Source organism: Desulfobulbus oralis (genome assembly GCF_002952055.1).
Taxonomy (GTDB): Bacteria; Desulfobacterota; Desulfobulbia; order Desulfobulbales; family Desulfobulbaceae; genus Desulfobulbus; species Desulfobulbus oralis.
Window position 1 is genome coordinate 115,344 of the sequence record NZ_CP021255.1, and the last position, 57,017, is coordinate 172,360.

Genomic DNA, 57,017 nt, shown 5'->3' on the forward strand with positions numbered 1-57,017 from the left:
ACCTCATGGGGGAGACTGCCATACGCAGAATCATCCCCTGTATATATATATGACCGGGAGCATATCAAAACGATCATCACGGCGCATCGACCGGGTCTGCCCTATGGCGTGGGCCGGAGCTACGGAGATGTCTGCTTGAATCCCGGAGGGATATTGTGGATGATGCAGGGCCTCGATCGTTTCATTCGGCTGGATGACACTTCCGGGCGCCTGCTTTGCGAGGCGGGGGTTCTGCTGCGTGATATTCAGCAGGTCGCCATTCCACGCGGCTGGAGATTACCGGTCACTCCCGGCACCCAGTTTGTTACCGTAGGCGGGGCCATCGCCAATGATGTTCATGGTAAAAATCATCATGCGCAGGGGTGCTTCGGCGATCATGTCCGTTCGCTCTCCCTGCTCAGGACAGACGGCACCCATATTGAGTGTGGGCCCGATCACAATCCACAGTGGTTTGCGGCCACTGTGGGGGGCATCGGCTTGACCGGCTGTATTCTGACCGCAGAAATCCAGCTCAGCCGTACGCCCGGCCCCTGGTTGGAGACGGAGAGCATTCCCTATGAAAATCTTGCGGAATTTTTTCGTTTGTCTGATGCATCTGAGGCCGATTGGGAACATACGGTTTCCTGGATTGATTGCCTTTCTGGCGGAAAAGGGAGAGGTTTATTTCTACGAGGCAATCATACGCAGATAGCCGGTGAGCCTCAATTTCAAAAAAGAGCTCTTGCAATTCCTGTTGAGCCACCTGTGTCTTTGGTGAATGGTGTCAGCTTGCGTTTGTTTAACACGGCCTATTACCATCTGGGGAAATGGCGCGCTGGCAAAAGGGTTCAGCATTATCTACCCTTTTTCTATCCCCTGGATTCAATACACGAATGGAATCGCATCTACGGGCCCAAAGGATTTTATCAGTATCAGTGCGTTCTGCCTCGCGAGTATGGCGAGCAGGGAATCGCCGCCATGCTCGACGAAATAGCCAAAAGCGGTATGGGCTCATTTCTGGCGGTCCTGAAAACATTTGGACAACGTGCTCCGGTGGGCATGCTCAGCTTTCCCCAACCTGGAGTGACCCTGGCTCTTGATTTTCCAAATCGTGGAGAAAGAACGGAGAAATTGTTTATACGCTTGGATGCCATAGTTGCTGAAGCAAAAGGCCGGCTGTATCTGGGCAAGGATGCCCGCATGTCCAGACAACTTTTTGAGGCAGGATATCCCAGACTACAAGATTTTATAGCATACAGAGATCCAGGAATTTCTTCATCCATGTCACGCCGGTTAATGGGAGTGTAAGTGTGCAGGATACAAAAAAAAAGATAGTTTTGGTTGGAGCGACTTCATCAATCGCCGAACATTGTGCGAGACTGCTGGTCTCTGATAAATACCTATCTCAATCAGCAGAAATAATTCTTGCAGGTCGCAACCAAAAAAAATTAGATGCGGTCGCATCCGATTTGATGGTTCGATCTTCCCATATAAATGTACAAACAAAAGTACTCAATTTTATCAACACTGAAGAAATTTTTTCTTTTGTCGAAAACTGTTATCTAAAACAACCTGTAGATATTGTCTTAATTGCCCACGGAATTCTGCCTGATCAGGCGGAATGTCAAAAAAATCTGCAATTATGTCAGAAGACACTGGAAATAAATAGTATATCTCCAGTTCTTTTCGCAGAAGCTTTTGCTGGACATATGGAGAAGATTGGCAGGGGAACCCTTGTCATTATCGGCTCTGTGGCTGGAGATCGTGGGAGAAAATCAAACTATGTCTATGGTGCAGCGAAAGGACTTATAGCTTGCTATGTCCAGGGTTTGCAACATCGTCTGGCGCATACTGCGGTAAAGGTTATTTTAATTAAACCTGGTCCTACAGCTACGCCAATGACTGCACACCTGCAAAAAAAAGGAATGCGCCTGGCCTCGGTTGAAAATGTCGCCCAACGCATCGTCCATGCATTGGGACGTAGACAGGAAACAGTTTATGCCCCGGCATACTGGAAAATTATTATGCAAATCATCCGGCATATCCCAAATAGCTTTTTTAAAAAATTGAATATCTGATCCCCGGAAGATTCTCCCTGCAAATGCACCGCTCGGTTAGCAGCCCGTAGAAAAACTATATTTCAGGTTTCAGGCTACAGGAATTGCAAATTTTAAGTGATGCTGAATCAGTGCGTTGCCCTTCCGCCCTACGAGGTTTTTACTCGCCATGCGCATTGCCGCGACTTTTTCAACGAGCTGGTAAGTCCAGTACAAATTCTCAAAAACCCAAACATGCTGGATAGGGCTGCAATGATGCACCTGGAGCGACGCGTACCTTGGGCCATAGCCGGATGTATCTTCCTTCTTGCCCTGGCCATACGCTTAATGGGAATAAGCTGGGGGCTGCCGGAAAAGCTGGATATTCATCCAGATGAAAACATGTATGTCATCAGTAATGTGAGCAAAATCCTGCAACAACTCACCGATGTCTATCAGCATAAAGCCCCCTTTTCCCTGAAGGCTTTAGATCCTGGATTTCTTAATTATCCAGCTTTTATCATGTACTTGTGTGGCACACTGTATGTAGTTGCAACGAAAATCGGGCTTATTAGTCCTACATTGGCGAATATGTATCTTGTGGGACGATGTATAAGTGCTTTTTTTGGAGCAGCCACCTCACTTGTTGGCATGTCTATTGTCAGAAAAATGGGAGGACAAACAATTTCTTGTGTATTGACAGGATTGTGCTTGGCTCTTTGTCCTCAAAATATATGGGATAGCCATGTAGCAGCAACAGATGTACTCATGACTTTCTGGATAATGCTTACGTTATTTGCGGCTATAAAAATAATAGAAAAAGGAAGAAAACGAGACTATATTACTGCAGGATTATTTCTGGGTATTGCTATTGGTAGTAAATATACAGCAGCAATTGCATCAGTTTCGATCATTACTGCAACATTTTTTATAAATAGAACATTTATTCAATCATTAAATAAGTTGTTTTTATCCTTTATCAGTACAATCTGTGCTTTCTTTTTAGTTGCACCGTTCAGTTTATTGCGGTTTCAAGACCTGATTCAGGCCATGCTGTATGAACATAAACACACCACAGGATTTCACTATGGATTCAGTTTGCCGGCATCAGGGTGGCAATACCATAAATATATCTATCAACTATTTGCAGCGTGGCCATTCAGTTTAGGATTGGCACTATATATTTTCTGTATGATTGGATTAGTTGCAACTGTATTTCGCCTGAATAAAAATATTTTTATATTGTTGATTTTCTTTATTGTCTATTTTTTAATTACAGGCAATTGGATGCTTACTCCATTACGATATTATCTGCCACTTTTATCGGTCATGATAGTTATAGCCAGTTTTTGGGCTGGAAAGTACCTAGAAAATGCGAAATCTTATCTACCACGTATTATAATCTCTTTGGGTATTTTGGTTATAATTGGATATACAGTCATTTTTAGTTGGCAGACAACATTGAGATTTAAAAACGATACCCGTATTGAGGCAGCAAAATGGTTAAATGAATATTGCGCAAAAAATAATATAAACGAATTTATTACTATTGGCGCAATTAATTATTCTGCAACTGCAAATAATGGAAATTTCAAAAAAATCTCCTATGTGAGTGAAATTGATTTCTTTAGAAATTACAGAAACAAACAGATCGATATGCTACAAATAACCTCTATCATGTACAACAGAGCCTACAGACACAATAATCCTTTAACAAAAGGAATGTATGAAGAGATACGACATAAAAATTATAGATTAATAAAACGTTTTGCATCAGATTTCATCAATAAAAATATCTACACCAAACTTGATCCAATGTTTGAAGGATATTTTATATCACCAACATTAGAATTTTATCGCCCGATAGGCAGCACTCATGGCGCTGCTGTCCCACTACCTTGAGAACGGTAGATTCTCATGGCACACATGCACCGCTCGGGCGGGGCGCTCCTGCCGTACCATAGCGCTCAGGAGCTTCCCAAAAGGCGCCCGGCCCGGCACCAGCTTCACAACCCGGGCTCGCAAAAATGTTCGTAGCCCTGGTAGTCAAGCGGCGAGTCCCGGCCATCCCCGGCCACAAGCCGGAGGCCGGCGCCGGCATCCATGCAGCCTATGGGAGTCAGTCTCAGGCCGCATTTCCGGGCAATGGCCCGCAGCGCCGTGTCGTGCTCCGGAGCGGCGGTGAAGAGGAGTTCAAAGTCCTCGCCACCCTTCAGCATCCAGTCCTGAGGGTTGGCATCAAGGAGTCGGGCAGCCTCGGTCAGGATGTTTGAGGCAGGCAGGCGATCGGCGAAAATCCGCGCTCCCAGACCCGAGGCAGCGCAGAGCTGGGCCACGTCGCTGGCCGGGCCATCCGAGCTGTCCATCATGGCATGCACGAGCCCGCTTGCCGCAAGCTGCTGTCCCAAAGCGACCCGCGCTTCCGGATTCAAATGCCTGTCCACAAGCGGGGCGAAGTCCGGCGCGCAACCGGCCCGATCCGCCTGCAACAGCGCCAGCCCGGCAGCGGCAAAGCCCAGATTCCCGCTCACATACAGGGCATCGCCCTGTTGAGCGCCGCTCCGGTACAGCACCTCGCCGGCCGCCATTTCTCCCAAGATCGTCAGACTGAAGCAAAAGCCTCCGGGGCTGGCCACGGTATCGCCGCCCACCAGGGTGCAGCCGTAGTCCCGGCAGGCCGCATGCAAACCCCGATTGAAGGCCAGGACCCAGGCCTCGTCAAAACCCGGCGGCAGGCCAGAAGAGAGCAAAAGCAATGTGGGCCTGCCGCCCATGGCCGCGATGTCGCTGACATTCACGCTCACGAGCTTCCGCCCCAGCAGGTCGGGCGGATGGAAAGAGCGGTCAAAATGCACTCCCTCCACCATCGTGTCCAGGCTCAAAAGCTGCACCAGCCCGCTGCCCTTGCCGATGACCGCGCAGTCGTCGCCCATGCCCCTGAGGATGTCCGGGCAAGTGCTCTGGACGGCAAGACTCCGGATATACTCACGCTCGTTCATGGCAGCGTCCCCCGCCCCAGAGCCACCGTCAAAAGGCCCAACACGGTCATGCCGAGCGCAGCGCCCACGTGCAGTGCAATGGCGACCGCAGCCAGGGCCAGCCGGCCGCTTTGCAGCAGGGCGACGATTTCAATGGCAAAGGTGGAAAAGGTCGTCAGTCCGCCCAGAAAGCCGGTGATAATGGCCAGCCGCCATTCCGGCGCCAGGCTCGGGTGCAGGGCAAAAAAGGCGGAGGCCATGCCAATGAGGTAAGCGCCCAGGCAGTTGGCCAGGAGCGTGCCCGGAGGAATGGCCGGAAACAGGCTGTTCAGGGCCCGGCCCAGAAGCCAGCGGAGTACCGCGCCGCAGGAGGCCCCAAGGCTGATGACAGCAAGGGCTGCGAGTGCTTTTCCCATGTCCCCGGAACTCCTTGACCGTGTGTTCATCCGGCAGCGTCTTGAGCGCCGTGCATTTCAGCCCGCGCCTGCCCCGCTTCAAGGGGGTGAACCAAGGGCGGCCGGTTGATCCGGTCGCCCCCGAGCGGCTTTGGGGCCTGCCGACCGCAGCGCTCGAAGCAGCGTGCCAGGATGGGCGGGCCCGGTGGCAGGCAGGGCCACCAAGAGCGAGACCGCTTCCCGTGGAGGGCAGCGGCCCTGCTGCACCAGGAGCCCGGGCGAACGAGTTCAGCCCTGTGCCGCCAGCTTTTGCCGGGCCGCATCCGCTTCCCGCTCCAGGGCGGCCCGGCGCTGCTCGTCGATGCCCAGGGCCAGGGCCAGATCTTGCAGGTAGTGGCGCTCCGCGTCCACATCCGCATCGATGATCAGACAGGACAGGCGGTAGACATCCTCGCCCTGCTCCTGGGACTGCACGTTTTTGGCCAGGGCAGCCGGGTCGACGGCCGCTTCGGTCCATGCCTGCTGCATGGCACTCGTGTCCCGGCCGGGATACATGTGCTGCAGCAAGGCGGCTATGCGCCCCTGCTCGCTGGCATCAATGCGGCCATCAGCCCTGGCGGCAAAAACCATGGCCTGAATCAGCAGTTGCGCGGCCGGATCATCCATGGCAATGCTGCCCTGCGCAGAGCCCTGCCGGGCTGCTGCCTGCTGATCCATCCATTTCTGGTAAAAATTCCAGGCAACCGCCCCCAGCCCGGCCAGCCCGGCGGTCTTCACCGCCCCTTTGGGCAGCACTGTGCCCAAAACCGCGCCCAGAATGCCGGCGCCTACCAGCCCGCCCATTCCGGCCGGGGCCTTCTGGCCAAGCTCCTGAACGCCGGTTTTGGCCTTTTCGCTCAGAGTCTGCAACTGCTCCCGCCAGGCTTCCGGCGTCTTTTGGCCGAGTTCCTGGGCTCCTGTCCTGACCTTTTCCGTCAGCGCCCTGAGTTTGTCACCAAATTCCTTGTTTTCCAGAATGTCAAAAAGTCCCATGATGCCTCTCCTCCAAGAAATAGAATCGCCTGGCCAGTTGCACGCGGATCGCGACGGCCAGACCCTGCCGCCATGCGGAGTTCCCTCTTTTGTTATCATGAATGGGCCGCTTCGCAAGGTCCTGACTGGGTCGAAAAGCGCCCGCTGCCCCAGGCTTCAGCCCAAGGTGGCGGTCCAGGCAAGGATAAAGAGGCATGCATGTGCAATCATCTGCCTGCTGCGAGCCAGGCCCCCTTTGAATACTTTCTCAGTAAAGGCAAGGAGCAGCGCAGAGTGGCCGCACATTGTGAAAAGCTTGCCCAGACCTTTCTCTTTTTCCTTTACCCGGCCGCTTCAACGAGTCGGGTCAGATACTTTGCAGACACAGCGGAGATTCGTTGTCCTCACCCGAGTATGGCAGCCCGGCCTCTGGCCGGCGCCTGCACCGCCCCTGCCCGGTGGCGCAAGGCCAACAGCAGAAGTGCCAAAAGGCGCGCAACACTGAGCGGCTTCAGGCTCTGCCCCTGCCGGCAAGGCCCTGATCGAACAAGCTCTATTGCGCCAGCACCAGGCGGTGCAGCGTGGTTTTGGGGCTACTCCAGAGCTGCAGAGGCGACACATTGTCGGTTTCGGCAACAAAGAGCTGCACGCGCTGGGGACCGCTCCTGTCGGGCAGCACCTGGTAGCCCGCGGTGTAGCCGGGCACGGGCCGGGTTTCCCAAAGCACGCGCAGGCCATTGCCCTCCCATCTGAGAGCGGAGAGCGAGCTGCCGTCAAAGTAGCGGATACTGGTCAGATACGGCACTGTGACCACCTTGTTCTTGCCGACCACCACTTCCGGCACGCCGTCCTGATCCGGATCGGCAACGACGATCCTGGTATGCAGGTAGTCGGGCTCGGTCTCCGCCTTGGCCACGGCCGAAACGGTGCCGTAAAAGTGGCGGCTGGCGCCGTATTCATCCGCACTGGTCCAGACCAGCTCGCCACCCTTGAAGACCTGCAGGCGGTTCCTGCCGTTGATGGCCACAATCTCCAGCTTGCCGTCGCCGTCCAGATCCACCGGCGCTATGTCGTAGACATTGTAGCCCATGGGCAGCGGCAGATTGCGGCCGCTGGGCGCAAGCCCGTTCTTTTCGTAGCGCATGAGGGCGATGGCGCCGCCAGCCGCTCTTCCCGGAGGCGGCGTCTGGCCCAGCAGCATGGCGCTGCCGTCGGGCATGGCAATGGCGTTCAGATAATAGGGTATCCGGTCTTCCAGACACAGCAGTTTGCCGTCTTGCCATTCCCAGATGGCAGAGGAGGCCAGATTGCCGTTGCTGGCGCCCACGTACAGCTCCGGCACCCCGTTTTTGTTGGCATCCACCAGAGAGAGGGCCAGATAGTGCAGATAGCCCGGCAGAGGCTGGGAGAATTTGCGCGTAAAGCGCCCCTGGTCATAACGATAGACTTCGAGGCTTTTCCGGGCCAGGATGACCAGATCCTGTTCGCCGTCGCCGTCCACATCGCCGATGTTGAAATCCAGCGTTTCCAGCCCGATCGGCAGGCCGCGCAGGCTCTCCACGAGCTGGTAGCCGCCGCTCTGATTCGAAAGACCGGCCATGGAGTCTGCCAGCATGCCCCTGCGCCAGGCCCGTTCCGGATTGTCGCTGACAGGGGGGGCGGCTTCGGGGCTTGCCCCCGCCCCGGGCCGGCCTTCGATAACGGAGCCGATGTCGGCGGCCAGCTCCTCCACCGCTGCCAGCGGGTCATTGACGTCGGCCAACAGCCGGCTCAGCTTTTTAGGCGCAGCGCCGCCACGGGCAAAGAGATAACTCGCCACCTCGTCCTGCCGGGTGGCGCCCGGGCCCAGGGTGCTGATCACCAGATAATCCGCGCCGGAATCGGCCAGCAAGGAGCCGACCGCGGTGAAATTCCGGTTTTTCAGGGCCTGTTGCACCTGTTTGGCGATGCGGTCCTGGGCAGTGGCGACAATGCCGGCATGGGCGGCAAGCCGGCTGGCCAGAACGCTCGCCAGCCCGCTTTGCAGATGGGCGGGCGCATTTGGAGTCTGCACGCTGAAGGGCAAAACAAGCACCCGTTTTGGGGCATCCTGGGCAAGCTGGGCGGCCGGTGCCGGCGCCGCACAGAGTCCAATGCAAAGCAAAACGCCCAAAAGTGTCCGGACAGGGCCGGAGAACAGCAGGCACATATGGTTCACTGCAGCCTCATGGATAATTTCACAAAAAACAGCCCAGGCCCCTGCAGGCTCAGACCCGCGCCGCCGGGCTTTCCCGCGTAAAATGGTGCAGCAGAGCGCTCACCAGATCAGCAATGGTATGGCGTTCCGGCATGATGGCGACCGGGAGGCCGTATTCGGCAATGGTTTTGGCCGTCACCGGGCCGATGGCCGCGAGCCTGACCCGAGCCAGCGCCTGCCGCAGGGCCGCTTCGTTTTCGCAGGCCAAAAGGGCAAAGCAGTTGCGCACCGTGGAGGAGCTGGTGAAGGTGATGCAATCGACCGCTCCCGCATCCAGCGCGGCCTGCAGTTCCGCGCCGGCTTCCGTGGCCGGCACGGTTTCGTAGGCCGGCACGACCATGACCGTCGCGCCGGCGGCACGCAGCTTGTCCGGCAGGATTTTGCCGGCCTGCGCAGCCTGCGGCAGCAGAAAACGCTGGCCCTGGGCAAAGCCGCTGGCAATCAGGGCCTCGGCCAGCGCCTCGCCCGTGTATTTTTCCGGCAGGAAATCGGCCCGGAGCCCGAAAGGCCGGAGCGCCTTTGCCGTGGAGGAGCCCACCGCGGCGATGCGCAGGCCGTACAGGGCGCGGCTGTCCTGCCCCGCCTGCTGCAGGCGGCGGAAGAAATGCTGCACCGTATTCGGGCTGGTGAAAAGCAGCCAGTCAAAATCGGCCAGCCGCTCCAGGGCCGCGTCAAGCTGACTGTAATCCGCCAGCTCGCGCACCTCGATGGTCGGGCATTCCAGGCAATCCGCACCCAGATTTTCGAGCTGGCTCACCAGGGCGCTCGCCTGCTCCCGGGTGCGGGTCACCACGATGCGCCGGCCAAAGAGCGGCCGCTTTTCAAACCAGTTGATGCAGCCCCGCGCCTGCACCACCTCGCCCACAATAACGAGCGCAGGCGGTTTGATGGCCGCCGCCCGCACCCGATCGCCGATGTCGGCCAGGGTGCCGATGACCGATTCCTGCTGTGGCATGGAGGCCCAGCGCACCACGGCTGCCGGGGTTTCCGGCCTGCGCCCGGCGGCCATCAGCTTCTGGGCGATATCGGGCAGATTCTTGATGCCCATATAGATGACCAGGGTGCCTGCGCCGGTGGCCAGTTTGTTCCAGTCGATGTTGGAAAGGGGCTTGTCCGGGTCTTCGTGGCCGGTGATGAAGGCCACGGAGGCGGTATACCTCCGGTGCGTGATGGGAATGCCGGTGTAGGTGGCGGCCGCGGAAGCGGCGGTCACGCCGGGCACGGCCTCGAAGGCTATGCCATAGGCCGCCAGTTCCTCTATCTCCTCGCCGCCCCGGCCAAAGATGAAGGGATCGCCGCCCTTGAGCCGCACCACCGTCCTGCCGGCCCTGGCATGCTCGACCAACAGCCTGTTGATGTGCTCCTGGGTGCAGGCATGCAGACCGCCGCCCTTTTTGCCCACATAGATCCGAATGCAGTCTTTGGGCGCGTGGCGCAGGAGCTTCGCGTTGGCGAGATAGTCATAGACCACGACCTCGGCCTGTTGCAGGAGTTCCCTGCCGCGCAGGGTCAGCAAACCCGGATCGCCCGGGCCCGCGCCAACCAGATACACCTTGCCCTCATGCTGCATGGGATCGATCCTCCAGATCGCAGAAGAAATCAGGATAAGGGGCCTTGATACACCGCTTCGAGAATGGCCCTGCCGCCCCGGGCCAAAAGCGCTTCAGCCAGCTCGCGGCCCAGGTTTTCGGCCCCGGAGCGTGCCGAGGAGCGGGTTTCCCGCAAAACGGTCTTGCCATCCGCCGTGGCGATGAGGCCGCTCAGCTCGACCCGCCCGGCATGCAGGGTGGCGTAGGCGCCGATCGGCACCTGACAGCCGCCTTCGAGCCGGGTCAGGAAGGCTCGTTCCGCCGCAACCGTGACGGCGGTTTCGGCATGGTGCAATGGCAGAATCCGCTCCAGGAGCACGGCATCCGAGCGCCTCATCTCAATGCCCAGGGCGCCCTGCCCCACGGCAGGCAACATGGTTTCAGGCGCCATGTTGGCCGTGATGCGCGCCTCCAGTCCCAATCTCCTGAGCCCGGCGGCAGCCAGCATGATGGCGTCAAAGTCGCCGCGGTCCAGCTTCTGCAGGCGCGTGCCCACATTGCCGCGCAAATCCCGCAGGTCCAGATCGGGCCTGAGCGCCAGCAACTGGGCCTTGCGCCGCAGGCTGGAGGTACCCAGCGTCGCGCCCCGGGGCAGCTCGTCCAGCCCGGCGAATTTCCGCGACACAAAGGCGTCCTGCGGCACTTCCCGCTCCGGCACCACAGCGATGTGCAGCGCCGCCGGCAGCACCGCAGGCACATCCTTCATGGAATGCACTGCCAGATCAATGCGCCCATCCAGCAGCGCTTCCTCGATTTCCTTGACGAAAAGGCCCTTGCCGCCCACCCTGGCCAGGGGCACATCCAGAATGCGGTCGCCTTTGGTGCTGATGCGCACCAGCTCCACGTCCGCCTCCGGCACCAGCTCCCGAATCCTGCCGCCCACCCACTCGGCCTGTACCAGCGCGAGCTGGCTGGCCCGTGTGCCGATGCGTATCCTTTGCGGCCTGCTCATGACCCCGCCTCCATGGCATCCATCAGCGCCGCCGCCAGCAGGGGCAGCATCAGCTCGTGATGGCCTGTGAAGTGAAAACCGCGACCACCTTCCTGTGTAGGCCGCTGCACCACGTTGACGGCAGGCCGGTATTGCCGCATGAAATCGAAGTTGGCCGTCGTAAAGTGCCGGACCTCATAACCCAGATTGCGCACCACGGTCAGGGCCTTCAGAAAAACCTCCGGCAGGAGCACGGCCGAACCGAAATTGAGGTAGGCCCCGCCTTCCAGGCCGCTCGCCAGCCTGCAAAAGAGCCGAAAATCGTGAAGGCTCGCCTGGCCTATGGCCGCGCCGTCCGCCCCGGGATGAATATGAATGATGTCCGTGCCCACAGCCACGTGCACGGTGACTGGAATATTCAGGCGGGCCGCTGTGGCCAGCAGGCTGGAGCCGTTGTAGGGGAAAGCGTGGGCCAGCAGCATTTCGCCCACGCCCTGGCCAATGCCCACACCCCTCCGGGCCGCATCCACGATGGCCCCATTCAAAAGCGCTCCGGTTTCCGCGGCCGCGCCAAAGGCGCCCGAACCCAGGACCGCAGCCACGTCTTCCGAGGTTTTGCCCGCCATGGCGAGTTCTGCATCGTGAATGATGCCCGCGCCGTTCAGGGCGAGCGCGTCGATCAGTCCGGCCTGCATCAGGCCGATCAGCACCGGGTTCAGGCCGACCTTGATCACATGCGCGCCCAGGCCCACGAGAATCGGCCGCTGGTGCCGTTTGGCTTCGACCAGGCGATGCACCAGCTCCGGAAAATCCCTGCCCGCAAGCTGCCGTGGCAGGGCCGCCATCCACTCGCGCATCGTCATGCCTGCTTGCGGGGCCCTGGCAAAATCGGCCACGCCGAGCTTGGACGGCCGATCGTGGAGGGAATAGGTGTGCAGCGCGGAAAAATCCAGCGGTTCTACGGAATATCGACTCATGCCGGCTCCGCGCACAGGGCCCGCTCCACCAGCTCACACAGCAGGTGTTCAATAAAGAGATGGCATTCCTGAATCTGCGGCGTGGCCTCGCAGGGCACGTTCAGTACCAGATCACAGAGTGGCGCCAGTCTGCCGCCCGGGCTTTTCAGGCCGCCGGTGAGTGCCGCGCAGGGCATCCCGATCCGGCGCGCCGCCAGCACCCCCCGAAGCACATTCTCCGAATTGCCGGAGGTGGAAATGGCCAGGGCCAGATCCGCCTTTTTGCCCAGAGCCTCGATCTGCCTGGCAAACACGTCTTCAAAGGCGAAATCGTTGGCAATGGCCGTGAGGACCGAGGAATCGGTGGTCAGCGCCAGCGCCGCGAGCGGCCGCCGGTTCAGAAGGAAGCGATTCACAAACTCCGCCGCAAAGTGCTGGGCATCCGCCGCGCTGCCGCCATTGCCGAAGACGAGCATCTTGCCGCCGGCTTCGAGGCTCTGCCGCATCATGGTCGCGAGCCGCTGCAAATCGGCAGCCTGCGCCGCCACGAAATCTTCCTTGGCCGCCACGGAGGCACGGAGCCTTGTACGAATCAGGGAGACTGCATCCATTGTCAATCCCATGAAAAAGCGCCCTGCCCGGGAGCCCGGATCAGGCCAACAGGGTCAAGGCGCTGTCGACGTGGCAAAGGTCTCAGGCCAACTGTTTGAGAATCAGCCCGGTCACCTCCTGGATCGGCACGGAGCCGTCCACGGAAATCACCTTGACATTGCCCTTTTTCTTGAAATAGTCGACCGCCGCCATGGTGCCGGTCTTGTCGTCATAGTAGATGTCATGACGCTTGTTGATGGCCGCCTCGTCCTGATCGTCGGCACGGGTGCTCAGCTCGCCGCCGCAGACCCGGCAAACCAGCTTGCCGTCCTTCTCCGCCGGCCTGATGGCGTCGATGGCGATATGATTCGGGTGATTGTTGTCGTTGACGCAGAGGCGGCGGCCCATAATGCGATCCCGGGCGATTTTGCGCTCCAGAACGATTTCGACCACATAGTCGAGCCGCATGCCGGAACTCTCCAGGGCCTTGTCCAGCGCCTCGGCCTGGGCCAGAGAACGGGGAAAGCCGTCCAGGAGCCAGCCTTTATCCTTGGATTTCGCGAGCGTTTCCAAAACCATCGGGATGGTGATGTCGTCCGGCACCAGGTCGCCGCGATCGATATAGGCCTTGGCCTTTTTGCCCAGCTCCGTGCCGCCCTTGATGTGACTTCTGAAAATGGCGCCGGACTCGATGTGGTCCATGCCGTACTTCTCTTTCAGAATCGCGCCCTGGGTGCCCTTGCCGCTGCCGTTCGGTCCAAAGATCAGAATATTCATGCCGCTCCTTGCATGTTGAGAGATGGCGGATTGGCCGCCGGTAAAGGTGAAAAACAAGTTGGCCCCGACTATAACCGGCTTTTTTGACATCTGTCACGAAAATTGAAAAAGTTCCGGGCAACCGCTACATGGGACGCGCCGATCTCCCAGGCAGGCTGCGCCTTGGCGGCCACGCTGCCGTGTCCCTGTCCCGATCTTGCCAGCAGACTCATGCCAAAAGGCGCCGTATCCGCCCAGACCGGGGCGCCCGTCCGCGTATCTTTTGACAAGAGCTCGCAAAGCAGGTAGAAAAGCGGGCATATGTTGCAGTCAATCAGCTTTTATACCGTTATGAACGGGAGCACTATGCAAGACATCAAGGTAGGACTGATCGGTTTTGGCACCGTGGGCCAGGGACTTGCGGAAACGCTGCACTCGCAGGAAAACAGGCTGACCAAGCGCACCGGCATGAAAATCGGCATCAAAACCATTGCCGACACACGTGCCAGGGCGCTGCCCGCCCATCTTGAGCACATCCATCTGACCCAGGATGCCAGGGATATTCTTGCCGATCCGGAAATCGACATCGTGGTCGAACTGATCGGCGGCATGGAGCCGGCCAAGACTTTTCTCCTGGAGGCCATTGCCGCCGGCAAACACGTGGTCACGGCCAACAAGGCGCTTCTGGCCCAGACGGGCTCGGAAATCTTCCGGAAAGCCGCCGAAAAGGGTGTGGCCGTGGGCTTCGAGGCCAGCGTGGGCGGCGGCATTCCCGTCATCAAGGCGCTGCGCGAAGGCCTGGTCGCAAACCGCATTCTGGCCATCAGCGGCATCATGAACGGCACGGCCAACTACATCTTAAGCCGCATGACCGACGAGGGCATTCCCTTTGCCGAGGTGCTGGCCGAGGCGCAGAAACTGGGCTTTGCCGAGGCCGACCCGAGCTACGACGTGGACGGCATCGACACGGCCCACAAGCTGGCCATTCTGATGAGCATGGCCTATGGCATCCACATCACGAACCGGGAAATCAGCACCGAAGGCATCCGGAACATCGAGCCGGTGGACATCGAAATGGCGCGGGAATTCGGCTTTCGCATCAAGCTGCTGGCCATTAGCCGCAACCACGGCGAGCACGTGGAAGCGAGGGTGCATCCCACCATGGTGCCGGGGGACAAGCTGCTGGCCAGCATCAACGGCGCCTATAACGCCATCCAGTTCAAGGGCGACTGCGTGGGCGACATCCTGCTCTGCGGCCTGGGTGCGGGCAAGATGCCGACCGGCAGCGCGGTGGCCGCCGATGTGGTGGACATTGCGCGCGACATCGCCTGCAATTCCGTGGGCCGGGTGCCGCCGCTCTCCTACCAGCTTTCCCAGTTTGCACCGCGCCGCATCACCGGCATGGACGAGCTTTTTGGGCCCTACTATTTCCGTTTTACGGTGAAAGACGAGCCAGGCGTGCTGGCAAGCATTGCCGGCGTCCTGAGTGCACAGGGCATCAGCATTGCCTCGGTCATCCAGAAGGGCCGCAGGGGCCAAGAAGCGGCGGTGCCGCTCGTGATTCTCACCCATGCGGCCAGGGAATCCGACGTGGAGCAGGCCCTGACCCGCATCGGCAAGCTGGATGCCGTGCTCGCTCCGGTGGTGAAGATCCGCATCCTCGAGCAAGAACAGTGACCCATGAAATACATTCTGCTGATTGGCGACGGCATGGGCGACGTGCCGGTGGCAGCCCTGGGGGGCAGAACGCCTCTGGAGGCCGCGCCCACCCCCACGCTGGACCGGCTGGCCAGGGCGGGCGAACTGCTCATGGTGCAGACCGTGCCCGAGGGCCTGCCGCCGGGCAGCGATGTGGCGAATCTGGCACTCCTGGGCTATCAGCCTTCCGAGGTGTACACCGGCCGCGCACCCCTGGAGGCGGCCAGCATGGGCATTGCCCAGGCCGATACGGACATCGACTTCCGCTGCAATCTGATCAATATCCAGCGTCAGGGCGAGCGGATGCTCATGGTGGACTACAGTGCCGGCCACATCACGACCGCCGAGGCCCGGGAGTTGATTCTGGCCCTGCAGGCGGCCTGCGGCAACCCGGCCCTGACCCTGCATCCGGGCGTGGGCTACCGGCACCTGCTGGCGCTGCACAACACGCCGCTGCCCAGGGATTTCACAACAACTCCGCCCCATGACCACTGCGGCAGGGATGTATCCGCTTTCTTCGCCGAATACGCCAAGGTGCCAGCGCTGGCCGCGCTCTATGCCAGGGGGCCGGAAATTCTGGCGGCACAGCCGGTGAACCAAAAACGGCAGGCAGCCGGCAAAAGGCCGGCCAATTTCTTCTGGCTCTGGGGCGAAGGCAAAAGGCCCCGCATGGATACCTTTGCGGAGCGCTGCGGCCTCCGGGGCGGCATGGTCTCCGCCGTGGACCTGCTGAAGGGCATCGGCAAGCTGAGCGGGCTCCAGGTGGTGGATGTGCCCGGGGCGACCGGTTATCTGGATACCAACTATGCGGGCAAGGCGGCGGCCGCGCTGGAGATTCTTGAAGAGGCCGATTTTGTGGCTGTGCATGTGGAGGCGCCGGACGAATGCGGACATCAGGGTCTGGCTGCCGAAAAAATGCAGGCGGTGGCCGACTACGACGCCAAAATCGTGCGGCCCATTGTGGAGGGTATGGAACGCCGCGGCGAACCGTTCCGGCTGGTGGCGACGATGGACCACTACACGCCGCTGCATCTGCGCACGCACGTGAGCTGGCCGGTGCCCATGCTGCTCTACGATTCCAGAAGCCGGGCCACGGATGGGCTGGCCTACACCGAGGCGAACGCGGCCAGGGCTGTGGAAAAAAGCGGCAGGCGCTTTGCCAGCGGCGCCGACTTCTTCCGCTACTTTGTGGAGCAAAGGCGGTGAACAAACTCGCAATGGCTCTTGTGGAGCCGATTTTTACCACCACGTACCGGGTCATTTACGGCGACACCGACGCTGCCGGCGTCATGTACAACGCCAACTATCTGCGGCTCTTTGAAATCGGCCGCACCGAAATGATGCGCGCCTGGGCCATGTCCTACCGGGAGATGGAGGCATTGGGCTGCGTGCTGCCTGTCACCGAGAGCTATCTGCGCTTCAAGGCTTCGGCCCGCTATGATGACCTGGTCGAAATCGCGGTCGCGCTGGCCGGGGCCAACCGCCTGACCTGCCGCTTCCACTACCAGATCAGCCGCAGAGAGCGCGACGGCGGAACGACGCTTCTGACCAGGGGCTTCACCGCGCACGCCTGTGTGGATCGCAAGGGCGCGCTGAGCGCCTTCCCCCAGGTGATTCGAGATGCCATCGCCCCCATTCTGGAGCGGCAAAGGCAGAGCCCCGCGTCAACAACCCCATAAAAACTCTGCAAATCCCTTGACATCACGGCATCTCCTGGTATACTTGCCCTTTGTGATGCGGGGTGGAGCAGTCTGGTAGCTCGTCGGGCTCATAACCCGAAGGTCAGAGGTTCAATTCCTCTCCCCGCTACCAGTACATTCTAAGGACTTGCGGACTGAACTCTGCAGGTCCTTTTTTCTTTGCCAGATCCCGGCAGGCGCATGAGGGCGACTGCCGGCCCAAGCTGTGATCGGTTCAGATGTTCTGCTCGACTTTGGCAAAACCGGGCATGCAGAGCGTCTGCCCGGCAAAACGTCTGCTTCTTTGATGCCATGGCTTTGGCCGCAATGCGCACCGCGAAGCTAATGGGCGCTTTTTTTCTGCAGCCATTGCCAAGCCTGCCCGCCGGGGCAAAAAGTTTGAAGCGGGCGGGGGAGTGGCGGGCCGTTCACACCGTTGCCTGCCCTTGCCGGCAGGCAACCATTTTTTCAAAGGGCGCTGGAACAAAACAAGGGCTTACGGTTAAAAACCGTAAACCCTTGTTTTTATTGGTGGAGCTAATCGGGATCGAACCGACGACCTCTTGAATGCCATTCAAGCGCTCTCCCAGCTGAGCTATAGCCCCTTCTCTTGTGCGGGAAAATTGGCATTCTGATACCATCCCAAAGTCTGGCTGTCAAGTTTTTCTCTTTCTTTTTCCGGATCCGGTATTGATGTTGCCAATCGGCAATGTTCTTGGTAGAGTCACTCGCTTGCTGCCGGGTTCAATAGGGTCAAGCTGGTTCCGAAAAGGCCTGACCCGGCAAATCTCCCCTTTTTTGCAAGGGGGCTTCAATTGCCTGGTGAATTCTGATGTTTCCATTTCGAAACCCACTTTATGGCTGGTTCTCCAAAGACATGGCCATTGATCTCGGTACAGCCAATACCGTGGTATATGTCAAGGGCAGGGGCATTGTTTTGCGGGAGCCCTCGGTGGTGGCGGTGCGCAAGGATGTGCGCGGCAGCAAGGTTTTGGCCGTGGGTGGCGAGGCCAAAGAAATGCTCGGTCGCACTCCTGGCAACATCATGGCTATCCGGCCCATGAAGGATGGCGTGATCGCTGACTTTGAGGTCACTGAAGCCATGCTTCGCTATTTTATCAACAAGGTGCATAACCGCCGTCATCTGGTGCACCCCCGCATCGTTATCTCCGTGCCATCCGGCATCACCCAGGTGGAGAAGCGGGCGGTGCGGGATACTGCCGAATCCGTGGGCGCGAGCGACGTTTTCTTGGTGGAAGAGCCCATGGCCGCTGCCATTGGCGCCGGCCTGCCCATCACGGAACCGACCGCCAACATGGTGGTCGATATCGGCGGCGGCACCACCGAAGTCGCGGTCATCTCCCTGACCGGCATCGTGTACTCCAGGTCGGTGCGCATGGCCGGCGACAAGATGGACGAGGCCATTTTGCAGTACATCAAGCGCAAGCACAACCTGGCCATAGGCGAGCGCACGGCGGAAGAGATCAAGACCTCCATCGGCGATGTCCTGCCCGAGGAACCCTATGCCAGCATGGAGATCAAGGGTCGTGATCTGGTGGCCGGCATACCCAAGACCATCACCATTACCGCCAAGGAAATCCAAAACGCCATTGCCGAGCAGGTCGATGTGATTGTGGAGGCGACCAAGGCCGCCCTGGAAGCCACACCGCCCGAGCTGGCCGCCGATATTGTGGATCACGGAATCGTACTCACCGGGGGTGGGGCGCTTTTGAAAAATCTCGACAAGCGCCTGAGCAACGAAACTGGCATGCCGATCATCATCTCCGAGGATCCGCTTTCTTCGGTGGTGCTGGGCTCGGGCAAGGCCCTGGACCGAATCGACATCCTCAGGGAAATAGCCATTGACTGAGCCTGTTCGCCGCTCCCGCTTCTTCCTGCGGACAGCTACTCGTTGAGCCCAAGCCATGCGTAAACAACTGCACAAAAAGCGCGACAGCAGGGCCCATCACCTGCGCGTTCTGGCTGTGTCCGTGCTGTTGCTGGTGCTGGGCGTCTTTTTTCTGGTCACGACCTTTGGCTCCCGGCAGTTCGGTCCCTTCCACAAGATTATGATGGAAATAGTCGGTCCGGTGCAGAAAACCGTGACCCGCACCGGCTCGGCTCTGGGCTCGATCAAGCACGACTACATCGACAGCATCCAGAATTTTTTCAAGCTCAATGAAGAAAAGAAACGCCTGACCCAGCAGTTGCAGGAAACCGAAGCCCTGCTGAACAAAAGCCGCGAGGCCATGGCCACCAATGCCAGCCTGCGAAAACTCCTGGACTTCAAAAACTCGACCGAGCAGCCCAGCGTGGCCGCCACCATCGTGGGCAAGGATCCCTCGCCCTTCGACCGTTCAGTGATTATCGATCAGGGTGCCAACAGCGGCATCACCAAGGGCTGCCCGGTGGTGTGCAGCGAAGGTGTGGTTGGTCAGATTTTCACCACCTCGCCGAACTATTCGAAAGTCCTGCTGGCCATCGCGCCTTCCAGCGCCATCGATGTCATGCTTCAGGGCTCGCGGGTGCGCGGCATTCTGAAAGGCACCGGCAACATGACCTACCGGCTGGAGTATATTTTGACGAATGTCGAGGTGAAACCGAAGGAAAAGGTGGTGACAGCCGGCTATGGCGGCGTCTTTCCCACAGGGATTCCGGTGGGCGAGGTGTCCAGGGTTTCCCGCCAGCCCCAGGGCATGTTTCATGAGATCGAGGTCAAGCCTGCGGTGGACTATCAGACAATAGAGCACCTGCTCGTCATCAGGAAAAATGACCTCAATGAAATTCTTGACCAGCCGGGGCGCCCCTGAGCGGGCCCGGCCCGGTGCTCCGGCCTGCTTGGCCCGGTGGAGTACAAGGCAGCCATGATCTTTCTCTGCTTCCTGATACTTGGCGCGCTTTTGGTCATTCTGCAAACCACGCTGCTGATGCCCAGCCCTCTCTGGGCCTTTGCACCGGATTTCTATTTTATTTTCGTGGCTTATCTGGCCAGCCGCTTTACCGTGTTTCAGGCCCTGATACTGATTTACCTGCTTGGTCTGATGCTGGATGTGCTGGTTGGCACCATGTTGGGCATGTCCACCTGCCTGTGCTTTGCCGGTTATGCGGTGATGCGTCTCTTTGCCGGCAAAGGCGCGTTCAAAGACTACTTCTATTCCATTCCGCTGATTTCGCTTTGTTTTTTTGTGCTTTCCGGCCTGGTGTACGCGGTCTTTGATTTTGTCTATCCAGACCAGCTGGCACCGTGGAGCTGGTGGAAAATGGGCCTGCGCACCCTGACACTGGCGGTCTTTGTCTGGCCTGTCTTTCGGCTTCAGAACATGGTCTACAGCTATGCCGCGAATGCGGTCATGCCCTGGAAGCGCCTGAAGGTGCGCGACAATGCGCGCCGGCGGCAGACCTGAACCGGCCCAATTGAAGGAGTGCATACCTTGCGCAGATCAAACCGACGCCGCCCCGGCAGCCTGCCCCATCGGGACAACAGCTACGACGAGGGTGTGGTGCCCCTGATGGCGCCGCAGGACAGCGACGAACTGAAGACGCAGACCCAGAAGGGCCTGTATGCCATGGGCTGCATTCTGGCGGCCTTTATCGTCATCATGGCCAGGCTTTATTTTTTGCAGATAAAGCAGGGCACAGACTATGACAAACTGGCGGACTCCAACCGGGTGCGCTATCTGGAAATCATGGCCCCGCGCGGCAATATTCTGGATCGCAAGGGTCGCGAGATGGTGACCAACCGGCCCTCGTTCAACGTGATCTGGCTGCGCACGAGCAACCGGCTGGACGAGGAGTGGTTGAAGACCCTGAGCCGGGTTCTGGACGAGGATCCAGGGGTCCTGCTGGAAAAAATCCGGAAAATGGTGGGGCAGCCCGGCCATCTGCCGGTCAGACTGGCGGAGGACATCTCCTGGGACAAGGTGCGGCAGATTGAAGTCAACAAGATGTATCTGCCGGAGGTCAGCATCGAGGTCGTGCCGCTGCGGGTCTACCATTACGGCGACCTGGCCTCGCATCTGATCGGTTATCTGGGGGAGATCAGCAAGGACGAGCTGGATCGCATGGACAGGAGCCGCTACCATGGGGGCGATCTCATCGGCAAGGCCGGTCTGGAGCGGCTGCGCGAGGACGATCTGAGCGGCATCAAGGGCCGTGACTACATGGAAGTCAATGCCCTGGGCTTCGAGCAGAAGCCGCTCAAGGGCGAGGCGCCGGTGCCGGGCAGGAACCTGCAACTGACCATCGATGTCGATCTGCAAAAGATCGCGGAGGAAGAGCTGGCCAACAACAAATTTGCGGGCGCGGTGGTGGCGATCGAGGTCAATACCGGCCGCCTTCTGGTCTCCGCCAGTTCGCCGCCGCTGCATCTGCAGGACTTCGTTGGCGGCATTTCCAAAGCCAACTGGAAGGCCATGCTGGACAATCCCCTGCATCCCCTGGTGAACAAGGTCGTGCAGGGCCAGTATCCGCCGGGGTCCACCTTCAAACCCGTGACCGCGCTGGCCGGTCTGGCCGAGGGGGTGATCACGCCGGACACGACCTTTTTCTGTCCGGGCTTCCACCGCTTCGGCAATCGCACCTACCGCTGCTGGCGGCATGCCGGCCACGGCTCGGTCAACATGAAACGGGCTGTCGCCGAGTCCTGCGACGTGTATTTCTACATAACCGGGCAGAAGCTGGGCGTAGACCGGCTGGCGAAGTACTCAAAGCTCTTCGGCTTTGGCAGACTGACCGGCGTGGAAATGGAGCACGAAAAGGCGGGTATCGTGCCCTCGACCGACTGGAAACGCCAGCGTTACCCCCGCGATGCCAAATGGCATGAGGGCGAAACGCTCTCGGTTGCCATTGGTCAGGGCTACAATCTGGTGACGCCGCTGCAGTTGGCCGTGATGACCGCAGCCATTGCCAATGGCGGCACGATCTACAGGCCCGCCCTGGTGGAAAAGGCCTTTTATCCGGACGGCACCGTGGCCCAGAGCTTCCAGCCCGAGGTGCTGCATCGTTTTACCAATCAGGGCCGCAACCTGAAACTGATCCGCGACGGCATGGTGGAAGCGGTCAACGGCCGGCGCGGCACGGGCCGCCGGGCCCAGGTCGAGACCCAGGGCATTCAGGTGGGCGGCAAGACCGGTACGGCCCAGGTGGTACGCATCAAGCAGTACCAGCATCTGAAGGAACAGGATATCCCCTACAAGTACCGGGATCATGCCTGGTTCACCTGCTTCGCCCCGGCCTCCAATCCGGAGATTGCGGTGACCGTGCTGGTCGAGCACGGCCTGCACGGCGGCTCGGCCTCGGCGCCGATTGCCGCCAAAATCATGACCCGCTATTTCAACGAGAAGCTGGAACAGCTTCAGGTGCCAGACGTCCTGGAGGATGGGGACGAAGAGGATGAGCACGGGCATGATGACGAGAACGGGGTGGCGCCGGCTGCGCCAAGCATGGGCACACCCCTTCAATTTTAGGGCACAGGTTCATGACGTCGATAGACAGCCAATTTTTCAAGCAGTTCGACTGGGTCATGCTGATGCTGGTGGTGCTGGTGTCGGCCATGGCGCTGACCAATCTCTACAGTTCCAGCTACGCCGGGGGCGATGTCGGAGCCTCTTCGCTCTTCCTGAAACAGTTGGTCTTCTTCTGTGCCGGCCTGGGCCTGATCCTCGCACTCCAGCTCGTTGAGTATCAGCACATCGCCAAGGCTGGCTGGATTCTGTATGTGATTATCCTGCTGCTTTTGATCTACACCAGAATATTTGTGGACAGCGTGGCCGGAGCCCAGCGCTGGATCGACCTGGGATTTTTCAACCTGCAGCCCTCGGAACCGGCCAAGCTCGTGATGATTCTGGTCCTCACCTGCTGCTATGCCACAGGCCCCTCGGTGAGCGGCGGCTACCGGCTTCGCGACATGATCAGGCCCATGATTCTGGTGCTCCCCCCTTTGCCCTGATCCTCATCCAGCCCGACCTGGGGACCGCGCTCATTGTCGCCGTGGTTTTCATTTCCATGACGCTTTTTGTGCGTCTGCGCTGGCTTACCCTGAGCACCCTGGCGGGTCTGGCCATATCCTGCGTGTTTATCGGCTGGAAATTTCTGCTCAAGCCCTACCAGCGCAAGCGTATCGAAACCTTTCTCAATCCGGAGGCCGATCCGGCCAATCACGGCTATCAGATTTTGCAGTCCAAGATCGCGGTGGGCAGTGGCAAGCTTTTTGGCAAGGGCTTCATGGAAGGCACCCAGGGGCATCTCCATTTTCTGCCGGAGCGCCACACGGACTTCGCCTTTGCGGTATGGGGCGAGGAGTGGGGCTTTGCCGGCTCGCTCTTCTTTCTGGCCTGCTACTTCTTCATGATGGGCTGGGGCGCGTATGTTGCCATGACCGCCCGTGACCGGCTGGGCGCCATCATGGCCTTTGGCTGTGTGGCGCTCATCTTCTGGCAGGCGGTCATCAATCTGCTCATGATTCTGGGCTTTCTGCCCGTGGTCGGTGTCCCCCTGCCCCTGTTCAGTTATGGCGGTTCCTCCATGCTGACCAATATGGCGGCCATCGGCATTCTGATGAATATCCGCATGCAGAGCAACGCCATAAACTACAACCGCGGGGTTCGCTAGGCTGTCTCCGCTGCCAGCACCAGTCTGGCCAGGGCCTCGATGAAGAGCGGGTCATCATTCAGGGCTCTGGCCAGGGTGTAGCGCATGCCCAGACCCTCGGCCAGTTTCCGGTACTCCATGTCCAGCTCCACCAGGGTTTCCACGTGGTCGGAGACAAAGGAAATCGGCAGCAGCAAAAGGTTGTTCACACCCTCTGCCGCCGCTTTTTCAATGGCTTCGGGCGTTGAAGGCGAAAACCAGGCCACCGGGCCACTCCGGCTCTGAAAACAGAGTTCGCCCCGCTGGCCGGTCTGTTGCTCCAGGGCGGCAATCGTCTTCCCAAGATCGCCCACATAGGGATCGCCTTCATCCACCAGGCGTTTCGGCAGATTGTGGGCGCTGTACAGGAGCCGCGTTTTGCCGCCCAGAGCGGCAAAACTGGCCAGACCCTCCTGCACCCGTCTGGCCAGCGCGCTCACGTATTCCGGCTGATCCGGCCAGGCTCTGATCACGGTCAGCGGCAGGGCGGGACCGTCTTGCAGGGCACGTTCCAGGGCCAGGAGCGAGGAACCGGTGCTGGCACTGCAGTATTGCGGATAGAGGGGCAGGGCGACAAGCCGCTGCACACCGGCCGCCCGCAGCTCGGAGATCGCTTCCTCGGCGCATGGGTGCCAGTAGCGCATGCAGGGCCGCACGAGGTAACGGCCATGCGCGGCCAAGCGGGCTTCCAGCGCCCGGGCCTGGGCCCTGGTCAGGGCCAGAATGGGAGAACCGCCGCCGATGCGGGCATAGTTGGCCGCACTTTTGGGGGCACGGCCTCTGGCAATCAGCCAGGCGATGAGTGGCTGCAAAAAGGCCGGGCCCAGCCGGATGATCTGCCGGTCGGAGAAGATGTTGAAAAGAAAGGGCCGGATGTCATCGGGTTTTTCCGGCCCCCCCAGATTGAGCAGCAACACCCCGGTTGCCGTATGCAGATCTGTCATGGAAACTCCAGAGTTCCTGGGCCGCTGCCGGAAGATGCAGGCTCTGCTTGCTTTTCCCGGTGCTGCCTTTATAATCGAAATCAGACCGTCAACTTCCTAATATATTTCCACTCTTTTTTCCGCTGATTTCTTGAAAGCCGTTCTGTACGGTACGCGGTTTGGGAAAACGGTCATCTTTCTGACAACGGCATGGCGCCGTTGACCACTGTCTGACGATTTGGAGGTCGTGTATGGAACTGAAGGTCGAAGCGAAAAATCTCGAAATGCGCGACAACTGGCAGGAGAAAATCGAGGAGGAAAAGGCCAAACTGATCCGCCACTATGCCAACCTGGTGTTGCACCTGCGGGTGACCATCGAGGCGACTCCGGGCCACAAGGGGGGGGGCTATGCCGTTTCGCTGGTGGCGGCCGTCCCCGGCGACACGGTGGTGGTCAAGCGCGAGGGCGAAAAGGTACGCCCGCTTTTGGTGGAGGGCTTCGACGTTCTGGGGGCGCAGTTGAAAGATTTTGTGCAGAAAAAGCAGGATTACCGGGCCTGACGGCAGGCTCCTGCAGCAAAGTCGCATGGCCCTGCATGCCCTGCCTGGTTGGTCCGGCAGGGCTTTGTTGTCTGTGGGACCAGCCATGCGGGGCAGGCCGATGCGCTGGTTGTCAGCATGACCTTGACAGTACGCCTGTGACTGTCCTGAGCAGCTTTGTTGTGGGCAAGTGCTCCGTGTTGCAGTCGTGGCACGCCAGTTGCCTGGCCTCTCGGATTGCGTATCCGCTCCCGCCCGCAGGCTGGAATTCCTGGTCTCCCGGGCGCCCGCCTTATTGCAGATCCGGCACTTCGGTCAACCAGTTCTTTTCCTGGACTTTGAGGTCCATATTTCTGATCTTCCGGGCGAGCGCATCCACTTCCTTTTGCTTCGCTGCCACATCCACGGTGCTCAACAGGGCGATTTCCTTCTGGGAATAGCGGTCGACTTTTGCCGCCGCCCCGGCAAGAAAGGCGCGCAGGATTGCAGCCTGGGCCATGCGCGCGTCCCGCTCGGCAAGCAGATCGGCAAGGCTTCGTCCCTCCACCTGCGCAGCCGCGTTGGCGCGGTTGATGGTGCAGATCAGCGCAATCAACTGGCAGGTTGCTTCCTCAAGCTCGGCAAGCAGGGACTCGGGTTTTTCTGCAGGCTGGTCACCGGCCTGCACCTTGGCGTTCAGGAGTAAGCGCTCCTTCAACTGGGCGATGCGCTTTTGCGTGTCCGCCCGCAAAATCAAAGCTTCTGCAAGTTTCATTGCTATGTTCCTCCGCATTGTTCAAGGCGCCATACCCCGCTGTCGGGCTGCATAAAGGGGAGCCAGCGGTCATCTGTCTGCGCAAAAGGCCGGGCCTGTCCCCCTGCGCGCGGGCTTGGGGCCAGAGCAGCCTCTTCCGCTGTACCCGAGCGCGGCGGCCCGACGAAAAGGCGCGAGCCCGGTTTCCCCGTGCCCTTGCATCCTCCGGGCAGCGGCGCACTGTATTGCCATTCCGCCATAAGTGCGACCCAAAAAACCGCCGCCCAGGCCAGCAATGTACAGGACTGCCCTCGGCCCATCAAGCGGACTCTGTACTGCATATTTCATTGCTCATTTTTTATGGATTCAGGTATATTCCAAAACATGTTGCGGGACACGCTGAAAACGCCGTCCGGGTTGCACCGGGGCATTCAAATACTGTACCTCGTCTTTTCGGTGGCGCTTGGCCTCCAGTTCGCTCTGTTTGTAGCCTGGCTGCTGGGGAAAAGCCCGCTGTTGGTGCCCAGGCCGCCGGCGGTGGAGGCCTTTCTGCCGATCAGCGCCCTGCTTGCCCTCAGGCGCCTGATCCTGACCGGCAACTGGGACCCTGTGCATCCGGCAGGTCTCGCCATTTTCCTCTTCGCCCTGCTCACGGCCCTGCTGCTGCGCAAGAGCTTCTGCGGTTATATCTGCCCCGGCGGCACGCTGTCCTTCTGGCTCTTCCGCCTGGGACAGCGGCTTGGACTCACCCGGAACCCGCCCGCCTGGCTGACCGGGCTGCTGGCCCTGCCCAAATACCTGCTCCTGGCCTTTTTCCTGCAGGCGACCCTGCGTATGAGCCTGCCCGAGCTGGAGGCCTTCCTGAATGCACCCTTCAACCTCGCGGCAGACAGCAAGATGCTCTTCTTTTTTCTGCCGCCCGACCGCACGGTCTGCATCGTGCTGGCCCTGCTCATCCTGGGCAGTCTGGTGCTGCCCTCCTTCTGGTGCCGCTGCTTCTGCCCCTATGGCGCGCTGCTGGGCCTGATCTCGCTCCTGTCGCCTTTGGCCATGCGACGGGAAACCGGCGCCTGCACGGGCTGCGGCCGCTGCCGCCGGGCCTGCCCGCAGGGCATTGCCGTTGACCGGAAGACGCGCGTCTGCAGCACGGAATGCACCGGCTGCCAGGAATGCGCCAGTGTCTGCCCGCAGCGCTGCCTGAGCCTGCATCTGGATCTGTCGCCACGGCCCCGGCCCCTGCCCTGGCAGCTCATGGGCGCGGCAACGGTGGGCCTGCTCCTGCTGCTCTGGCTCTGGGCACGTCTGAGCGGCCACTGGGTATCCCAGGTGCCACTGGAGCTTTTGCGGAGCCTGCACGAAAACCTGTCCGCCATCCAGCACTATTGACCCGGGCCCAAACGCCCCAAACACAGACCGGACACAAGCGCCGGCAGCATATACGGAGGCTGTATGGAATTTGCACAACTGATTCGGGAACGCTATTCGGTCCGCAGGTTCACGGCCGAGCCGGTTACGGATGCCGAGCTCCAAAGCATTCTGGAGGCGGCCCGGCTGGCGCCGACCGCGGTCAACAAGCAGCCGCAGCGGCTCCTGGTACTCAGGAGCGCCGGGAGCCTCGAAAAACTCCGGGCCTGCACCAAGTACAGCTTTGACGCGCCCCTGGTCATCGCGGTCTGCGCCAACACGGCAGAAGCCTGGGTGCGTCCCCACGACCAGGACAACTCCGCCGTGGTGGATGCGGCCATTGTGGGCACGCATCTCATGCTGGCTGTGCACAATCTGGGTCTGGGCAGCACCTGGTTGGGCTTTTTTGATCCAGTCCTGTTCCGGCGGGAGTTCAAACTGCCGGCCCACATCGAGCCGGTGGCCCTCTTTCCGATCGGCCACCCGGCCCCGGAGGCCCAGCCCTCGCCCATGCACGCCAAAAGGCGGCCGCTTGCCGAAACGGTGGCGTACGAAACGTTCTAGCCCCAGGCGGCAGGGCGGGGCCAAGACTGTGCCCCGCGTCTTGCTCTATTCAAGGCACTGCTGACGGCCGCCGCTCTCCAGGCAGAGGCGCTCGCCGTCCGTGCGGGCGGTAATGCTGCCGCTTTCCGCGGTGGCAAAAACCAGAATCCCCTGCTGCTGCCAGCTTTCGAGATGGCTGCTCGCCGGATGAGTGCCCTTTTTTGCGGCACTGGCCGAGACGACAATGGCCCGGGGCGCGACCGCCCGCAGAAAGGGGGTGTAGTGGACCCGCCGCTGCCGTGATGTCCGGCCATAAGCACATCCGCACGCAGGAGCGCTGGCGGCAGATCCCGCAACAAAAGGCGCTCCCGGGCCGCCGCGATGTCGCCGGGAAACAGGAAGGCCCGCCGGCCCCGGGCCAGCCGCACCAGGAGACTGCGGTCATTTTCGCTGACCTGCCTCGCCTCCCGGGCTTCCAGGCCAAAAGCCTCCAGCACAAAATCCGGCCCGGCTGCCAAAGTCTCTCGGCCCGCGATCTGCCGCACCGCGATCCCCGCAGCCCGGGCCTGCGCCAGCATGGCCCGATAGGCCGCTTCGGGCCTCTCGCTCACATTCACATAGAGCACCTGCGGCCGGAAGCGCGCCAGCACAAAGGGCAGACCGCTGTAGTGATCACTGTCCGCGTGGCTTGCCAGCGCCGCGTCCAGCCGCCAGATGCGCCGCCGCCAGAGAAAGGGCGCGACCCTGCGACTGCCCACCTCGTAGCCGGCCTGCCTATAACCGCCGCAGTCGATGAGCAGATGCCGGCCGTCCGGCAGGGAGACCAGGGCGCTGGCGCCCTGACCCACGTCAATATAGCTCACCCTGAGTTCACGCTTTCCGGGGTGCAGCCACAGGGAGGCGGTGAAGGAGAGGAGCAGGCCGCAGCTCAGTACGGCGGCCACGGTGCGCCGCAGCCTGCCGCCGGGCAGCAGCCGGAACCACAGGGCCACTGCTATAAAATATACTATTATTTCAACGGGATGTGGGGTGATGGTCCAGCATGAGGCCAGCGGAATACGGGTAGCTGCCTCCAGCAGAAAGAGCGCGGTTTTGATGCCCCAGCCCCCCAGGCGCAGGGCCATGAGCGCCGGCCAGGGCAGGCCCGGCAGCAGCAGGAAGAGTGCCAGTCCCGCCAGACCGCAGGGCAGGGCCCAAAGGCAGAGCAGCGGTTCAATCGCCAGGTTCATCAGCGGGCCGACCAGGGAAAGGCGGTTGAAGTGGTACAGCATGAAAGGTGCGGTGCCCAGGGTGGCGGCCACGGAAACCATGAGCAGGGAAAGGCCGGCCCGGCGCAGGCTTGAGCAGATGCGCCGGCGGGACATGAGTCCCGGCCCGGGCAGCTCTGCCGGGTCCTCGGCCCCTTCCGGCGGCTGCAGGCAGGGCAGGCGCGGCAGGATCAGCACCAGGGCGGCGACTGCCGCAAAGGAAAGCTGGAAGGAAGCCCGAAACAGGGCCAGCGGCTGCAGGGCCAGAACGACCAGCGCCGCCCCGGCCACCAGATGCAACTGTATCCGGCGGCGGTACAGGAAGAGGGCTGCAAGCGCCAGCAGCGTGGTGATCAGGGCGCGCACAACCGGCACATTCAGCCCGGCCAGACAGGCGTAGAACAGGATCAGGGGCATGCTCAGGCCCAGGGCCAGCATGCGGGCATGACCGGACAACAGAATCCGGGAGGAACGCCTGAGAAGCCCGTAGGCCAGCGCTGCCGCCATGGCCGTCACCAGCCCCACATGCATCCCGGAGATGGCGAGAATATGCAGGCAGCCGCTGTTCCTGAAAAGTTCCAGCATCGCCGGGGACAGACTCTGCTGCGCCCCCACCAGCAGCGCCTGATACACAGCCGCGACTTCCGGCTCCAGTCGGGCTTCCAGAAAACGGGCCGTGCGCTGGCGCAGGCGCTCCGCGGCAAAGCGCAGACCCTGCGCCGGGCCGGGCGCCTTTTCCGGGAGCAGCTTCAGTGCCGCCGGGGCGCTCAGCCACAGGATGGCGTCGAAATCCTGCGCCTGCACGGAAAAGGCTTCGACTTTCGGTCGTTCTGCCCAGCCCATGGCCAGAATCAGGTCGCCCGCCTGCACCGTCCCGGGCATTTTGCCCCGCATCCGCAGGGCCACCTTGCCGGACAGGGGGCGGAAGCGCTCGTCCACGCCGTGGATCAGAAGGCCTGTCACCCCGAGCGTGCAACGGGAGAGCGAGCCGTCGCCGCTCACCATATCCAGAACGCGGCCCTGCACCGTCACCTTGCTGCGTTCCGTCAGCGCCGCGGCCACCCGCTCAGGTCCGGCGGGCGCGTGCAGGGCCTGCCAGCCGTGCAGCGCACCGGTACAGCAGAAAAGCGGCAGCCCGGCCCAGACCAGGGCCCGCCTGGGAGAGCAGCACAACAGGGCGATCAGGCAGAGGGCGATGGCGGCCAGCAGAATCGCGATGAACGGCGAGTCTGGGGCCAGACGCGGGGCCAGTTGCTGCGCCGCCGCAATGCCCAGCATAAAGGCCAGACTCAAAAGCGGCAGCAGATGATGACGGCACCAGGCCATGCGTGCACCGGAACAGGGCTGCCGGCCTCAGGGGCCAGACAGCCAGGGCTCGATCAACTGCAGATGCCGCTGCACCACGCCCCGCTGCGCCAACAGCCAGTTGAGCGCTGCGCCGCCCCTGCGCTCACGCTCCCGCTCATCCGTAAGGAGACGCCGCAAAGCGTCCTCGAGACTCCGGATCTCCAGCCGGAGCGCGCCGCCCACAGCCTCAAGGGCGGCAGCGATCTCGGCAAAGTCCGCCATGTGCGGGCCAAAGCAGACAGGAATACCCGCTGCCGCAGCTTCCACCGGATTGTGTCCGCCCAAAGGGACCAGCGAGCCCCCGATAAAAGCCACATCAGCCAGGGGATAACAGCCAGCCAGCTCGCCCAGGGTATCCAGCAGCAGGAAAGGGCCCTGCCCCGCCTCCCTCGGCTGGCTGCGGCGGCGGAAAATCAGCCCGGATTGGGCAGCCAGCGCCGAAATGGCCTCCGCCCGGCCGGGCTGACGTGGCGCCAGGAGGATCTGCAGATCCGGGATTGTCGCGCGCAGACGGGCACAGACCAGCAGCAGCAGTTCCTCCTCGCCCGGGTGCGTGGAGCCAAGGAGCAAAAGCGGCCCATGCTCGGCAAAGCCGTACCGGCGCCGCAGGCCCCTGCTCCATGCCTGCCGCTGCCCCGGGGCGGCGGTGAGCGCCCTGGTTTCAGCCGCGTCGAACTTCAGATTGCCCAGGGTGTGGATGCGGGCAGGCGCGAGCCCCAGACTGGCCATGTTGTCGGCATCCGCATCGGTCTGCATGCAGAGGGCGGAAAAACAACGGAACATGGGCGCAAAAAACCAGGAAAAACGCTGGTAGCGGGCAAAGGAACGCGCAGTGATGCGGCCGTTCACCAGCAGGGCCGGCACACCGGCCTGGGCGAGCTGCTGCAGCCAGCCCGGCCAGAAGTCCGTTTCCACCTGTATGAAGACCGCAGGCCGTATCGTGCGGATGAAATGGCGGACGACCGGGTAGAGATCATAGGGCGCGGCCACGATGGCCTGGCAGAGTTCCGCAACGTGGGTCCTGGCCACGGCCTCGCCGCTTTTCGTGGTCACGCTCAGCACGATGGGCGCCTCCGGCCATCTGCTTCGCAGTCCCCGCAGCAGGGGGGCGCAGGAGCTCAGCTCGCCCACCGAGAGCGCGTGTACCCAGAAGACCGGCCCCTGCAGCCACCCCAGCCGGCGGGTCAGGCCAAAACCCAGTCGTGCCGGCACCCTGGCCCGGTACCTGGGATGCAGACAGGCTGCCGCGAGCAGCAGCAGGATGAACGGAGCAAGCAGAAGGCGCAGCAGATTGTAAAACAGCAACATGGTGGCGTCGGGGGAGCGGGAAAGGAGAACTGGCCTCGGTAAAAAATGAAGCGGCAATGCAAGCGCCGTCAGAGCCTCGGTGCCGGCCCATGGCGAGTCGGTGCGGGCTCATTCGGGACTTTTGCCAAACCTGACATCGCCGACAAGAGTGCCTGGCACTGCCGCAAAAAAAAGCGCATAATGCAGACCCGTCAACAAAAAGATGCCCCGGACTTTGGGCGAATATGAACGCGAATCACGATCTTTCCCGCTTTGTGTCGGCGCAGGAGGGCCGTTACGAGATGGCCTACGCCGAACTGGCAAACGGCCGCAAACGCAGCCACTGGATGTGGTACATCTTTCCCCAGCTTTCAGGCCTGGGCTCCAGCCCCATGGCGCGGCGCTATGCCTTGAGCGGTCTGGAAGAGGCCAAAGCCTTCCTGGTGCATCCGCTGCTGGGGACAAGGCTTGTCCACATTTCGGCGCTGCTGCTGAGCCTTGAGACAAACAAGCCCACCGAAATTTTCGGTTTTCCGGACGACATCAAGCTCCGCTCGTCCATGACGCTCTTTGCCCTGGCCCGCCCCGAAGAGCCGGTGTTTCAGTAGGTGCTCGACAGGTTCTTCGGCGGTGACAAAGATCCGCTGACCCTGCGGCTTTTGCGAATAGGGTGATGGAAAAAACTGTTTAAAGATTTCAATCCGCGCCCTCTGAGGGCATTGCTGTCCGGCGCACCCGGGCGGGCCTGCGGTCAGGATGCTGTGGGCGTGGCCCCTGCCCTACTCTTCTTCAGACTCATGCTGCAAAAACGAGGGCCGCTGCTCCGGCGAATAGGGAATGCGCCCCCGCTCTTCCAGAATCGCCTCGAACTCCAGAAGCTGCGCCTCGGTTTCGATGCTGTCCACGCCCAGTTGGTCGTGGCGGCAACTGCAGTGCACGAGCTGGCCACCGCACCAGGGGCAAATCTCCACCACGCAGCCCAGCTCGTGATATTCGCCGCTGGCCGCATGGCAGACCGGGCACAGCTCCTCATCCTGATTCAGGGCTTCGTAGTTGGGCAGCTCGCCCGTGGCTTTGCGCACGAAATCATCCACGCTCTCGTAGCCGAAAAAGTCCAGCAACTCGTCGGTCAGACAGCCGTCCTTCACGTCTCCATGAAACTCGACGCCCTCGTCGGAGACCAGATACACGTAGCGCCCGCTGCCGCTTGCCAGTGCCAGCAGGAAGATGCCCTGCCTGCGGTCTATGCGCAGAATTTCGCGCGCCCAGTCCTCGGCCGCCTCCGGCAGAAAGCTGTAAAACTCCCGCAAGAGCATGAGTGCCAGCCGGTCGTCCCGGTACTGGTCCACCAGATCATCGGCCCCGGCGCGCTGCGCCTCGGGCACGGCATAGTCCATGGCCCGGCGAATATCGCGCAAAAGTGACTTCACATCATTTGCTTCCCGCATGTGCCTCTCCAAAAAAGGCATGAAACCTGAAGAATCCGTGCACTACCGCTCTTCACCGCGCGCCAAGGCGGTCTGGCTTTCCGGACTGTGCCTTCTGCTGTACCACAGCAGCTTGCGGCACACCCCGCGGATCAGGCTGGCCTCTTTCTTCTTCAGGCGTACACGGCCCAGAAACTGGCGGATATTGCGCATCCAGAAGACGTGATTGTCGTCACGCAGGAAGGTGATGATGTCCAGGGCCTCCTCGATGTGCGCATACATGCCTTCCAGGTCATAGGAGTTGGCGAAATCCGACTTGGGCACCCCGGAAAAGGGGTGGGCGTGCAGGGCGGTGTAGAGTTCATAGGCGTGGATGGCCACGGCCTGGGCCAGGTTCAGCGAAGCAAAGTCGGCGGTGGGAATGGTGGAGGCATACTGGCAGAAATCCAGGTCTTCGTTGGTCAGCCCGCTGGCCTCGGAGCCGAACATGAGGGCGATGCGCGTCTCGGCTGCCAGCGGCGCAATCTGCGCCATCACTTCCCGGGGCGTGTGATCTTCCATCCGTCGCCGGCCCTGGCGCGCGGTGGCGCCCACCACAAGCTGAAAAGGCGCGACCGCTTCGGCGGTGGTCGCGCAGTAGTGCATGTCGCGAATCAGAAAGGCGGCCTTGTGGGTGGCCATTTTGAGCATCCGCTCTTCGTCGTGATGCTCATCGCTCACCACATGGAGCCCGTGGATGCCAAAATTGCAGGCAATGCGGGCTGCGGCCCCAATATTTTCCGGGAATTTGGGATGCACCAGGATGATGCCGCAGCCGGAAAGCGCGCCACCATCCACCTGGGAGCGGCCCACCCCTACCTGCCGCTGTGCTGTTCCAGCTCGAGCGGCCCACGGCCCGGCGAGGAGCTGCCGGTCATCCGCCGGATAAAGGGAATGATGCCGCGCTCGGCCCGGACTATCTCTTCTTCCGCCTCCTGAACGGTCATCTGCCAGACCGGCGCAAAGCCGGGCGACTTGGTCATCATCACGTCCACGGCCCGCTGGAACACCTGGAGCTGCCGGAGTTCGGCACGGCCCGGCTTCTGGTTCAGGCTTTGTACCATGTTGCGCAGATTGTCCCGCTCCTGCTTCAGATTTTCCATCTCCTGCTTGCGGCGCTCGGTTTCCACGGCGTCTATTTCCAGCTTGGTTTGCAGATGCTCCCGCAGCTTGCGCCGGTCCCTGTTGAGTTCCCGAATCTTGACACAGCCCCGGAGCCAGACAAAAACCGCTCCGATCAGGCCAAAACCCAAACCAATGGTAAAAGGATTGAAAAGCAGATCGCCAAGCCAGCTGGTATCCATGCGTATGCCTCAAAAGGTAGTGAGAAAGTCCGGGGCCAGCCGCGCGGGCGCCCTTGGCCCGCGGCCAGCCTCCTTGGCCTGCGGGCTCTATTTTTATGGCAAGCATCCGGCAGCGTCAAGGAAAAGCGCAGAAAAGGGGCCTCCACCGAGGTTCAGGCCAGGGAAAAAACAAGGCGCCTGGTGGTGATATCCGCAGTCTCGAGCCGCGCCTGCACCACATCGCCCAACTGAAAAATGCGGCCGTGCCGCTCGCCGATCAGCCGGTGGCGACGCTTGTCGAGCAGATAGTAGTCGGCGGGCAGCAGGCTCATGGGCACGCCGCCGCTGATGCCGCTGGCCTCCAGGTCCAGATAGAGGCCAAAGGAGCTGAAGCCCGAGATGGTGGCGCCAAAGCTTTCGCCCTCCCGCCCGTGCAGACAGAGCACGGCCATACGCGCCAGAACGTCCCGCTCCAGCTCGATGGCCCGGCGCTCACAGCGGGAGAGGTGCAGCCCGGCCTCGGCCAGATCGGCAGCGGCCATGGCTGCTTGCTCCCGCTGCAGCCAGGCCTGCAGGACCCGGTGGGCAATCAGGTCGGGATAGCGGCGAATGGGCGAGGTAAAGTGCAGGTAGGTGTCGGCTGCCAGCCCGAAATGGCCCAGGTTTTCCGGACTATAGCGGGCCTGCAGCATGGAGCGCAGCAGAAGATTGCTGATCATGTAGGCCTGCGGCAGGTCTGCGGACAGGGCCAGCACCTGCGCCACCCAGCCGGAATCCGGCGCTCCGGGCGGCAGTTGCAGGCCCAGGGAGCGGGCCGCGTCGGCAAAAATTTCCAGCTTTTCCGGATCCGGAGCCTCGTGGATGCGGTACAGCACCGGCTGTCGCGCCCGGGCCAGGGTTTCGGCCACGGCCTCGTTGGCAGCCAGCATACAGTCCTCGACGAGCATGTGGGCCCCGGTACGCGCGGCCCGGCGGATGGCCACCACCCTGCCGCCCTTCAGCTCCACCTCCGGCTCCGGCGCGTCGAATTCCAGACTGCCGCGGGTCAGGCGCTGCGCCTTCAGGAGCCTGGCCAGGCTCCTGGCCAGCTCCAGCATGGGCAGAATCGCGGCCGGGGCATGGGCAGGCGGGGCCCCATCCTGAAAGAGCAGCCGGTCGATTTCAGCATAGGTGCAGCGCCTGGCACTTTGAATCAGGCTTTTCGTAAAGCGCTGGCCAGTACGACGGCCGGCCGCATCGAAGCGCAGGATCGCCGTAAAGGCCGGCCGCGGCACATCGGGCATCAGGCTGCACAGGTCGTTCGAGAGCCGCTCCGGCAGCATGGGCAGAACCCGGCCGGGCAGATAAACGCTTGTGCCCCGGCGGTAGGCCTCCCGGTCGAGCGCGCTGCCGGGCCGCACATAGTGGCTCACATCCGCAATGGACACGTAGAGCATGAAGCCGCCCTCCGCCGCCCTGGCCACACAGATGGCGTCGTCAAAATCGCGGGCATCCCCGCCGTCAATGGTCACGTGCGGAAGATGCCGCAGATCTTCCCGGCCCGGCTCGCATTCGCTCAGCTCCGGCAGGGCCGCGACCTCGGCCAGCACCGCCTTGGGGAAGGCAGTGGCAAGGCCGGCCGCAAACAGCGCCATGCGCTCTTGCACAGCCGCATCGAGCGGGTCGCCCAGAATCTGCACGATCTTGGCCTGCGCCTGCCGGCTCTCCGAACCGTAGTCCAGAATCTCGGCCAAGACCGCCAGTCCGTCCGCATTTTTGGCCAGCGCATCCGTTCTGCCCACCACAAAGCTCTGGCTCAGGCGCTCGTTGTCCGGCACGATAAAGCCACCGGCCGGGCTGGCCGAAAAGATACCGCACACCTGCGTCCAGGCCCGCTGCAGCACCCGGCAGACCACGCCTTCCTGCCGGCCCCGCCCCGTGCCCAAAAGCCGCACCGCCACGGTGTCGCCGTGCACGGCTCCGCCCAGATCGCTGCGGGCGATAAAAATATCCTTCCCGCCGGCCAGGGCGCTTTGGCCTGTCGGCGCCACGAAGCCAAAACCCTTGGCCGTTACCTCCAACACCCCCGTGACCTGCCGACGCCCCGTTGCAGGCCGCGGGGCGCGGCCGCCCGCCCGTCGTTGCAGAGCAGCGAATCCAGCGCCCCGTTTCTGCGATCTTCGTTTAATGGCCAATCTATCTCACCGTTTTTCTTAAAAAAGCAAGTATTGTGCCCAGTCGGGCGTTTTTCATGGTATGGCAGAATATCTTCTGCTAAGGTGGAAGCTTGTGTTTCTGCCGGGCTCTGCGCAGAACGCCTGCCCGCAACGCCCCTTTTCCACAGCATGCCGAGGCACCATGCAGCACGGAACATTCGATATCGAAGACTACCGTCAGTCCATGGCGGCCATCATTGGTCTTGGCCCGGAAACCCGGGTTTTCTGGTCGGCCCTGGACTTTGCCTGCGATGCGCACAAAAACCAGCGCCGCCGTTCGGGCGATCCCTACATCATGCATCCCTGTCTGGCAGCGCAGATTCTGGCTGCGGAACTGGACATCCGCTCGCCCGAAATGCTGGCCGCCGCCCTGTTGCACGACACCATCGAGGATGTGAAAGGGGTGGACAGCGCGCTCCTGACGGAGAAATTCGGCCCGGATGTCGCTGCCATTGTCGAAGGCTGCACCAAGGTAACCAATTTCACCGGCGGCCGCCAGACTTTCAAAAAGCTGGTGCACCGCAAAATCTTCAGCGGCGCGGCGGCCAGACTGGAAGTCATGCTGGTCAAACTGGCCGACCGCCTGCACAACATGCGCACCTTAAAAAGCATGCCCAGAGACAAGCGGCAGAAAATCGCCGATGAAACCCTGGACATCTACGCGCCCCTGGCCACGATTCTGGGGCTCTTCGACATCAAGCGCGAACTCTACAATCTGGCCCTCACCCACAAATTCCCGCGTCAGTGCAAGCCCATCAGGGCGCATATCAGGGAACTGCTCAAAAATCCGGATGCCCTGGACATCGTGAACCGCATCAGGGCAGCTCTGGCCGAAAAGGGGCTGAAGGCCTGCGTGGAGCTGCGCACCCGGGAATTGTGGGCCTACTACGACATGCACCACCACATGCTCATGCAGCGCATAGAGACCCCGCAGACCATCGTCATCCTGACCGAGGACCTGGACAGCTGCTACACGGCGCTCGGCGTGGTCAACGGCATCTATGCGCCCTCCCCACGGAGCATCCGGGATTTCATCGCGAGCCCCAAGCCCACCGGCTACCAGTGCCTGCACTGCCGCCCCATCATTGGGGGCAGAAAATATCTGTTCAAAATCCGCACCGAGGAAATGCAGCGCCGGGCGCGACGCGGCATGGTGCGGGACTGGACCATGGGCAGCCGGGCAAGCACCCGTTTTTTCAAACAGATTCAGGAGATGTTCGATATTCTGGGACGCGACGAATCCCTGTCCTACCGCGATCTGATTGCCGCCGGCGACCGCAAGGAAATCTACACCTACACGCCGAAAGGCGACCTCATCTGCCTGCCGGTCAATTCCATTGCCCTGGATTTCGCCTTCCGCATTCACTCCGCCATCGGCCTCTCCTGCACCGGGGCCATGATCGGCCAGCAAAAGGTGCCGGCCAGCCATGTGCTCCAGGACGGCAACGTGGTGCGCATCCTCCGGCAGGACGAACCGGTGGTGTTTGACCAGGAAGTGCAGAGCCTCTGCCAGACCCCGCAGGCGCGCGCGGAACTCTCCAAGACCTTCAGGATCCGGCGCGAGGATGTGTCGAGGCAGATCGGCGCCTCGGTGCTGCAACAGGAGCTGCGGCGCTACGGCATCCCGCGGGAGGTGCTGGACAAGGACATGAGCGGCGTGCTCGACCATTTCGGGCTGCCGGACATGCCGGCGCTGTATCTGGCCCTGGGCGAAAACCGGGTGCGGCTGCCCGAACTGGTGGCCGAAATCCGGGACCGGCTCTACGCCGGCCATCCCACCCTGGTGCCTCCCACCGGCATTCTGAATCAGGTAACCTTTTCCACGGTCGATCCGGTGGTGATGAAGGTCTCGGCCTGCTGCCACCCCAGCCCGCTCGACCGGGGCATCATCGGGCTCCTGAGCGAACGGGGCCTGTCCCTGCACCGGAAGGAATGCCCGCAGCTCGCTCGAATCGATTTTCAGCGGGAAGACGCCGTGGAAGTGCGCTGGCAGCTCTCCAGGACCCCGGTTGTGAAGCTGCAGAAGCTCATCGTTATGCAGGCCACGAAAAGCGCTCTGCTCACCATGCTGGCCAAGGCCCCCGAAATCATGGCGATCTCCGAGGTGGTCCATCTGGGCAGCAGCGACCGTGACAGCGCCTGGGAAATCAGCTTTCGGATCAGCACCCTGCTCGACCTGAAAAAAATCATGCGCCACCTGGAGCACTCCGGCCTCGTCTACGAATTCGAGCTGGATATGTAGGCAAGAGGCGCCGCAAGGGCACGATGTCCCTGTGGCCGGCACGCTGGCCCGGGGCTAGGCCCAGGCCGAAAGCCGCCAGGGTCTCTGCGGCTCCGACTCTTGGATCAGCCGCCGCAGGTGCGCCATGAAGGCCTCCCGGGCGATCTCCTCGGCGCCCAGGCTGAGCAGGTGGCCACTCCGCACCTGGCAGTCGATGAGTTCGAGGGACAGGCTGCCTGCGTTGTGCACGAGGCTTGCCAGGGCAACCTTGGAGGCATCCCGGACTGCGGAAAACATGGATTCCCCAAAGAATACCCGACCCAGCCCCACCCCGTAGAGGCCGCCCACGAGCCGGCCTTCCTGCCAGGTTTCCACGGAATGGGCAAAACCCAGCGCATGCAGGCGGGTATAGGCGGCCCGCATCTCGGGCACAAGCCAGGTGCCCGCCGCCCCGTGGCGCAGCGTGCCGGCGCAGGCGGCAATGACCTGCGCAAAGGCGCGGTCTGCCGTGACCTGAAAAACGCCTGAACGCAGCGTCCGCGCCAGACGGCGCGAAACGTGCATCCTGTCCGGAAAAAGCACCAGTCTGGGATCCGGCGTCCACCAGAGAATCGGGTCATCCGGTCCATACCACGGGAAAATGCCCATCCTGTAGGCGGCAAGCAGCCTGATGGGCGACAAATCGCCGCCCACTGCCAAAAGACCGTCCGGTTCGGCCAGGTCGGGCGACGGGAAAAACGGCTGCCGATGCAAACGGAAAACCGGCATGATGCCTCCTGCACGGGGATGCGGAAATAATTTTGTATTCGGCCCTTATTTTTTGTATCCTGTTGCCATGTAGCGGCGCACTGCCACCGGGCAGAGCATCCTTTCCCATTTCTGGCCAGAAAAGATATCCGATGGACAACGAGAAAAAAAGCTGGGATGACATTCCCGCACTTGATCTGCAGGATCTGCAGGTCGAATGGGACTACAGGGCGGAAATCAGCAACGACAAACGGCGCTCCCAGCGGCTGAGCGATCAGGAGCTGGTCAAGGTGTTCGGCGTGCCCTGCATTCCCGTCAAAATCGCCACCATCAGCTCACTCAACCGCGGCATCCTGCAGGACATCAGCGAAACCGGGGTGGCCGTCCGTCTGCAGGAAGCCCTGCAGGTGAACGAGCGGGTCAAGATGGGCTTTTTTCTGGGCGAAGAGAAGATACTCTGCAAGGGCATTGTTCGCCATGTCAGCGAAGGTTCGCTCGGCCACACCTGCGGCATCAAGCTGGTGAATGTGGATGAGGCCACCAAAACGCGCATCCACAGCGTCTACGTTTCCGTGGCCCTGAAACACGGCAACAGCAGATAAGAGCAGCCATGCAGAACCAGCGGCCAGATTCTTCCGGCATGCCCATGCCACCCTTCCAGAACACCACGAACAGCTTCTTTCCCGGCGCAGGGCGCGAGGCGCTCTGCGAGGAAATCGTGCTTGCCCTGATGAGCGGCAGGCGCTTCCTGAGCCTGGGCGGCGATGCCGGTTCGGGCAAGAGTCTGTGCTGCCAGATCATCATGGAACGCCTGCCCCCGGACTGGATTCCGGTCTACCTGAACCGGCCGGCCAACTCCTATGAGGAGCTGCTCAGGCAGGCCTGCATTGACCTGGGGACAACGGGTGACAGCAGGAGGCCGGGCTTTTCCTGGCCAGACGAGTTCAACCGGCAAGTGCTGGCCCGGCAGGCCGATCTGCACAAGGTGCTGCTGATTCTCGATCAGGGCGAACAGCTTTTCTCCGCCATTCTGGAGCGACTCCTGGACCGCTGCCGCCATACCGGCGACCTGGTTCCGGAGTTTGCCCTGCTCCTGGTCTGTCCGGATACCCTGATGCCGGTGCTGGAACAGCTGGCGCGGCTGGACCCGGCCAACCGGCCCGACAGCATGCACGTGCTGTTACCCATGACGGCCGAAGAATCGGAGCAATACCTGCACTTTCTCCTGCACGCGGCTGGCATCCACTGGGACAAGCACGAGGCCATTCTGAACAGGAAGAGCTGCGCCGCCATTTTTGGACAGGCGAAAGGCAATATCGCCCGCAGCAAGGAGATGGCCGCCACCCTGCTGGCCCAGGCATTGCCTGCCCTGGCTCCGAATGCAGCCAAAGCGGAAGCCGCCCGGGGCGGGGCAGCCGCAACGGAGGCCGGACAAGTAGCATCTCCCCTTGCCCCTGCCAGCTCCGCGGCAGAAGAAGCGCTGCCGGCCCGTGGCGCGGAAGCGGCGCCCAAAAGCGCCGGCATCTCGCCGCCTAAGGCAGCGCCGGCCGTCCCGCAACAGGAAAAATCAGCGGGCGGAGGGCCGCCCCTGGAGCGGGAGGACTGGCCTCAGGAAGAGCAAGCCGCAGGATCGGAGGCGGACGAGCCGCTGGAGGACAACCCCCTGCTCCTGCTCTACGACCTGCTCACAGCCAACAAAAAACTGCTGGCCGCTCTGCTGATTGCGGCCGGGCTGTTCTGTATGCTGGGCCTGAGGCTGGAGCTTGCCAGGCCCGGATCGGGCGTCCGGCCTGCGGAGACGGTACTGGCCGCACCGCAAGCGGCCAAAGCCGCGCCGGAGAGCAACCCGGCTGCGCCGGCACCGCCAGCGGAAGAGGCGGCCGGTCCCCGCGGCGCCACCCTGCTGGAGGCACGGCTGGCCGCCAGCACTGCCCTGGTGGCATCCTCCTATCGCGGGGCCAGTACCATTCACGTCCTGACCCTCAACAGCGAGAACGCCGGGCAGGAGCTGGCGAGCCTGCTGGAAGCCCCGGCCTTTTTCCGCGAGGAAAAGCAGCTCTACATCATCAAAAAAGAGGGCAACCCTGTCTCGTACTTTGTCTTTTACGGCATCTTCGACACCCCGGAAGCTGCCCGGCAGGCCCGCAACAACCTGTCCTTCGAACTGCGCGCCCATCACCCCTATCCCCTGTCCGTGGCCGAGGCTTTGCAGTTGAACGGAGGCTGACAGGGCACAATCGCCAAAGCGCACTCGCCATATGGATATTCTTCTTGCCAAGCCCCGGGGATTCTGCGCCGGCGTCAAGCGGGCCATTGCCTTGGTCCGCTCGGCGCTCGAACAGTACGGTGCACCGGTCTATGTGCTGCACGAAATCGTGCACAACACCCACGTCCTCAGCGAGCTGCGGGCGCTGGGCGCGGTCTTTGTCGAAAATCTGGACGAAATTCCGGCAGGCAGCCGCACCATCTTCAGTGCGCACGGTGTGGCAAAGGAGGTCCAGGAACGGGCCGCAGCCCTGGGACTGTTCACCATCGACGCCACCTGCCCCCTGGTTGCCAAGGTGCACCGTCGCATCACCCGCCTCCACGAAGACGGCTACACGCTGCTGATGCTGGGCCACAGAGGACATCCCGAGGTGCAGGGCACCTGTGGCCAGGTTGCCGCTCCGGTGCACGTCATCGCCAGGCCGGAAGAAGTGGCCGGCCTGCCCGTGCCCGAGGGGGCGAAAGTCGGCTATGTCACCCAGACAACGCTCAGCGTGGATGACACCGAAGAACTGCTGACGGCGCTGCGTCACCGCTTTCCCGGTCTGGCAGAACCGAGGCACAGCGACATCTGCTATGCCACCAGCAACCGCCAGCAGGCGGTACGCGAACTGGCCGGCCTTTGCGATCTGGTACTCATTGTCGGCTCCAAAAACAGCTCCAACTCGAACCGGTTGCAAGAGGTGGCCGCGACCCGCGGAACACCGGCCCTTCTGATCGAGGACGCGGGCGATATCGATCCGGCGTGGTTCCGGGGCATCGGGCGGGTGGGGGTCAGCGCCGGAGCTTCGGCGCCGGAGCATCTGGTCGGCGATCTGATTGCCCGTCTGCAGGAGATCGCACCCGGCAACGTCGAGGAAATGGCTGGCGAGGATGAGGTCGTCCGCTTTCCCGTGGCCGCTGCCAGGGGGTAACGACTGCACCTTGGCCCAAGTCTGAGCACCCTTTGGTGGCGCGCCCCTTCGGCCTTTCGCCGAGCGCACAGACAGGGGCATGAGCAGGCTCCGCAGTGCTCGCCCCGTTTTCTGGCAATATCCCCGCTGCCGCAGGCTCTTCTTCTCTAGAGCATTTCAACTTTCAAATTATTCAAGAAAAAGTTCAGAACTACGTGCGGTTGCGGTCAAGGCTTATGGCGCGGGCGTTTCACGGCAACAAATCGCTGACATCCTGGGCTACCACCTGAACAGCGTGAGCCGGTGGATTCGTGAATTTGAACGGGAGAAGCGGCTTGAGGGTAGATTCTCATTCCAAATGCACCACTGGGTAGGGGCATGAAGAGTTAAAAGGACAGGGCGGGATTCTGGTCGAGTTGGCAGCACCAACAACCACTCGGCCAGAAGGAGCCCGCCATGTCCCATAGCCATCTTACTCTGGAAGAACGCATCAGGATCGAAATATTTGTGTCCATGGGCCTGAGCTGCCGGGAAATGGCCAGACGCCTGGGCAGGAGTCACAGCACGCTTTCCCGGGAACTGCGCCGCAACTCCAATTCTGCAAGACGAGGCTATCGTGCGCAGAGCGGCGCGCCCACAAAAGGCGAAAGAGAGCAAGGCAGGTTCCTCGCTGTTTCATGTGGGCAAGGTGTTTTTTCCTTGTTTCCCTTCTTGAGGTTTTAATCCATGCGTGACACCGACCTTTTCCAAATGGCCCCTGGTTTGACTCCGCCGTGGCAGGTGGAGTCCTGCGAGTTTGCCGCAGAGCAAAAGCGCCTGGATATTCGTTTGGCCTTTCCCCGGGGCAGCGTCTTTGTCTGTCCGCAATGCGGCCAGGCAGACCTCAAGGCATACGACACCACGGAAAAGAGCTGGCGGCACCTGAACTTTTTCCAGCACGAAGCCTGGCTGACCGCGAAGCTGCCCCGAGTCAAATGCGACCATTGCGGCGTCAAGCAGGTATCCGTGCCCTGGGCGCGTCCAGGCAGCGGCTTCACCCTGCTGTTCGAGGCCCTGGTCATGAGCCTCGCCAAGCCCATGCCAGCACGAAGCCTGGCAAAGCATGTGGGCGAGCATGACACCCGGCTCTGGCGCGTGGTGAATCACCATGTGGAGGAGGCCAGAACGAGCATCTCCTGCGCCGACGTCGCTTCCTTTGGCGTGGACGAGACAACGAGCAAACGCGGCCACAACTACGTCACCGTGTTCGCCCACCTGCGAAGCCACAAGGTGCTGTTCGCCACCGGGGGCCGGGATGCCGCCACAATCCAGCGCTTCAAGGAAGAGCTTGCGGCCCATGGCGGCGATCCCGCAAAGGTAAACGAGGTGTGTTGCGACATGTCGCCCGCGTTCATTTCCGGCGTGGAGGCGAACTGCCCCGAGGCGCACATCACCTTTGACCGGTTCCACATCATGAAGGTGCTGGGCGACGCGGTGGACCAGGTGCGGCGCGAGGAGGCGAAGACTCGGCCCGAGCTGGCGAAGAGCCGGTATGTGTGGCTGAAAAACCGTGACAAATTACCTGCCTCGCAACAGGAGTGTCTGGCGGCACTCACCATGTCCGGGCTGAATCTGAAAACGGCCCGGGCCTGGCAACTGAAAACGACATTTCAGGACTTGTTCCAGCAGGCCCCCGGCCAGGCGGAGGCCTTCCTGAAGAGGTGGTACTTCTGGGCGACGCACTGCCGGCTGGAACCCATGAAACAGGCAGCGGCGACCATCAAACGGCACTGGGACGGCATCTTGCGCTGGTTCACTTCAAGGATCAGCAACGGCATTCTGGAAGGCACGAACAGCCTGATCCAGGCGGCCAGGTCTCGGGCGCGTGGCTACCGGTCCACGAAGAATCTGATCGCCATGATCTACCTCCTGGGTGCGGGCCTCTCTTTTGCCCTACCCACATGAAACAGCGAGGAACCCGCAAATGTTTACACTACCAGACTCCCGCTGAGGCACTGCTGTCCCACAAAATATCAATGATTTCGGGATAAAATACAGGCTTGGAGCCCCTGGTGTGGTATAATGGATTTGACAAAAAGTTCATTAAAACCAAAGAGGTCCAAGCCATGGGATATTGTAGCACGGTTGTCGGCCAATTGCTTAGAGTTTTTCCGAGACATGAATTTGAGCAAGTCCGCCGGGCGGTTCAACCAAAGAAACACCGCCGCGCCCTTTCTGCGTGGACGCAGTTTGTGGCCATGCTGGTGGGGCAACTCGCTGGACGCGACAGTTTACGCGGCATTGTGGATGCCTTTTCACCGCAAAGTCGCAAACTGTATCATCTGGGCCTCGGCTCATTCAGTCGTTCCAGTCTGGCGCGGGCTAATGAAAAGACAGCCGCTTAGCTGTTCGAAAAGGTGTTCGTAGCGCTTTTGGCTCGTTGTCAATCGCTTGCGCCTCCCAACCAAAAGTTCCGCTTCAAAGACGGCGGCAAGGTCTATCTCCTTGATGCCACGGTGATTGAGCTGCCGCTCTCGCTGTTTCGCCGGGCCACGTACCGCGCCAGCAAGGGGGCGATGCAGTTGCATGTGGGGCTTGCGGCGGACGGCTATTTGCCCAGCTTCGTGGATATGACGGCAGGGCGAGTCCACGAGATCAACAAGGCGCGTGAACTGCGTCTTCCCCGAGGTTCCTGGGTGGTCTTTGACCGGGGCTACACGGATTACCAGTGGTATCAGGAGTTGACGAAGGATGGCGTGCATTTCGTCACACGCCTGAAGCGTGGTGCTGCGGGGCAGCCTGGCGCGAAACGCCGGGGGTGCAAAAGCGCGGGTATCCTGGAAGACCGGGAAATCCGGTTCAGAGGAGTGGAGGGCGTGTTCCGGACAGTCCGCTTTCTGGATGAAGCGAGAGGTGAGGAATACGAGTTTGTGACCAACGCGGTGGATATTGCGGCAACCACGGTGGCGGCACTGTACAAGGAGCGGTGGCAAGTGGAGCTGTTCTTCAAGTGGATCAAACAGCACCTGAAGGTGAAGAGCTTCGTGGGCGGTAGCATGAACGCGGTGCGGACGCAGCTGTGGATCGCGTTGTGCGCGTATCTTCTGGTGGCCTTCATCAAATTTCGCAGTCGCCTGGGGCAATCTATCCTGCAGGTTTTACGGCTTGTTCAGCTCAATTTGTTTGAACGGCGGGATTTAGACGAACTTTTTTGTCCGGAAAAACAAAAAATACCATTACACAACAACCAGTTATCGCTATTCTAAATTTAGTGGGACAGCAGTGCCGCTGAGGTTTTTAACCACGCCATCATCGGTGCATTTGCAATTTGAATTCACCCCACCGACTGTTTTCTCCAAATTTTCTGGTTTCAATATCTATGAGACAGCAGAAATTCAGCATATATCAATTCTGATGCAACCAACTGTTATGCAAGGGGTAAATTTGATGTACAGCGAGTCATTTTATCATGTACGCTGATGACGCTGGACAAACGCGAATCTATCACGGCGCTCCCTACAGTTTCTATATATCTACAAGTCGAGAATTTTTGCGTTTCCTGTTCGTATTTCCTTTTCCAGGCAATGAATTTTTCTTCATCCTTGGCGTCTGTACGGGGAAAGGCATTTGGAGGAAGAGCTATACCGCAACGCCACGGCTTTGGCGTCAGGCGAGCACGGAAACTTTCTTGAGCATGGCATAGCTTTTGATAAAGGGTGTCAGTATTTGTTGCCTGCATTAATCGTTTTGTCTCATCAGACAATGGATGGAATATTCTGTTTGTTGCGATAGCCCGAAAACCTGCTGCTGTTTTGTATATTCTAAATGATATTTCTGGAAAAGTTATTAGCTGTTTCTTGATCTTATTTAACTGATTTTCTTCAGATTCTTCCGATTTATGCCCGAACATCCTGGAAATAAGAATCCTTTTCTGTATTTTATAATCTATATCAAGAATTAGTAATTCCGTACTATTAAGTATTAATGCCCCATATCTATTTCTCGTTATAATATTGTTACATTCATCAATATTATTATTGACAGCTTCAACAATCTCCTCCCTAAGTGGTCTATCACTATATCCATATTGATCCGGAATATCTTGTTGTAAGAAACATTCTCTTACCTGCCCGGCTCTCTTTTCAGCAAGATGCCTGGCTTCCTCCTCAGTTTCACCCCAGCCCCATGTGCGGATTGGCCAGACTATACCGTTTTGCAATTTAACCTCGTGGCTTACACAAATCCAGGATTTTGGAATAATCATTATTATCAGATTCCTTTAAATATTTGCTGTTTTATTCCGGCTTGATGATAACATATTATGTTATCATTCACTGTTGTTATCCAGACTTGCCTGAAAATGAAATAAATTTTCCGGGAACAGGCCCCGCACTTTCTTTATATGGTATAGGTACTTTATCCACATAGTGCAAGCGAATTCTCCCTTGGATCATCCTGTGCAGCTCGGCAAGAGTCAGGTGTCTGCCTCATGGCAACATCACTTACGCAAAGAACGAACTGTTCAAAGGCAGGGCAGCGGACATGTCACAACCCGGGACCGGCCGATTGGGTGAAAACGGATTGACCGCGCGAACGCGAAGGCTCCCATAAAAATCGGAACTCTCTCCCGCTGCCGGGCCAGAAGACCGGGATACGTGTCGGCACCTCCTTTTCCCCCTTGTTGCTGCGGCCTGCATCCTGTACATTTCCGGCGCATTTTGCCTCGCCGCAGCGGGGCACGCCTTTTGTTTCGTCTTTTCCTTTCCCTGTTTCCCTATGCTCAGCATCAACAACCTTTCCCTGCAATTCGGCGGCCAGTATCTTTTCAAGGACATTTCCGCGCAGATCCAGCGCGGTGACCATGTGGGTCTGGTCGGGGTGAATGGCGCGGGCAAGTCCACGCTCATGCGCACCATGTGTGGTCTGGCGGACAGCGACCCGGGCGTCATCACCAGGGCGAGCTGGTTTACCGTAGCCTATCTGCCCCAGGAGCCAAAGCTCACGGACAGCGGCCGCACACTTTACGAGGAGGCGGAACGTGCCTTTGATGCGGTGCTGGCTCAACAAAAAAAACTGGAGACCCTGCACCGGGATCTGGCCGATCTGGATCCGAACGACCCCAGGATGGACAGCCTCCTGCAAAGGCAGGGCGAGCTGCAGCATGCGCTGGAGGAAAGCGGGGTATTCAACATGCAGCCGCGCATTGAGCGGGTACTCTTTGGTCTGGGCTTCAAATCCCAGGATCTTGCCCGTCCGGTGAACCAGTTTTCCGGCGGCTGGGTGATGCGGCTGCTTTTAGCCAAACTCCTCCTGCAGCAGCCGGCGCTGCTGTTGCTGGACGAGCCCACGAACCATCTGGACCTGGATTCCCTGACCTGGCTGGAGGATTTCCTCCAGCAGTATCAGGGCGCCATTATGCTGATTTCCCATGACCGCAGCTTCCTGGATCACATCACCAGCACGACCTGGGAACTGAGCCTCGGCAAACTGACCGTATACCGCGGCAACTACTCCCACTACGTGCTGGAAAAGGCCCAGCGGCTGGAGCAGGAACGCGCCGCCTACGAGAACCAGCAGGCCATGATCCGCCAGACCGAGCGCTTCATCACCCGCTTCCGCTACAAGGCCACCAAGGCCCGGCAGGTGCAAAGCCGGGTGAAGCAGCTCGAAAAGCTGGAGATGATCGAGCTTGCGGACACGGAGCGGAGCATCCATTTCAGCTTTCCTCCTGCTGCGCCCTCTGGTCGCGATATGCTCACACTCAAGGATGTGGGCAAGCGTTTCGGCGACAGAGAGCTCTTTCATGGCCTCTCGTTTACGCTCAGGCGGGGCGACAAGCTGGGCGTGATCGGCGTGAATGGAGCCGGCAAGACCACCTTCCTCAAAATGCTGGCCGGTCTCGAAGCGGCCGAGGGGGCAATCAGGTACGGCCACAATGTGGTGCTCTCCTATTTCGGCCAGCATCAGGCCCAGGAACTGGCGGGCGAACGCTCGGTTGTGGACACGGTTTATAGTGCGGCTGCAGACTTGAGCATCTCCCAGGTGCGCTCGCTTTTGGGCGCCTTTCTCTTTACCGGCGAGGCGGTGGAAAAGCAGGTGCGGGTGCTCTCCGGGGGAGAAAAATCCCGGGTTGCCCTGGCAAAAATACTGGTCCGGCCTGCCAACCTGCTGCTGCTGGACGAGCCCACGAACCACCTGGACATGAGTTCGCAGGAGGTTTTGCAGGAGGCCATGGCCCGCTACGAGGGCAGCATCATAGTGGTGTCGCACAACCGTTTTTTTGTGAACGCCTTTGTCAACAAGGTGCTGGAGATCAAGGACGGCAGCGCCACGATATACGAAGGCAATGTCGACGACTATCTGGAGCACAGGCGGCTTGCGGCAGAACGGGAACAGGCGCAGGTCCAGGTGAACACCAGGGATACGGGCGCTGCCGAGGCGGAGCCGGAGCGCAGCGGCGACCGCAGGCAACAACGCCGCCAGCGCGCCCAGGAGCGGCAGGCGCTGAACAAAAAACTCGGCCCCTGGAAGAAGCGGAACGAAGAGGCCGAAGCGGAAATTAACCGGGAAGAGGCCAGAAAAAAGGAGCTGGAAGAGCTGATGGCATCTCCCGATCTCTACGGCGATCAGGCCAGATGGGCGGAGATCAGCCGGGAATACGCCCAGGTGCAACGCCACGTGGAACGGGCTTACCAGAAATGGGCAGAGGCCCAGGAGGCCATGGCCGCTATCGAGGCAGGGGAGGAGTGAAAGGGCGTCCCATCAGCCCATGCCGCCACCAGCAGGGCCTGTCCGGGGGCGCTCTGGGCGCCTCAGTCCCGCATGGCATCCAGCGCGCGCAGTGCGGGTTCGCGAATGCTTTTTTGTACGGCAATACCCAGCGGCCAGAGCCAGTTGCCCTCGTCTTGCACCAGTTCCTGGCAGCGCAGTTCGTCCGCCACCTCAGAGCAGAGATTTTCGATCGCCGCGAGCGTCTGCCGCGCCCATGCCGGCTCGTCCCAACGGGCAGCGGCCAAACGGGTCACCAGCCCTGCAGTTTCGCCGCCCAGCCTGGGCAGGAGCGTGGCGGCGCGGCAGGCCCACTTGTAAAAGGGCATGTAGCGCCGGTTCAGCAAAAAGGCCATGGACAGGGCCGCCTCGGCAAAACGCCCGGCAGCCAGAAAGACCGACCCCAGATCACCCCGCTGCAGACAGCGGGGCAGGTTGTACTGTCCGGCTTGGGCCATGAACATACAGCGCGCGGCGATTTTCTTGCGGAACACGCCATCCGGATAAAAATCGAGCAAACGCCTGCGCCATAAACTGAACAGACCAGAGCCATCCGCAAAAACCGCACCGTTCGTGGCCACGGCCAGCGCATATTCGGGCAGGGCACGCCAATCCTGCCAGGTTTCAGGCAGGGTGGGAATGCCAAGGCGCGCGTAAAAATCCTCGATGGCCAGCGGGCCAACCCGGCCCATACGCTGCTCCGGCCGCATGCGGGTGGGAAAACCTGCAAAACTCCGGGGCAGCCGGGCCAGAGCCGCCTCCAGGCGTAAGGACTGCTCCTGCAGAAGCTCGCGAGGCAGCCAGATACAAAAGGCGGGGCCCCAGTCATGATCACGCGAATACCCGTCGTCAAAACCGAAACATTCCGAGCCCTCACCCACCAGCCCCACAGCGGCACTGCCCATAATTTCGGGGATATCCGCCCACAACATCTCCCTGCAGGCGGCATAGAAGCGCCGCGACAGCTCCAGCCCGCTTGCCAAATTTTCCGCCATTCCCTGAGACTCCACTGTTCTTATCCCTGCTGTCCGCCTTGCCAAAGGCAGGCTGCGGCTGTGCCGCGCCAATCCAGGCCAAGGTTCTGGCAATCACGATAGAGCCTGAGAGGTGATGACCACAAGAAAATTTTGATAGAGATGTCCTGTCGGATGCGCGCCGCAGCAGGGGCGGCATGCCGGGGCCTTCACTTGGCGATCGTCACCCTGAGCCCGTGTCGCCGAAATCTCGCCAGCGCGGCCTCCAGCTCTTCCGGCTTATAGGGCAGCAGCTCCGGCGGTGAGAGATTCAGCGCCCTGTACTTATTGAAGCCAAAGGTGTGGCAGGGCAGCACATCGACTGCAAAGCAGCCGTGTCTGTGCAGGAACTCGGCCATGGCCCCGATATTTTCATCCGTATCGTTGATCCCGGGCATGAGCGGCACCCGGATACGCAGCTCCTTTCCTGCCTCGAAAAGGTTGTGCAGGTTGTGCAGAATCAGTGTGTTATCCAGGCCGGTCAGCCGCTTATGCTCAACCGGGTCCATATGCTTGCAGTCAAAGAGGAAGAGTTCGATTTTCTCCATGATCTTCCTGAAACGCACAGGCTCGCAAACACCGCAGGTATCCAGGCAGGTATGGTAACCTCGGCTTCTGCAGGCGTCGATGAGCGCGACAAGGAAATCCCCCGCCGCTGTGGGCTCGCCGCCGCCAAAGGTGACCCCGCCGCCGGAGTTGCTGTAAAAGATGCTGTCACTGTCCACCACCTGCATGACCTCTGCCACCGTCATCCGCATGCCAGACATTTCGCGCGCCTGGCTTGGGCAGACCTCGACGCAGGCGCCGCAATCGGTGCAGATGGCGCGGTCGCGGTTAAAGGTGTTGCCGGTTCTGATCACCGCACCGTTCGGGCAGGTCTTTTCGCAGGCACCGCAACCCACGCAGAGATTGGAGAAGACCAGGAGTTGCGGCTTGAAGCTCTGGGATTCCGGATTGCTGCACCAGGGGCAGTGCAGCGGGCAGCCTTTGAGGAAGACCGTGGTGCGCAGGCCAGGCCCGTCTTTCGTGGACATCCGTTGGATATTGTAAACAATGCCCTCCATGCTCATAAGGCGCGCTCCTTGCCTGATTCAGATGATTTGGCAGCTACACGACAGTCCATATGCATTTTCAATGCCTGGGTGGCATTCGGGTCCTGTATATTGCTCTGCGGTGTCCAGAGCAGGTATTGCTCCGCGCCTGCCTTTGCTCGGGCTGCGCAGCGGGTGGCGCCCCTGCTGCCCTTTGCCCGACCCTCGGAGGGCCAGCAAACAGGCGGCCAGGTGGCTTTTCCCCGAGCGGCACAAGTGTCACTGTTTAAGTACAGTATGATACAGGTGTCTCCGAAACATGACGCCTGCAGACATAGGAAGTCCAAACGAACAACCGTGCGCCACTGTCTTTTTCAGGGCCACAGAGGCGAAGCTGCCAGGCTATCTGGCAAAAATAAAAGAGAATTTTAGGAATCATTTACAAAAACTCCCCGTTCTGTTGGCTGCAAAACAAGACGGCACGCGGTTTGCATAGAGAAAGCAAAACATGTTTCTCGGGCGCACAGACCGCCTACAAAGCCAAACAACGAGGAGACAGCTATGGGCATAAAACAACCTAGGGGTTATGCGATCGATTGGAGCACCCTGGAGCAGCGGATCACCGACCTGAAAGCGTCCCTGCTGGACACGTCGCAGAACATGGATCCGGAGCGGCTGCAATATCTGGTCGAGACCTATGAGGAGTGCAAGGGCGAAAGTGTTTTCATCACCCGCGCCAGACTGTTCGAGAAAGTGCTGACCAACAAGAAGATCTATCTTGACGGCAACCCGATCGTGGGCAGTCTTGCCGGCGGCACGGCCATGATTTACGCCTACCCGGAATGGCAGTGCAACTGGATCAAGGACGATCTGGATTCCGACAAACTGGCCCTGTCTTCCCTTGGCGAGGTCCGCTTCTCCGACGATACCAAGGAGACGCTGAAGAAGGTCTACAAGACCTGGAAAGGCAAAACGACCTACGATCGCGCCAACAAGATGTACAAAGAGCTGTACGGCAAAAACGCCGAGCTGCTGGTCAAATGCGGCTGGATCTATCCTGTGAACGACAACTCCACCGGTTCCGGCGTGGCCGACTATCCGGTCGTCCTGCAAAAAGGCATCCGCGGCCTGCTTGAAGACGTGGATGCCGCGTACCAGGCCCTGCCGAAGCACGCGACCAACTGGAGAAAGATCGAATTTTATCGTGCCTGCAAGATCGCTCTGAACGCGGTCATCACCTATGCGCACCGCTACGCCGACCTGGCAGAGGAAAGTGCCAGGGCGGAAACCGATCCGCAAAAGCAGGCAGAACTCATGGAGATCGCCGAAGTCTGTCGCCAGGTGCCCGAACTCCCGCCCCGCAACTTCCGCGAAGCCATCCAGTCCTTCTGGTTCACGCATTGCTGCATCGAGATCGAACAGTGCGGCTGCGGCCATTCGCTTGGGCGCTACGGCCAGTACATGTATCCTTTCTACAAGAAGGATATCGATGCAGGCACGCTGACACGGGATCAGGCGCTGACGCTCCTGAAATGCCAGTGGGTCAAGCATCTTGAAATCGCCGTGTACCAGGGCGACGCCTATGCCAAGGCATTCTCCGGACATACGGGCCAGACCATTTCCCTGGGCGGCTACACCGCCGACGGCGACGACGCATCCAACGAGCTGGAAATGCTCCTTATGGATACACAGATCGCCATGCATAACATCCAGCCCACCCTGGCGCTGTTCTACACGCCGAAGATGAAACCGGAGTATCTGGAGAAGGCGGTGGACGTTGTCCGTCATGGCACAGGTCAGCCCCAGTTTATGAACATGGACGCCGCCGTGGCCCGTTCGCTGGTGCGTTTCGCCTCCCGCGGCATCACCCTGGACGAGGCCCGCACCCTGCCGGTTATCTTCGGCTGCGTGGGCACCGGCATCCAGGGCAAGGGCTCCTATGTCACCTTTGAGGGTCAGCCGAACCTGGCCAAACTGGTCGAATTCGTCATGTATAACGGCTTTGATCCGCATACCCGCAAGCAGGTCTTCCCCGAGGTCAAAGCCGCTGAAGACTGCGCGACCTTCGAGGAACTGTACCAAACCCTGCTTGTGCACATGGATCACGCCTATGACGCGCAGCGCAAGATCAGCGATCTGGGCAACAGCACACGTGAAGAGATCGTGCCGAACATCTTCCGCTCCTGTCTGCTTGATGGCTGCATCGAGTCGGGCCTCTGTGAGGAAGCGGGCGGGCCCAGGTATTCGCAGTCGCTGTGCATCACGTCTACCGGTATCGACGCGGTCAACTCGCTGTATGGCATCAAGCACCTGATCTATGATACGAAGAAGCTGAGCTGGGCGCAGTTGAAAGAGGCCCTGGCCGCCAACTTCGAGGGCTTTGCCGAGATTCAGAAGATGTGCTACGAGGCGCCAAAGCACGGCAATGACATCGAGGATGTGGATCAACTGACCCGTCGTTTCTTCCGCGACGTGGAGCGCATCTACCGTTCGCACGGTCCGGACTACTTCGGCTACGAGGCGCACATGGATCCCTTCTCCCTGTCGTACCACAACTACTTCGCCCCGATGACCGGCGCCCTGCCCAATGGCCGCAGGAAGGGCGTGGCCCTGACCGACGCGAGCGTGTCCGCCATGCCCGGCACCGACACCCACGGCAGCACCGCATTGATCAAGTCTGCAGCGCGCGCCATCGACACGGTGCGCAACAACTGCAACCATATGAATATGAAGTTCCTGCCTTCCGCCCTGGAAGGCCCTGCTGGCAGCCGTATGCTGCTCAACCTGATCAAGACCTACTTCGATCTGGGCGGCGGTCATATCCAGTTTAACTGCGTCTCCTCGGAGACCCTGCGGGACGCCAAGGTGAAGCCGCAGGACTACAAGGATCTGGTCGTGCGTGTGGCCGGCTTCTCGTCATACTTCACCCGCCTGTATGAGGGTGTGCAGGACGAGATCATCAAACGGACCGAGTACAACAACCAGGGCGAGGGCGCGGCCTGAGTGCCAAACCACAGGGGGAGCCCGGCAAGGCTCCCCCGCTTCATACCTACCATCAAGGAATGGCCATGTTGAAAATCGAAATTGTTCCAGAAGTGCTCGCCAAATTTAAAGAGGTACTGGAAGAGGAAGCCAACGACGACGCCGTCTTTCGCATTCGCGAAACCAAAGTCGGCGGCGGGTGAAAAAGCCACATGGAGCTCCGGGTGAGCTTGGATGAGCGCGACGATCCCGATGAAGAACAGGAGACAGCAGTGGCGGGTCTGCCTTTTGTGGTCTCCAATGACATCATTGATTCCTATGGCGAGCGGTACAGCATCGCTGTGAACGAACAGGGCATGCCCGAGGTGAAAGCTGCGGGGGCGTAAACTCGGGGGACACGCCCCGTGGTTCGTCAAACAAGGCTCACCTGGAATTCCCCCAGAGCACAGGCTTTGCTGGCAGGCTCGGCATGGGCCGAGATCAGGCAGGCGGTTTTGAACAACATGTATTTGCAGGAGGACGAACCATGTTGCAGGTCACGATTGTACCCGAGGTTGCGGCAAAATTGAAAGAGCTGCTGGCAGAAGATGAGGACGCGGTATTCCGCATTCGCGAAACCAAAGTCGGCGGTGGCTGCAAGAGTCGCATCGAGTTGCGCATCAGCCCCGATGAGCGCGAGGATCCTGATGAGGAACAGGAGATCAGGGTTGACGGGCTGCCCATAGTGGTCTCCAATGACATGATCGACAGCTATGGCGAGAGGTACACCGTGTTTGTCGACGAACACAACATGCCAGGCGTCGGGGCGGAATAAGTTTCGCTTCTCCGTAAAAAGCGGCCTGTTCCGGCCACCCCGGAACAGGCCATTTTGATGCATCGCTATCCCCGCAGGGCTTCGGTATGCTGGTTATGGCAACAGGTAAGGCGCTGGATTGCCTGCGCAGGGCACTGGACCGGGAGTGGCTGGAAAACCTGGACATTGTGCTGCGCATTCATATAGTCAGGCATGGCCGCCATAACAGTGCCGTTGACGAACTCCGCATAGGCTTTGATCTGCGCACGGGAAACGATGAAGCAACGACATGCGGCGGTCTGCCCATTGTGGCGGACAGGGATTTCCTCGACTTCGTACGCGAGCCCCATACCTTCTTCATCGTGATGAGCCAGCAGGGCCTGCCCACCGTCTGTCACTACACGAGGGCATACATGGCAACAGACGGAGCCGGCAGGCCGAGGTTCTGATGCGCCGGGGCGACCTGAGAGGCGCCCGCAAAATGTGCGAGATGCTCTCTCTGTATGGAATCTCTAACCGCAGTCGAGTCGCCTCCTGCCGCGATGCACCGGCCAGATTGCGGGGTCTGTGCAGCAAGTGGAACGAACTGGAATATTACCGCAAATCGCTTGCAATCAAGATCAAGGTGCCCGGCGGACAGCACGAAATGACCGCCCTCGAGCAAAGGAAAAGAGTGATGACCAAAGCAGCACTTATCGAAGAAATTGTCAAAATGGAATGGTCCATGTTTTCCACCGTGCATAACGAGGGCGGCAAGGCCGCCTGCCAGATGGACCGTCCCACGTTCACAATCATGCGCACCAGTCAGCACCAGACCTGGAACGAGGCGCTGCTCGCAAGTTACCTCGACGATCTGGCCAGGGCGCAGGAGGCGGGACGCAACCTCATGACCGAAAAGTACGGCCGCATGATGAAAAGCACTTTCCCGGAAGAATATGAGCGTATCGCCGCATTTTTTCCGCCGGTCAGCCCGGAAACAGGGCGGCAGATCGAGGAAATCGTGGCTGCCCATGTGGCGTGGAAAGAGGCCCTGAACGGGAAATATCCCCATCTGGCCGACAGGAGCCGGCCCACCAGGACAAAAGACGACCAGAGGGGATTGGCGTCCCTGGAAACATACACGCGCGCCGAACTGGAAACCTATTCTCCCAAGACCATAGCCCTTTACCATGCGGCCATTCAGAAACGCCTGGCGGAAAAGACCAGCGAGGCCGAGGAGAATCTGCTCAATCAGGTCAGACAGTACGGCTTCAACAGCCTGGAAGCGGCGGAAAGGCACTTCACCACTCACGAGGAATGATGCCTTCTGCGGGGGGTAACAGGCTGGTCTGCTCAGGGCCTTGTCCATTAATCTCCTGTTCTGTGCCACTTTGCGCGGTTCACACCAGGGGACTTTGCTCTCGGACATGCCATGGCTCCAGTTTGGATGTGCACTCACAGTGGAGGCGTTATACCGCACTCTCTTTGGGGCAATATCGAATTCGCACATGCTGAAGTAGCTCCGGCTGCCGCTCCGCCGGTCATTCTTTCTCCGCCCAATCCCTGCACAGGACTTCCGCCTGCTCCAAGACCAGCTCGGTAGCCCGGGCCTGCCTGTCCGGTGGATAGCCGTACTTTCGCAGAATGCGCTTGACGATCACCCGCATCTGGGCCCGGACGTTTTCCCGGACGGTCCAGTCTATGGTGATGCTGCTACGCACGGATTGCACCAGCTCCTGCGCGATCAGCCGCAGCGTCTCATCACCGAGAACCGCCACTGCGCTGTCATTGACCTCCAGGGCATCGTAGAAGGCCACTTCGTCTTCGCTCAGTCCCAGAGACTCCCCGCGCCTTGCCGCTTCGCGCATGTCCTTCGCCAGCTTGATCAGCTCTTCGATCACCTGGGCCGTTTCAATG

The 57,017-nt window shown here is 60.4% G+C and carries 51 protein-coding genes, 2 tRNA genes and 2 pseudogenes (2 of these 55 cut by a window edge); 31 read left to right on the forward strand and 24 right to left on the reverse strand.

Going from position 1 to position 57,017, the window contains the following annotated elements:
- The 3 genes from CAY53_RS00440 to CAY53_RS00450 all read left to right on the forward strand — a co-directional run.
- Positions 1-1,287, forward strand: partial view of an FAD-binding oxidoreductase gene (locus CAY53_RS00440; protein WP_104935465.1) — the 3' portion only. 12 nt of this gene lie to the left of the window's left edge; only the last 1,287 of its 1,299 coding nucleotides appear in the window; the start codon falls outside the window, past its left edge; it ends in the stop codon at positions 1,285-1,287.
- Positions 1,288-1,289: 2 nt separating this feature from the next.
- Positions 1,290-2,057, forward strand: a complete 768-nt coding sequence (locus tag CAY53_RS00445) for an SDR family NAD(P)-dependent oxidoreductase (RefSeq protein WP_104935466.1) — start codon at positions 1,290-1,292, stop codon at positions 2,055-2,057.
- A 99-nt stretch (positions 2,058-2,156) separates the two neighbouring features.
- Positions 2,157-3,917 carry an ArnT family glycosyltransferase gene (locus CAY53_RS00450; RefSeq protein WP_104935467.1) on the forward strand — a complete coding sequence of 587 codons (1,761 nt, stop codon included), beginning with the start codon at positions 2,157-2,159 and terminating at the stop codon, positions 3,915-3,917.
- A 104-nt stretch (positions 3,918-4,021) separates the two neighbouring features.
- Here CAY53_RS00450 and thiL read toward each other — a convergent pair whose 3' ends face one another.
- The 9 genes from thiL to CAY53_RS00495 all read right to left on the reverse strand — a co-directional run bounded on the left by thiL (position 4,022) and on the right by CAY53_RS00495 (position 13,479).
- Positions 4,022-5,014 (reverse strand): thiamine-phosphate kinase, encoded by a 993-nt coding sequence (thiL, locus tag CAY53_RS00455; protein ID WP_104935468.1) that lies wholly within the window; start codon positions 5,012-5,014, stop codon positions 4,022-4,024.
- On the reverse strand, positions 5,011-5,409 hold the full coding sequence (gene crcB, locus CAY53_RS00460) for a fluoride efflux transporter CrcB (RefSeq protein ID WP_104935469.1): 399 nt from the start codon (positions 5,407-5,409) through the stop codon (positions 5,011-5,013). Before crcB ends, thiL begins: the two co-directional genes overlap by 4 nt.
- A gap of 267 nt (positions 5,410-5,676) precedes the next feature.
- Entirely contained in the window at positions 5,677-6,420 is a 744-nt protein-coding gene (locus tag CAY53_RS00465) for a tellurite resistance TerB family protein (protein ID WP_181040324.1), read from the reverse strand.
- Positions 6,421-6,952: 532 nt separating this feature from the next.
- A complete protein-coding gene (locus tag CAY53_RS00470; RefSeq protein WP_104935471.1) occupies positions 6,953-8,587 on the reverse strand; it encodes an FG-GAP repeat domain-containing protein in 1,635 nt (544 codons plus the stop codon).
- A 58-nt stretch (positions 8,588-8,645) separates the two neighbouring features.
- Entirely contained in the window at positions 8,646-10,205 is a 1,560-nt protein-coding gene (cobA, locus tag CAY53_RS00475) for a uroporphyrinogen-III C-methyltransferase (RefSeq protein WP_104935472.1), read from the reverse strand.
- 29 nt (positions 10,206-10,234) lie between these two features.
- Entirely contained in the window at positions 10,235-11,176 is a 942-nt protein-coding gene (gene hemC / locus CAY53_RS00480) for a hydroxymethylbilane synthase (RefSeq protein ID WP_104935473.1), read from the reverse strand.
- Positions 11,173-12,132, reverse strand: coding sequence for a GSU2086 family protein (locus tag CAY53_RS00485; protein ID WP_104935474.1), 960 nt, complete (start codon positions 12,130-12,132; stop codon positions 11,173-11,175). Before CAY53_RS00485 ends, hemC begins: the two co-directional genes overlap by 4 nt.
- Positions 12,129-12,722: a D-sedoheptulose-7-phosphate isomerase gene (locus tag CAY53_RS00490; RefSeq protein ID WP_104935475.1), complete on the reverse strand. Its 594-nt coding sequence runs from the start codon at positions 12,720-12,722 to the stop codon at positions 12,129-12,131. Before CAY53_RS00490 ends, CAY53_RS00485 begins: the two co-directional genes overlap by 4 nt.
- A gap of 82 nt (positions 12,723-12,804) precedes the next feature.
- On the reverse strand, positions 12,805-13,479 hold the full coding sequence (locus CAY53_RS00495) for an adenylate kinase (protein ID WP_104937372.1): 675 nt from the start codon (positions 13,477-13,479) through the stop codon (positions 12,805-12,807).
- 345 nt (positions 13,480-13,824) lie between these two features.
- Between CAY53_RS00495 and CAY53_RS00500 the strand changes: the two genes are divergently transcribed.
- The 4 genes from CAY53_RS00500 (at position 13,825) to CAY53_RS00515 (ending at position 16,968) form a co-directional block, all read left to right on the forward strand.
- Positions 13,825-15,135, forward strand: a complete 1,311-nt coding sequence (locus tag CAY53_RS00500; protein ID WP_104935476.1) for a homoserine dehydrogenase — start codon at positions 13,825-13,827, stop codon at positions 15,133-15,135.
- Positions 15,136-15,138: 3 nt separating this feature from the next.
- Positions 15,139-16,362: a cofactor-independent phosphoglycerate mutase gene (locus CAY53_RS00505; protein WP_104935477.1), complete on the forward strand. Its 1,224-nt coding sequence runs from the start codon at positions 15,139-15,141 to the stop codon at positions 16,360-16,362.
- A complete protein-coding gene (locus CAY53_RS00510; RefSeq protein ID WP_104935478.1) occupies positions 16,359-16,835 on the forward strand; it encodes an acyl-CoA thioesterase in 477 nt (158 codons plus the stop codon). Before CAY53_RS00505 ends, CAY53_RS00510 begins: the two co-directional genes overlap by 4 nt.
- Positions 16,836-16,891: 56 nt before the next feature.
- Positions 16,892-16,968: transfer RNA gene (locus tag CAY53_RS00515), tRNA-Met, on the forward strand.
- A gap of 396 nt (positions 16,969-17,364) precedes the next feature.
- On the opposite strand, the gene CAY53_RS00520 is transcribed toward CAY53_RS00515, so the two are convergent.
- Positions 17,365-17,440, reverse strand: a tRNA-Ala gene (locus tag CAY53_RS00520).
- A 227-nt stretch (positions 17,441-17,667) separates the two neighbouring features.
- On the opposite strand from CAY53_RS00520, the gene CAY53_RS00525 reads away from it, so the two are divergent.
- From CAY53_RS00525 to CAY53_RS13645, 6 genes are read left to right on the forward strand one after another with little or no spacing between them, the layout of a single operon-like run.
- Positions 17,668-18,705 carry a rod shape-determining protein gene (locus CAY53_RS00525; protein ID WP_104935479.1) on the forward strand — a complete coding sequence of 346 codons (1,038 nt, stop codon included), beginning with the start codon at positions 17,668-17,670 and terminating at the stop codon, positions 18,703-18,705.
- 55 nt (positions 18,706-18,760) lie between these two features.
- A complete protein-coding gene (gene mreC, locus CAY53_RS00530) occupies positions 18,761-19,645 on the forward strand; it encodes a rod shape-determining protein MreC (protein ID WP_104935480.1) in 885 nt (294 codons plus the stop codon).
- Positions 19,646-19,699: 54 nt separating this feature from the next.
- Entirely contained in the window at positions 19,700-20,239 is a 540-nt protein-coding gene (gene mreD, locus CAY53_RS00535; protein ID WP_181040325.1) for a rod shape-determining protein MreD, read from the forward strand.
- Positions 20,240-20,257: 18 nt separating this feature from the next.
- Positions 20,258-22,300 carry a penicillin-binding protein 2 gene (mrdA, locus tag CAY53_RS00540; protein WP_425430769.1) on the forward strand — a complete coding sequence of 681 codons (2,043 nt, stop codon included), beginning with the start codon at positions 20,258-20,260 and terminating at the stop codon, positions 22,298-22,300.
- A gap of 11 nt (positions 22,301-22,311) precedes the next feature.
- Entirely contained in the window at positions 22,312-22,782 is a 471-nt protein-coding gene (locus tag CAY53_RS13640; protein WP_281261032.1) for an FtsW/RodA/SpoVE family cell cycle protein, read from the forward strand.
- A gap of 41 nt (positions 22,783-22,823) precedes the next feature.
- Positions 22,824-23,444: an FtsW/RodA/SpoVE family cell cycle protein gene (locus tag CAY53_RS13645; RefSeq protein ID WP_281261033.1), complete on the forward strand. Its 621-nt coding sequence runs from the start codon at positions 22,824-22,826 to the stop codon at positions 23,442-23,444.
- On the opposite strand, the gene hemH is transcribed toward CAY53_RS13645, so the two are convergent.
- A complete protein-coding gene (gene hemH, locus CAY53_RS00550) occupies positions 23,441-24,406 on the reverse strand; it encodes a ferrochelatase (RefSeq protein WP_104935482.1) in 966 nt (321 codons plus the stop codon). The two genes, CAY53_RS13645 and hemH, sit on opposite strands and share 4 nt — an antisense overlap.
- Before the next feature lie 230 nt (positions 24,407-24,636).
- Between hemH and CAY53_RS00555 the strand changes: the two genes are divergently transcribed.
- Positions 24,637-24,945 carry an HPF/RaiA family ribosome-associated protein gene (locus tag CAY53_RS00555; RefSeq protein WP_104935483.1) on the forward strand — a complete coding sequence of 103 codons (309 nt, stop codon included), beginning with the start codon at positions 24,637-24,639 and terminating at the stop codon, positions 24,943-24,945.
- A gap of 271 nt (positions 24,946-25,216) precedes the next feature.
- On the opposite strand, the gene CAY53_RS00560 is transcribed toward CAY53_RS00555, so the two are convergent.
- Positions 25,217-25,678 (reverse strand): DIP1984 family protein, encoded by a 462-nt coding sequence (locus CAY53_RS00560; RefSeq protein WP_104935484.1) that lies wholly within the window; start codon positions 25,676-25,678, stop codon positions 25,217-25,219.
- Between the two features lie 363 nt (positions 25,679-26,041).
- On the opposite strand from CAY53_RS00560, the gene CAY53_RS00565 reads away from it, so the two are divergent.
- Both CAY53_RS00565 and CAY53_RS00570 read left to right on the forward strand, forming a co-directional pair.
- The gene (locus CAY53_RS00565) at positions 26,042-27,043 is read left to right on the forward strand and encodes a 4Fe-4S binding protein (protein ID WP_104935485.1); all 1,002 of its coding nucleotides are present in this window, start codon (positions 26,042-26,044) and stop codon (positions 27,041-27,043) included.
- Between the two features lie 63 nt (positions 27,044-27,106).
- On the forward strand, positions 27,107-27,625 hold the full coding sequence (locus CAY53_RS00570; RefSeq protein ID WP_104935486.1) for a nitroreductase family protein: 519 nt from the start codon (positions 27,107-27,109) through the stop codon (positions 27,623-27,625).
- Here CAY53_RS00570 and CAY53_RS00575 read toward each other — a convergent pair.
- Together CAY53_RS00575 and CAY53_RS00580 are read right to left on the reverse strand one after the other, a co-directional pair.
- Positions 27,622-30,177: a DNA internalization-related competence protein ComEC/Rec2 gene (locus CAY53_RS00575; protein ID WP_104935487.1), complete on the reverse strand. Its 2,556-nt coding sequence runs from the start codon at positions 30,175-30,177 to the stop codon at positions 27,622-27,624. The two genes, CAY53_RS00570 and CAY53_RS00575, sit on opposite strands and share 4 nt — an antisense overlap.
- Before the next feature lie 27 nt (positions 30,178-30,204).
- Positions 30,205-31,506: a 3-deoxy-D-manno-octulosonic acid transferase gene (locus CAY53_RS00580; protein WP_104935488.1), complete on the reverse strand. Its 1,302-nt coding sequence runs from the start codon at positions 31,504-31,506 to the stop codon at positions 30,205-30,207.
- 224 nt (positions 31,507-31,730) lie between these two features.
- Here CAY53_RS00580 and CAY53_RS00585 point away from each other — a divergent pair, with 224 nt between their 5' ends.
- Entirely contained in the window at positions 31,731-32,093 is a 363-nt protein-coding gene (locus tag CAY53_RS00585) for a DUF1810 domain-containing protein (protein ID WP_181040327.1), read from the forward strand.
- 171 nt (positions 32,094-32,264) lie between these two features.
- Here CAY53_RS00585 and CAY53_RS00590 read toward each other — a convergent pair whose 3' ends face one another.
- The 4 genes from CAY53_RS00590 to rnr form a co-directional block, all read right to left on the reverse strand.
- Positions 32,265-32,933 (reverse strand): hypothetical protein, encoded by a 669-nt coding sequence (locus CAY53_RS00590; protein WP_146106340.1) that lies wholly within the window; start codon positions 32,931-32,933, stop codon positions 32,265-32,267.
- Positions 32,934-32,975: 42 nt separating this feature from the next.
- Positions 32,976-33,764 (reverse strand): RNA methyltransferase, encoded by a 789-nt coding sequence (locus tag CAY53_RS00595; protein ID WP_104935490.1) that lies wholly within the window; start codon positions 33,762-33,764, stop codon positions 32,976-32,978.
- A 2-nt stretch (positions 33,765-33,766) separates the two neighbouring features.
- Positions 33,767-34,255, reverse strand: a complete 489-nt coding sequence (locus tag CAY53_RS00600) for a hypothetical protein (RefSeq protein WP_104935491.1) — start codon at positions 34,253-34,255, stop codon at positions 33,767-33,769.
- A 152-nt stretch (positions 34,256-34,407) separates the two neighbouring features.
- Entirely contained in the window at positions 34,408-36,408 is a 2,001-nt protein-coding gene (gene rnr / locus CAY53_RS00605) for a ribonuclease R (protein WP_104935492.1), read from the reverse strand.
- 163 nt (positions 36,409-36,571) lie between these two features.
- On the opposite strand from rnr, the gene CAY53_RS00610 reads away from it, so the two are divergent.
- Positions 36,572-38,671, forward strand: coding sequence for a RelA/SpoT family protein (locus tag CAY53_RS00610; RefSeq protein WP_104937374.1), 2,100 nt, complete (start codon positions 36,572-36,574; stop codon positions 38,669-38,671).
- Between the two features lie 54 nt (positions 38,672-38,725).
- On the opposite strand, the gene aat is transcribed toward CAY53_RS00610, so the two are convergent.
- Entirely contained in the window at positions 38,726-39,418 is a 693-nt protein-coding gene (gene aat / locus CAY53_RS00615) for a leucyl/phenylalanyl-tRNA--protein transferase (RefSeq protein ID WP_104935493.1), read from the reverse strand.
- A gap of 131 nt (positions 39,419-39,549) precedes the next feature.
- On the opposite strand from aat, the gene CAY53_RS00620 reads away from it, so the two are divergent.
- The 7 genes and pseudogenes from CAY53_RS00620 (at position 39,550) to CAY53_RS00650 (ending at position 45,800) form a co-directional block, all read left to right on the forward strand.
- Positions 39,550-39,999, forward strand: a complete 450-nt coding sequence (locus CAY53_RS00620; RefSeq protein WP_104935494.1) for a PilZ domain-containing protein — start codon at positions 39,550-39,552, stop codon at positions 39,997-39,999.
- Between the two features lie 8 nt (positions 40,000-40,007).
- Positions 40,008-41,624 carry an AAA family ATPase gene (locus CAY53_RS00625; protein ID WP_104935495.1) on the forward strand — a complete coding sequence of 539 codons (1,617 nt, stop codon included), beginning with the start codon at positions 40,008-40,010 and terminating at the stop codon, positions 41,622-41,624.
- A 31-nt stretch (positions 41,625-41,655) separates the two neighbouring features.
- The gene (gene ispH, locus CAY53_RS00630; RefSeq protein WP_104935496.1) at positions 41,656-42,576 is read left to right on the forward strand and encodes a 4-hydroxy-3-methylbut-2-enyl diphosphate reductase; all 921 of its coding nucleotides are present in this window, start codon (positions 41,656-41,658) and stop codon (positions 42,574-42,576) included.
- Positions 42,577-42,655: 79 nt separating this feature from the next.
- On the forward strand, positions 42,656-42,937 hold the full coding sequence (locus tag CAY53_RS14005; RefSeq protein WP_104935497.1) for a helix-turn-helix domain-containing protein: 282 nt from the start codon (positions 42,656-42,658) through the stop codon (positions 42,935-42,937).
- Between the two features lie 74 nt (positions 42,938-43,011).
- A pseudogene (locus tag CAY53_RS13275) lies at positions 43,012-43,229 on the forward strand (helix-turn-helix domain-containing protein); the annotation flags it as partial.
- Positions 43,230-43,281: 52 nt separating this feature from the next.
- Positions 43,282-44,499: an ISL3 family transposase gene (locus CAY53_RS00645; RefSeq protein WP_104935499.1), complete on the forward strand. Its 1,218-nt coding sequence runs from the start codon at positions 43,282-43,284 to the stop codon at positions 44,497-44,499.
- A gap of 161 nt (positions 44,500-44,660) precedes the next feature.
- Positions 44,661-45,800: pseudogene (locus tag CAY53_RS00650) on the forward strand (IS4 family transposase).
- Between the two features lie 161 nt (positions 45,801-45,961).
- Here the strand turns inward: CAY53_RS00650 and CAY53_RS12365 are convergent.
- Both CAY53_RS12365 and CAY53_RS12830 read right to left on the reverse strand, forming a co-directional pair.
- Positions 45,962-46,798 (reverse strand): hypothetical protein, encoded by an 837-nt coding sequence (locus CAY53_RS12365; protein ID WP_146106341.1) that lies wholly within the window; start codon positions 46,796-46,798, stop codon positions 45,962-45,964.
- Between the two features lie 281 nt (positions 46,799-47,079).
- Entirely contained in the window at positions 47,080-47,397 is a 318-nt protein-coding gene (locus CAY53_RS12830) for a hypothetical protein (protein WP_181040475.1), read from the reverse strand.
- Between CAY53_RS12830 and CAY53_RS00655 the strand changes: the two genes are divergently transcribed.
- Positions 47,398-49,284, forward strand: coding sequence for an ABC-F family ATP-binding cassette domain-containing protein (locus CAY53_RS00655; protein ID WP_425430770.1), 1,887 nt, complete (start codon positions 47,398-47,400; stop codon positions 49,282-49,284).
- Between the two features lie 62 nt (positions 49,285-49,346).
- On the opposite strand, the gene CAY53_RS00660 is transcribed toward CAY53_RS00655, so the two are convergent.
- Positions 49,347-50,297: a DUF4037 domain-containing protein gene (locus CAY53_RS00660; RefSeq protein ID WP_104935501.1), complete on the reverse strand. Its 951-nt coding sequence runs from the start codon at positions 50,295-50,297 to the stop codon at positions 49,347-49,349.
- 188 nt (positions 50,298-50,485) lie between these two features.
- Positions 50,486-51,385, reverse strand: coding sequence for a glycyl-radical enzyme activating protein (locus CAY53_RS00665; protein WP_219842681.1), 900 nt, complete (start codon positions 51,383-51,385; stop codon positions 50,486-50,488).
- A gap of 522 nt (positions 51,386-51,907) precedes the next feature.
- On the opposite strand from CAY53_RS00665, the gene CAY53_RS00670 reads away from it, so the two are divergent.
- The 5 genes from CAY53_RS00670 to CAY53_RS00685 all read left to right on the forward strand — a co-directional run bounded on the left by CAY53_RS00670 (position 51,908) and on the right by CAY53_RS00685 (position 56,421).
- Complete coding sequence (locus tag CAY53_RS00670; protein ID WP_104935502.1) at positions 51,908-54,349, forward strand: glycyl radical protein; 2,442 nt, start codon at positions 51,908-51,910, stop codon at positions 54,347-54,349.
- 203 nt (positions 54,350-54,552) lie between these two features.
- Positions 54,553-54,714: a hypothetical protein gene (locus CAY53_RS13075; RefSeq protein WP_219842683.1), complete on the forward strand. Its 162-nt coding sequence runs from the start codon at positions 54,553-54,555 to the stop codon at positions 54,712-54,714.
- Between the two features lie 140 nt (positions 54,715-54,854).
- On the forward strand, positions 54,855-55,142 hold the full coding sequence (locus CAY53_RS00675; RefSeq protein WP_104935503.1) for an ErpA-related iron-sulfur cluster insertion protein: 288 nt from the start codon (positions 54,855-54,857) through the stop codon (positions 55,140-55,142).
- 86 nt (positions 55,143-55,228) lie between these two features.
- The gene (locus CAY53_RS00680; RefSeq protein ID WP_104935504.1) at positions 55,229-55,570 is read left to right on the forward strand and encodes a hypothetical protein; all 342 of its coding nucleotides are present in this window, start codon (positions 55,229-55,231) and stop codon (positions 55,568-55,570) included.
- Positions 55,570-56,421: a DUF4125 family protein gene (locus CAY53_RS00685; protein ID WP_219842685.1), complete on the forward strand. Its 852-nt coding sequence runs from the start codon at positions 55,570-55,572 to the stop codon at positions 56,419-56,421. The genes CAY53_RS00680 and CAY53_RS00685 overlap by 1 nt, the downstream gene beginning before the upstream one ends.
- Positions 56,422-56,641: 220 nt before the next feature.
- Here the strand turns inward: CAY53_RS00685 and CAY53_RS00690 are convergent, their stop codons facing one another.
- Positions 56,642-57,017, reverse strand: the end of a protein-coding gene (locus CAY53_RS00690) for a type I restriction endonuclease subunit R (RefSeq protein WP_104935505.1). 2,771 nt of this gene lie beyond the right edge of the window; only the last 376 of its 3,147 coding nucleotides appear in the window; its start codon lies off the right edge, out of view; it ends in the stop codon at positions 56,642-56,644.

Excerpts from the sequence above, each read along its gene's own strand:
- CAY53_RS00450 (WP_104935467.1), top strand. The coding sequence starts at position 2,157 with ATGCTGAATCAGTGCGTTGCCCTTCCGCCCTACGAGGTTTTTACTCGC.
- thiL (WP_104935468.1), bottom strand. The coding sequence starts at position 5,014 with ATGAACGAGCGTGAGTATATCCGGAGTCTTGCCGTCCAGAGCACTTGC.
- crcB (WP_104935469.1), bottom strand. The coding sequence starts at position 5,409 with ATGGGAAAAGCACTCGCAGCCCTTGCTGTCATCAGCCTTGGGGCCTCC.
- CAY53_RS00465 (WP_181040324.1), bottom strand. The coding sequence starts at position 6,420 with ATGGGACTTTTTGACATTCTGGAAAACAAGGAATTTGGTGACAAACTC.
- CAY53_RS00470 (WP_104935471.1), bottom strand. The coding sequence starts at position 8,587 with ATGTGCCTGCTGTTCTCCGGCCCTGTCCGGACACTTTTGGGCGTTTTG.
- cobA (WP_104935472.1), bottom strand. The coding sequence starts at position 10,205 with ATGCAGCATGAGGGCAAGGTGTATCTGGTTGGCGCGGGCCCGGGCGAT.
- hemC (WP_104935473.1), bottom strand. The coding sequence starts at position 11,176 with ATGAGCAGGCCGCAAAGGATACGCATCGGCACACGGGCCAGCCAGCTC.
- CAY53_RS00485 (WP_104935474.1), bottom strand. The coding sequence starts at position 12,132 with ATGAGTCGATATTCCGTAGAACCGCTGGATTTTTCCGCGCTGCACACC.
- CAY53_RS00490 (WP_104935475.1), bottom strand. The coding sequence starts at position 12,722 with ATGGATGCAGTCTCCCTGATTCGTACAAGGCTCCGTGCCTCCGTGGCG.
- CAY53_RS00495 (WP_104937372.1), bottom strand. The coding sequence starts at position 13,479 with ATGAATATTCTGATCTTTGGACCGAACGGCAGCGGCAAGGGCACCCAG.
- CAY53_RS00500 (WP_104935476.1), top strand. The coding sequence starts at position 13,825 with ATGCAAGACATCAAGGTAGGACTGATCGGTTTTGGCACCGTGGGCCAG.
- CAY53_RS00505 (WP_104935477.1), top strand. The coding sequence starts at position 15,139 with ATGAAATACATTCTGCTGATTGGCGACGGCATGGGCGACGTGCCGGTG.
- CAY53_RS00525 (WP_104935479.1), top strand. The coding sequence starts at position 17,668 with ATGTTTCCATTTCGAAACCCACTTTATGGCTGGTTCTCCAAAGACATG.
- mreC (WP_104935480.1), top strand. The coding sequence starts at position 18,761 with ATGCGTAAACAACTGCACAAAAAGCGCGACAGCAGGGCCCATCACCTG.
- mreD (WP_181040325.1), top strand. The coding sequence starts at position 19,700 with ATGATCTTTCTCTGCTTCCTGATACTTGGCGCGCTTTTGGTCATTCTG.
- CAY53_RS13640 (WP_281261032.1), top strand. The coding sequence starts at position 22,312 with ATGACGTCGATAGACAGCCAATTTTTCAAGCAGTTCGACTGGGTCATG.
- hemH (WP_104935482.1), bottom strand. The coding sequence starts at position 24,406 with ATGACAGATCTGCATACGGCAACCGGGGTGTTGCTGCTCAATCTGGGG.
- CAY53_RS00555 (WP_104935483.1), top strand. The coding sequence starts at position 24,637 with ATGGAACTGAAGGTCGAAGCGAAAAATCTCGAAATGCGCGACAACTGG.
- CAY53_RS00560 (WP_104935484.1), bottom strand. The coding sequence starts at position 25,678 with ATGAAACTTGCAGAAGCTTTGATTTTGCGGGCGGACACGCAAAAGCGC.
- CAY53_RS00565 (WP_104935485.1), top strand. The coding sequence starts at position 26,042 with ATGTTGCGGGACACGCTGAAAACGCCGTCCGGGTTGCACCGGGGCATT.
- CAY53_RS00570 (WP_104935486.1), top strand. The coding sequence starts at position 27,107 with ATGGAATTTGCACAACTGATTCGGGAACGCTATTCGGTCCGCAGGTTC.
- CAY53_RS00575 (WP_104935487.1), bottom strand. The coding sequence starts at position 30,177 with ATGGCCTGGTGCCGTCATCATCTGCTGCCGCTTTTGAGTCTGGCCTTT.
- CAY53_RS00580 (WP_104935488.1), bottom strand. The coding sequence starts at position 31,506 with ATGTTGCTGTTTTACAATCTGCTGCGCCTTCTGCTTGCTCCGTTCATC.
- CAY53_RS00585 (WP_181040327.1), top strand. The coding sequence starts at position 31,731 with ATGAACGCGAATCACGATCTTTCCCGCTTTGTGTCGGCGCAGGAGGGC.
- CAY53_RS00590 (WP_146106340.1), bottom strand. The coding sequence starts at position 32,933 with ATGCGGGAAGCAAATGATGTGAAGTCACTTTTGCGCGATATTCGCCGG.
- CAY53_RS00600 (WP_104935491.1), bottom strand. The coding sequence starts at position 34,255 with ATGGATACCAGCTGGCTTGGCGATCTGCTTTTCAATCCTTTTACCATT.
- CAY53_RS00610 (WP_104937374.1), top strand. The coding sequence starts at position 36,572 with ATGCAGCACGGAACATTCGATATCGAAGACTACCGTCAGTCCATGGCG.
- aat (WP_104935493.1), bottom strand. The coding sequence starts at position 39,418 with ATGCCGGTTTTCCGTTTGCATCGGCAGCCGTTTTTCCCGTCGCCCGAC.
- CAY53_RS00620 (WP_104935494.1), top strand. The coding sequence starts at position 39,550 with ATGGACAACGAGAAAAAAAGCTGGGATGACATTCCCGCACTTGATCTG.
- CAY53_RS00625 (WP_104935495.1), top strand. The coding sequence starts at position 40,008 with ATGCAGAACCAGCGGCCAGATTCTTCCGGCATGCCCATGCCACCCTTC.
- ispH (WP_104935496.1), top strand. The coding sequence starts at position 41,656 with ATGGATATTCTTCTTGCCAAGCCCCGGGGATTCTGCGCCGGCGTCAAG.
- CAY53_RS14005 (WP_104935497.1), top strand. The coding sequence starts at position 42,656 with ATGAGCAGGCTCCGCAGTGCTCGCCCCGTTTTCTGGCAATATCCCCGC.
- CAY53_RS00645 (WP_104935499.1), top strand. The coding sequence starts at position 43,282 with ATGCGTGACACCGACCTTTTCCAAATGGCCCCTGGTTTGACTCCGCCG.
- CAY53_RS12365 (WP_146106341.1), bottom strand. The coding sequence starts at position 46,798 with ATGATTATTCCAAAATCCTGGATTTGTGTAAGCCACGAGGTTAAATTG.
- CAY53_RS12830 (WP_181040475.1), bottom strand. The coding sequence starts at position 47,397 with ATGGTCACCGCGCTGGATCTGCGCGGAAATGTCCTTGAAAAGATACTG.
- CAY53_RS00660 (WP_104935501.1), bottom strand. The coding sequence starts at position 50,297 with ATGGCGGAAAATTTGGCAAGCGGGCTGGAGCTGTCGCGGCGCTTCTAT.
- CAY53_RS00665 (WP_219842681.1), bottom strand. The coding sequence starts at position 51,385 with ATGAGCATGGAGGGCATTGTTTACAATATCCAACGGATGTCCACGAAA.
- CAY53_RS00670 (WP_104935502.1), top strand. The coding sequence starts at position 51,908 with ATGGGCATAAAACAACCTAGGGGTTATGCGATCGATTGGAGCACCCTG.
- CAY53_RS00675 (WP_104935503.1), top strand. The coding sequence starts at position 54,855 with ATGTTGCAGGTCACGATTGTACCCGAGGTTGCGGCAAAATTGAAAGAG.
- CAY53_RS00680 (WP_104935504.1), top strand. The coding sequence starts at position 55,229 with ATGCTGGTTATGGCAACAGGTAAGGCGCTGGATTGCCTGCGCAGGGCA.
- CAY53_RS00685 (WP_219842685.1), top strand. The coding sequence starts at position 55,570 with ATGCGCCGGGGCGACCTGAGAGGCGCCCGCAAAATGTGCGAGATGCTC.